At 48.8% G+C, this 57,671-nt stretch carries 44 protein-coding genes, 1 pseudogene and 1 riboswitch (1 of these 46 only partly in view); of the genes and pseudogenes, 3 read left to right on the top strand and 42 right to left on the bottom strand.

Features of this window, described 5'->3' with window-relative positions:
* The 9 genes from ADU23_RS11340 to ADU23_RS11300 form a co-directional block, all read right to left on the bottom strand.
* On the bottom strand, positions 1-1,606 hold the 5' portion of the coding sequence (locus ADU23_RS11340) for a DUF2264 domain-containing protein (RefSeq protein WP_082311067.1). The gene continues 239 nt to the left of window position 1, outside the view; 1,606 of the gene's 1,845 nt are visible here — the first part of the coding sequence; its start codon is at positions 1,604-1,606; its stop codon lies beyond the left edge, outside the window.
* Positions 1,607-1,622: 16 nt separating this feature from the next.
* Positions 1,623-3,236: a response regulator transcription factor gene (locus ADU23_RS11335; RefSeq protein WP_053373846.1), complete on the bottom strand. Its 1,614-nt coding sequence runs from the start codon at positions 3,234-3,236 to the stop codon at positions 1,623-1,625.
* Positions 3,211-5,016, bottom strand: a complete 1,806-nt coding sequence (locus ADU23_RS11330; RefSeq protein WP_053377586.1) for a cache domain-containing sensor histidine kinase — start codon at positions 5,014-5,016, stop codon at positions 3,211-3,213. Before ADU23_RS11330 ends, ADU23_RS11335 begins: the two co-directional genes overlap by 26 nt.
* A 110-nt stretch (positions 5,017-5,126) precedes the next feature.
* Positions 5,127-6,494 carry an ABC transporter substrate-binding protein gene (locus ADU23_RS11325; RefSeq protein ID WP_053373845.1) on the bottom strand — a complete coding sequence of 456 codons (1,368 nt, stop codon included), beginning with the start codon at positions 6,492-6,494 and terminating at the stop codon, positions 5,127-5,129.
* Between the two features lie 122 nt (positions 6,495-6,616).
* On the bottom strand, positions 6,617-7,441 hold the full coding sequence (locus ADU23_RS11320) for a carbohydrate ABC transporter permease (RefSeq protein WP_053373844.1): 825 nt from the start codon (positions 7,439-7,441) through the stop codon (positions 6,617-6,619).
* Positions 7,442-7,462: 21 nt separating this feature from the next.
* Positions 7,463-8,371, bottom strand: coding sequence for a carbohydrate ABC transporter permease (locus tag ADU23_RS11315; protein WP_053373843.1), 909 nt, complete (start codon positions 8,369-8,371; stop codon positions 7,463-7,465).
* Positions 8,372-8,611: 240 nt separating this feature from the next.
* Positions 8,612-11,494: an excinuclease ABC subunit UvrA gene (gene uvrA / locus ADU23_RS11310; RefSeq protein ID WP_053373842.1), complete on the bottom strand. Its 2,883-nt coding sequence runs from the start codon at positions 11,492-11,494 to the stop codon at positions 8,612-8,614.
* Between the two features lie 16 nt (positions 11,495-11,510).
* A complete protein-coding gene (gene uvrB / locus ADU23_RS11305; RefSeq protein WP_053377585.1) occupies positions 11,511-13,511 on the bottom strand; it encodes an excinuclease ABC subunit UvrB in 2,001 nt (666 codons plus the stop codon).
* A 227-nt stretch (positions 13,512-13,738) separates the two neighbouring features.
* The gene (locus ADU23_RS11300; RefSeq protein ID WP_053373841.1) at positions 13,739-14,896 is read right to left on the bottom strand and encodes a response regulator; all 1,158 of its coding nucleotides are present in this window, start codon (positions 14,894-14,896) and stop codon (positions 13,739-13,741) included.
* A gap of 435 nt (positions 14,897-15,331) precedes the next feature.
* Between ADU23_RS11300 and ADU23_RS33935 the strand changes: the two genes are divergently transcribed.
* Positions 15,332-19,741, top strand: a complete 4,410-nt coding sequence (locus ADU23_RS33935; protein WP_053373840.1) for a collagen binding domain-containing protein — start codon at positions 15,332-15,334, stop codon at positions 19,739-19,741.
* Positions 19,742-19,812: 71 nt separating this feature from the next.
* On the opposite strand, the gene ADU23_RS11290 is transcribed toward ADU23_RS33935, so the two are convergent.
* From ADU23_RS11290 to ftsE, 5 genes are all read right to left on the bottom strand, one after another.
* The gene (locus ADU23_RS11290) at positions 19,813-21,108 is read right to left on the bottom strand and encodes a PDZ domain-containing protein (RefSeq protein WP_053373839.1); all 1,296 of its coding nucleotides are present in this window, start codon (positions 21,106-21,108) and stop codon (positions 19,813-19,815) included.
* Between the two features lie 105 nt (positions 21,109-21,213).
* The gene (locus ADU23_RS11285) at positions 21,214-22,635 is read right to left on the bottom strand and encodes a S41 family peptidase (RefSeq protein WP_141680424.1); all 1,422 of its coding nucleotides are present in this window, start codon (positions 22,633-22,635) and stop codon (positions 21,214-21,216) included.
* Between the two features lie 222 nt (positions 22,636-22,857).
* Complete coding sequence (locus ADU23_RS11280) at positions 22,858-24,117, bottom strand: murein hydrolase activator EnvC family protein (protein WP_231637356.1); 1,260 nt, start codon at positions 24,115-24,117, stop codon at positions 22,858-22,860.
* A 12-nt stretch (positions 24,118-24,129) separates the two neighbouring features.
* Entirely contained in the window at positions 24,130-25,047 is a 918-nt protein-coding gene (ftsX, locus tag ADU23_RS11275; protein ID WP_053373837.1) for a permease-like cell division protein FtsX, read from the bottom strand.
* Positions 25,037-25,723 carry a cell division ATP-binding protein FtsE gene (gene ftsE / locus ADU23_RS11270; protein ID WP_053373836.1) on the bottom strand — a complete coding sequence of 229 codons (687 nt, stop codon included), beginning with the start codon at positions 25,721-25,723 and terminating at the stop codon, positions 25,037-25,039. Before ftsE ends, ftsX begins: the two co-directional genes overlap by 11 nt.
* Before the next feature lie 202 nt (positions 25,724-25,925).
* On the opposite strand from ftsE, the gene ADU23_RS11265 reads away from it, so the two are divergent.
* Positions 25,926-27,377, top strand: a complete 1,452-nt coding sequence (locus ADU23_RS11265; protein ID WP_157265727.1) for a VanW family protein — start codon at positions 25,926-25,928, stop codon at positions 27,375-27,377.
* A gap of 125 nt (positions 27,378-27,502) precedes the next feature.
* Here ADU23_RS11265 and argH read toward each other — a convergent pair whose 3' ends face one another.
* The 28 genes and pseudogenes from argH to ADU23_RS11130 all read right to left on the bottom strand — a co-directional run bounded on the left by argH (position 27,503) and on the right by ADU23_RS11130 (position 56,147).
* Complete coding sequence (gene argH, locus ADU23_RS11260) at positions 27,503-28,918, bottom strand: argininosuccinate lyase (protein ID WP_053373835.1); 1,416 nt, start codon at positions 28,916-28,918, stop codon at positions 27,503-27,505.
* Positions 28,919-28,944: 26 nt separating this feature from the next.
* Positions 28,945-30,174, bottom strand: coding sequence for an argininosuccinate synthase (locus ADU23_RS11255; protein ID WP_053373834.1), 1,230 nt, complete (start codon positions 30,172-30,174; stop codon positions 28,945-28,947).
* A gap of 51 nt (positions 30,175-30,225) precedes the next feature.
* Positions 30,226-31,185 carry an ornithine carbamoyltransferase gene (argF, locus tag ADU23_RS11250; protein ID WP_053373833.1) on the bottom strand — a complete coding sequence of 320 codons (960 nt, stop codon included), beginning with the start codon at positions 31,183-31,185 and terminating at the stop codon, positions 30,226-30,228.
* Positions 31,186-31,230: 45 nt separating this feature from the next.
* A complete protein-coding gene (locus tag ADU23_RS11245; RefSeq protein WP_053377582.1) occupies positions 31,231-32,457 on the bottom strand; it encodes an acetylornithine transaminase in 1,227 nt (408 codons plus the stop codon).
* Positions 32,458-32,526: 69 nt separating this feature from the next.
* Positions 32,527-33,213: pseudogene (gene argB / locus ADU23_RS32090) on the bottom strand (acetylglutamate kinase); the annotation flags it as partial.
* Between the two features lie 52 nt (positions 33,214-33,265).
* Complete coding sequence (gene argJ / locus ADU23_RS11240) at positions 33,266-34,507, bottom strand: bifunctional ornithine acetyltransferase/N-acetylglutamate synthase (RefSeq protein WP_053373832.1); 1,242 nt, start codon at positions 34,505-34,507, stop codon at positions 33,266-33,268.
* Positions 34,508-34,573: 66 nt separating this feature from the next.
* Positions 34,574-35,623, bottom strand: a complete 1,050-nt coding sequence (argC, locus tag ADU23_RS11235) for an N-acetyl-gamma-glutamyl-phosphate reductase (RefSeq protein ID WP_053373831.1) — start codon at positions 35,621-35,623, stop codon at positions 34,574-34,576.
* Between the two features lie 350 nt (positions 35,624-35,973).
* Complete coding sequence (locus ADU23_RS11230; protein WP_053373830.1) at positions 35,974-36,861, bottom strand: YitT family protein; 888 nt, start codon at positions 36,859-36,861, stop codon at positions 35,974-35,976.
* An 88-nt stretch (positions 36,862-36,949) separates the two neighbouring features.
* Positions 36,950-38,057, bottom strand: a protein-coding gene (prfB, locus tag ADU23_RS11225) for a peptide chain release factor 2 (protein ID WP_141680416.1) whose coding sequence is annotated in 2 segments (ribosomal slippage) — positions 36,950-37,984 and positions 37,986-38,057 — 1,107 coding nt in all. Because the reading frame shifts where the segments join, the coding sequence is not laid out codon by codon here.
* A gap of 68 nt (positions 38,058-38,125) precedes the next feature.
* Positions 38,126-40,633: a preprotein translocase subunit SecA gene (secA, locus tag ADU23_RS11220; protein ID WP_053373829.1), complete on the bottom strand. Its 2,508-nt coding sequence runs from the start codon at positions 40,631-40,633 to the stop codon at positions 38,126-38,128.
* A gap of 139 nt (positions 40,634-40,772) precedes the next feature.
* Positions 40,773-41,318 carry a ribosome hibernation-promoting factor, HPF/YfiA family gene (gene hpf / locus ADU23_RS11215; protein WP_053373828.1) on the bottom strand — a complete coding sequence of 182 codons (546 nt, stop codon included), beginning with the start codon at positions 41,316-41,318 and terminating at the stop codon, positions 40,773-40,775.
* A gap of 287 nt (positions 41,319-41,605) precedes the next feature.
* Positions 41,606-41,803 (bottom strand): cold-shock protein, encoded by a 198-nt coding sequence (locus tag ADU23_RS11210; protein WP_028608231.1) that lies wholly within the window; start codon positions 41,801-41,803, stop codon positions 41,606-41,608.
* 238 nt (positions 41,804-42,041) lie between these two features.
* The gene (gene fliS / locus ADU23_RS11205; RefSeq protein ID WP_053373827.1) at positions 42,042-42,467 is read right to left on the bottom strand and encodes a flagellar export chaperone FliS; all 426 of its coding nucleotides are present in this window, start codon (positions 42,465-42,467) and stop codon (positions 42,042-42,044) included.
* An 85-nt stretch (positions 42,468-42,552) separates the two neighbouring features.
* Entirely contained in the window at positions 42,553-42,966 is a 414-nt protein-coding gene (locus ADU23_RS11200) for a flagellar protein FlaG (protein ID WP_053373826.1), read from the bottom strand.
* 200 nt (positions 42,967-43,166) lie between these two features.
* Positions 43,167-43,541: a flagellar protein FliT gene (locus ADU23_RS11195; protein ID WP_053373825.1), complete on the bottom strand. Its 375-nt coding sequence runs from the start codon at positions 43,539-43,541 to the stop codon at positions 43,167-43,169.
* 72 nt (positions 43,542-43,613) lie between these two features.
* Positions 43,614-45,128, bottom strand: coding sequence for a flagellar filament capping protein FliD (gene fliD / locus ADU23_RS11190; protein WP_053373824.1), 1,515 nt, complete (start codon positions 45,126-45,128; stop codon positions 43,614-43,616).
* Positions 45,129-45,333: 205 nt separating this feature from the next.
* Positions 45,334-47,097: a flagellin N-terminal helical domain-containing protein gene (locus ADU23_RS11185; protein WP_053373823.1), complete on the bottom strand. Its 1,764-nt coding sequence runs from the start codon at positions 47,095-47,097 to the stop codon at positions 45,334-45,336.
* 141 nt (positions 47,098-47,238) lie between these two features.
* The gene (gene csrA, locus ADU23_RS11180; RefSeq protein ID WP_053373822.1) at positions 47,239-47,463 is read right to left on the bottom strand and encodes a carbon storage regulator CsrA; all 225 of its coding nucleotides are present in this window, start codon (positions 47,461-47,463) and stop codon (positions 47,239-47,241) included.
* 12 nt (positions 47,464-47,475) lie between these two features.
* Complete coding sequence (gene fliW, locus ADU23_RS11175) at positions 47,476-47,868, bottom strand: flagellar assembly protein FliW (protein WP_231637355.1); 393 nt, start codon at positions 47,866-47,868, stop codon at positions 47,476-47,478.
* A 109-nt stretch (positions 47,869-47,977) separates the two neighbouring features.
* Positions 47,978-48,544, bottom strand: a complete 567-nt coding sequence (locus tag ADU23_RS11170; RefSeq protein ID WP_053373820.1) for a DUF6470 family protein — start codon at positions 48,542-48,544, stop codon at positions 47,978-47,980.
* Positions 48,545-48,555: 11 nt separating this feature from the next.
* Complete coding sequence (flgL, locus tag ADU23_RS11165; RefSeq protein WP_176707810.1) at positions 48,556-49,515, bottom strand: flagellar hook-associated protein FlgL; 960 nt, start codon at positions 49,513-49,515, stop codon at positions 48,556-48,558.
* A 27-nt stretch (positions 49,516-49,542) separates the two neighbouring features.
* Positions 49,543-51,102: a flagellar hook-associated protein FlgK gene (flgK, locus tag ADU23_RS11160; RefSeq protein WP_053373819.1), complete on the bottom strand. Its 1,560-nt coding sequence runs from the start codon at positions 51,100-51,102 to the stop codon at positions 49,543-49,545.
* 19 nt (positions 51,103-51,121) lie between these two features.
* Positions 51,122-51,625, bottom strand: a complete 504-nt coding sequence (locus tag ADU23_RS11155; RefSeq protein ID WP_053373818.1) for a flagellar protein FlgN — start codon at positions 51,623-51,625, stop codon at positions 51,122-51,124.
* Between the two features lie 8 nt (positions 51,626-51,633).
* Complete coding sequence (gene flgM, locus ADU23_RS11150; RefSeq protein WP_053373817.1) at positions 51,634-51,900, bottom strand: flagellar biosynthesis anti-sigma factor FlgM; 267 nt, start codon at positions 51,898-51,900, stop codon at positions 51,634-51,636.
* 111 nt (positions 51,901-52,011) lie between these two features.
* Positions 52,012-52,428, bottom strand: coding sequence for a TIGR03826 family flagellar region protein (locus ADU23_RS11145; protein WP_053373816.1), 417 nt, complete (start codon positions 52,426-52,428; stop codon positions 52,012-52,014).
* Positions 52,429-52,542: 114 nt separating this feature from the next.
* Positions 52,543-53,424 carry a ComF family protein gene (locus tag ADU23_RS32085; RefSeq protein ID WP_053373815.1) on the bottom strand — a complete coding sequence of 294 codons (882 nt, stop codon included), beginning with the start codon at positions 53,422-53,424 and terminating at the stop codon, positions 52,543-52,545.
* Entirely contained in the window at positions 53,421-55,538 is a 2,118-nt protein-coding gene (locus ADU23_RS11135; protein ID WP_053373814.1) for a DEAD/DEAH box helicase, read from the bottom strand. The genes ADU23_RS32085 and ADU23_RS11135 overlap by 4 nt, the downstream gene beginning before the upstream one ends.
* A gap of 147 nt (positions 55,539-55,685) precedes the next feature.
* Positions 55,686-56,147, bottom strand: a complete 462-nt coding sequence (locus tag ADU23_RS11130) for a hypothetical protein (protein ID WP_053373813.1) — start codon at positions 56,145-56,147, stop codon at positions 55,686-55,688.
* A 249-nt stretch (positions 56,148-56,396) separates the two neighbouring features.
* Positions 56,397-56,478, top strand: a riboswitch (cyclic di-GMP riboswitch).
* Positions 56,479-56,511: 33 nt separating this feature from the next.
* Between ADU23_RS11130 and ADU23_RS33175 the strand changes: the two genes are divergently transcribed.
* The coding region (locus ADU23_RS33175; protein ID WP_197286059.1) for a prealbumin-like fold domain-containing protein at positions 56,512-57,671 on the top strand (1,160 nt) is incomplete at its 3' end.

The raw sequence follows: 57,671 nt of genomic DNA, 5'->3' as shown, positions 1-57,671 counted from the left end.
CGGCAATGCTGATGATGCCGCTCAGACTATTTGGCAACTGCGCCAGCACGCTATCTTTTGCAGCTTGAACAGCATCATTGACCTTTAGATCTCCGCTCGCTGTCTCAATAGCGAACCCGCCTTCGGCGACGTCCAGCTCACGCTCCGTCTTTATGCGATGTACGCGAACATGCCACAGGCCCGCAGGAATAATCCATGTCCGCACCTCGACATTTGCCCATGGAAGCCAGCGGGAGTAGACGGAATGCTCCTGAATGCGGAATTCCTCGCAAAACCGCCGGACGCGGTAATGCTCATCGCATTCGCTCAGCGCAAGCGTCGAGTCATGGGCTCCCTGCGATAGTCCGTAGTAGCCCTTCGGAACGCTAAAGCCGAATAAAGTCGAATAAACGAATTTCGAATATTTTGCCGCGCTGTGCGACATGTCGAAGTTCGCCATTTGGCCGGAGCCATAAGCCATTGCATGCTTATGCCCTTCCGGACGGCTAATCGTCATGCGCGCATGCGGCTGAGCGACGAGCGGACTTAGCTTGGGCAGAACCTCTTCCTCTGCCTGCCAGAAGGGATGCTCGTCAGGCAAAGCTAATATAAGAAACGCTTTATACGACCAATACGGCGAGCCCGGCGCATTATAGCCTTCTCCCATTAATAGATTGGGGTACGCGTATCCGATGCTGAGCAAGCCATCAGGCGTAAAGATCGGCTGCGAGAACCACCAGCGCAAATGACGCATAATGATGCCCTTCATCACCCCTAATGAATACGGCTGCACATCCGCAAACACCAGCGCACTCCAAAAGGAAACCTGCGCGAAGCGGTAAGTCAGGCTTCGTCCAAACGGGATGCTGCTCCCGTCCTCGGCAAACCAATGAATAAAATGCTGCGCGAATAAGCTCGCTCGCTCACGGTAACGCGCAGCGCGCTCCGCATCCTCATGCTCCATCAATTTGGCATAAATAAGCCCGTAATAGTGCATCGCGAACGGAATGTAATAATCACGCTGATCCGTCTTCCCATCCGAATACCAGCCGTCGCCTAAGTAATAGGTATCAATAATAGCGAGATACTGCTCCATCAATGCCTGATCATGCGGCATGCCTATTTTTTTGAACCCGACATTCACAAGGACAGTGAACATCAGCCAATTGTTCGGATTGGAGCGATCAACTAGGTTGATCTGGTTCAGCCACCGAAACACATTCTCTTTTTCCTTATCCGAAAGCGGCTCCCAAATTTTATGGGGAGCAAGCGCGAGCCCCAAGCCAAGCACGGACTGCTCCACCATCCTTTGATCCTTCGTGCCGAAGTCGCCCCAATACGCCTCATGGTTCGGATCCGTTCCATGAATGATGCCCTGAGCGTACATCGGCCACAAATCCGACTCCCCGCCGCCGCAGGCATGCGGGACAAGTCCCCACAGCGGTCGCGCGAATGCCTCCATCAGGGCGATCGCCTCGCTATGGATTGCCCCTGTAGCGCCAAGCGCCAATCCGGCATGTCCGGGAGTAAAATGATTTTTCAAAGGTTCAAAGGCATCTGTAACCGCTTGCTGCAAATCCGCTTTCGAGTGCAATCCCTTATCCCCTAACCCTCTCGCTGCTGCCATGAAAGCTCTCTCCGTTTCACTCGAAATGACCTTTGCTCCAAACCGAATATTCGCTAGGTCTCATGCCCATCTCTCGCTTAAACAATTTAATGAAGTAACTTTTGTTCGCATAGCCCAAATAATCGGATATTTCTTCGACGCTTTTGCTCGATTGCTGAAGCATCTCCTTCGCTTTTTGCAGCTTGACCATATTGACGTATTCGATAAAATTTTGGTTCGTCTCTTTTTTGAACAGGCGGCTAAAATAGCTGGAATTCAAGTTCAAATGATGGGCCATATCCTCAAGCGTCAATTTCTCCGTAACATGCGTCACGACAAATTGCTGCGCTTTGATGACCTCCGTCCGTTTGGAGCTGATCGCATAGATGCTTAATCGTCTGGATAGCTCATTCAAATGCTGAATCATCCACTCTTCCAAATGGTCCAGCGTTTCAATCGCATTCACCGCATCGTATAATTTCTCGCCGGATAGGAAGGGATGATACTGCAGCGTAACCTTCGTCTTCATTTGCAGGTCCATAAGCAGCTGCAGCACTAACTCCTTCACGTCGCTTGGATGGAATTTTTTCGCTCGAACGCCATTGGCCCACTCCACAATTGTACTCCGCAATGCCTCAGGCTCATTTAAAGCGATGCTTTGATTAATGCTGGCGAATAACTGAGCATACTCGGTATACATGTCCTCCTTGGAAAATGGCGCGATTTCGAAGCTGTGAACGGTCGATTCCCTCAGGTAAAAGCAATGCTCCGGCTCCTTCAGCATCGGCAGCAGAACGTCCTGCATCTCTTTAGGACCCCTTGTTTCCCTTCCCTGAATACAGGAAACCGATATTTTCAAATACTTTTGGATCGCTGCAATCGCTTCCCGCATCGCGTAATAAATGAGCTGCTGATCTTTGGCCGGCTCATCGCTGCCGTACAGGATGACGAGCTGCTTATTGCTGTAACGGAACGTTAACCAGCGGGATGTATCCAATAAATCCTGCAATACATTTTCCACCGAGAACGCAATCGTATAATCGTTCAGTTTCCTATTGCTTGCTACGGTCGACATACGGTCAATAATAAGGACGAGCGGAATATAGCTTTTGGCTTGAAGCCGAACACCGTTGGTCCGGGCATGCTCGATCCAGGTCTCTTTTTTCCAAAACGATTGAAACAAGGTGTCTTTGAGAAACTTTTCTTTGAGCGCCGATTGATTCATCGCTTCTTTCTGCTTGTACAAAAGCATATCCGTCGTTTTCTTCTTTTCTGCCTGCAGATCGGTTACGATATTTTTCAATATCGCTTGCAGCTCCTCGACATCCAAGCTTTCCTTCAAAATATAATCCTTCACGTTCAGCTTCAGCGCTTGCTGCGCGTACTTGAATTCATTGTGGCAGGACAGCACAACCGCTCGGCCCCTCGGATTAATTTCGCAAAACTTCTCGAGCATTTCCAGCCCGCTCATCTTAGGCATGCCAATATCGGTCAAAATAATGTCGGGCGGGTTTTGGCATGCGGCCTCCCAAGCCTCTAAGCCATTTGAATAACAGCCGATCAGCTTAATGTCGAGCTCCTGCCATAAAACCGTTTGTGAGAGATAACGTACGACCGGATAATCGTCATCCACTAGAATTGCCGTCAACACGCTGCGCACCTGCTCTCTCACACTCGAATGGGAAAATCAAAGTTATCGTCGTTCCAACACCGGACTCGCTTTCAATCGTCGTTTTGACAGACTCTCCATAAACGAGCCGCAGCCTTTGAAACACATTTTTTACGCCGATACCGGAAAAGCTTTTTCTTTCGCCGTCCTGCGTTTCGGAATCGTCCTCGCTTTTTGCTTGCAGCTCCTTCAGCTTGCTCTCCGTCATGCCGATGCCGTTATCCCGTACCGTTATTTGGAGCAGCTCGCTTCCGCTGCTTTGCTCCTTGCTGGCGTCGATAAAGATCTCGCCGTCAAATTGCTCGAAGCCGTGAATAATCGCGTTTTCAATCAACGGCTGAATCATGAAGCGCGGAACCAACGCTTGCTCGCAGCCATCCTCGAAGTTATAAGCGACTCTAACCTGATTGGCATGGCGGAAATTCATCAGCCTCACATAATGGAGTACAGTATCCGCCTCTTCTTGCAGAGGAATAAACTCGTTATCCCGATTAATCGTCATTCGCAGCAGCGAGGACAACGACTTGATTAACTCCGCATTTTCCCGATCTCCCTGCACCAATATGTTAAGCCTGATCGAATTGAGCAGATTAAACATAAAATGCGGATTGATTTGCGCTTGAAGCATTTCCAGCTCGGCTTTGCGCTTCTTCGCCTGCTCCACCGTAATTTGCTCGAACATTTCCTGAATACGGTCCAGCATAAAATCAATCGTTTTAGCCAGATGTCCGACCTCGTTATGCCCGCGAATGCCATTTCGCTCGTCAAGCTGCCCGCGTCCGATCTTCGTCACGAACACGCTTAAATCGCGTATCGGCTTCGTCAACGCTGAGATCCTTATCGTCAACAGGCCAAAGAACAAAGAGAAAAACAACGCTTGAACGATAAAGCTAATGAACAATACCTGTTTATTTTTATCGATGGCCGCTGACAAAGGAATAAGGCTGACGACCCGCCAATCATTGCTTTCCAATACTTGCTCCACATAAATATATTTTTTGCCCTCTATTTCAATTGTTCGCTCCATTCCCTCCGGCTTCCACCAAAGGAGCTTCTCCCCTATTCGGGAAGGGTCAGCATGGGAAATGACAACTCCGCTCGCGTCTAACAAAATCATTTCCTGATTTTCGTTAGTGGTGAGATAGGGACGAATCAACCGTTCGTTCACATTAACGATCATGTAGCCGATTGGAATGCTGGCCGTCCGTTTGATCGGCCGTCCCATCGTGACGAAGGTAAACTTCGTCTTCGCCGATTGGACTTGTTCACCCAGCCAATAAGATGAGAACAACGGCAGCTTATTAAGATTGGGAAACCAGCTTTTCTCATACCATAATCTTGGGTTAAGATCGCTATGCGAATAGTTCGTATAGAAGGGCTCTTTCACCCCTAAAATCGTAACTTGAAAATCATCCTTTTGAATAAAGAGATCGTCCAAAATCCGCGACAGCTTGCTGAAATTGACCGCGTACTCTTGCTTCTGCTGCGGCGAGGCTAATTCAGCCTTATTAACCATAAGCATTTGGCGAATTTCGTTGTTCATCAACACAAAATTGGATAAATTCAACGTTTGCTCGAAAATGCTGTTAATTTCCGATTTAGCAACCTTGAGCGAGTCTTCGGCATTCAATACTACTTTTTCTAAAATAATATCTCTCGTAAAATAGTTCGTGACTAAATAAATAACGGCGAGTGGGATGACAAAACAGATCAATGCTGACCACACTAATTTCTTCCGCAGCGAATCTTGTCGAGTTAACACGAGTGCAGGCCTCATATCTGAATAGAATAGGGACAGAAATTGGTGCTCCTCCTGTCCCACAACATTGTAAGCCCTTTATTATGAAAGATCAATTTCGATTCGGCACTTCATTAGTTCCCGTTATTCTTAACAACCTCAGCAATATTTTTATCAATATTAGCAATCGTGGTGTCCACGTCCTGCTTGCCTAGAATGTACAGCTCCGCCTCAGGGATAACCGTATTTTTAGCTTCATCGGCGTATTTAGCAGGTACTGGCGCCGTTCCTGGAATGGTAGTGCTCATCGTATATTTCAGCGACTCCACGTCAATTTTTGAAGGATCCTTAGCTGCAGCTACAATCGTATCGATAAGCTTGCTGGAATCGGACTTCGCCCAGCCGGAGAATACGCGGCCGCTAATGCCAAGACCTTCAGAGGTATACCATCTTACAAACGTATATGCCGCTTCTTTGTTTTTCGATTTTGCAGCTACGCCCATATAAGTCGGTTGTACCGGCGAGTAATGTTTGCTCTCTCCGTCAAGTTTTGGAAGCGGCGCGAATGCCGTTACGAAATTAGCTGGAATCGCATCCGTGCCCCCGGATTCAGCTACCATCCAGTCACCCATTGGCAGCATAGCAGCTAAGCCGTTGAAGTATTGGTTGCGGTAAGCCAGCTTCTGCGAAATAATGTCCTCGTACATATTGGCGCTCTTGTCTTCATACATCATTTTTTTCATCATTTCCAAGTTCGATTTAAACACCGGATCAGTCGCATTGGATGTACCGTCCGCTTTCAGGAACGTATTATCGGTCGCTTTGCTCATCATTTGCAATTGGAAGTAATCCGGCCAGTTATGCAAATAAGCGCCATAACGTTTCGTTGTTCCTTCGCCCTTAGTGAGCTTTTTCGCATATTCCATGAACTCGCTCCACGTCCAGTCCGTCGGAACCGGCAAGCCTGCCTCGTCGAGCATCTCCTTGTTCAAGAGCACGAACCAGCGCTGCATGGAAGAAGGCAAAGCGTAAATTTTATCGTTAACCTTCGTATCTACCAAATACTCGTCTTCGTATTTATAACCGTCCTTTTCAATGTAGCTGTCCAAAGGCTCAAGCAAGCCAATATCGGCACGCTGCGAATAGTTCGTATAAGGCAGCTCGATAATATCAAGCTGGTCATTGGAAGCCGCCATCAGATCTAATTTTTGCATGGAAGCAACCGAGTCGCCTTTTTCATTGAGCAGGTCAAGCTCTACTTTAATATTCGGGTGTTTCTCTTCAAAAACGGAAATAATGTCGGTCCACTTTGCTTTACCGTCCGTTTGCCATGTGCTTAGCTTCAACGTTACTTGCTCTGCCGCCGCTGTCTCTTTAGGAGCGTTAGTAGCGTTTGTAGCATTTGTGGCGGAGCTGTTCGGAGTGCCGCCATTGTTGCCCCCGGAGCAAGCCGTTGCGAATACTGCCAAGCCCAATAACATCATCGATAATCTCTTTTTCATAGTAACCCTCCTAATATTTATGACCCGTCTAGTTTTTGAAAACGTCTACAATCAAATCCTACCACTTACAAATCGTATTCGAAGTTCTCATATTTTACTGAAGAGAAACTATTTTGACTTTGTTACCCTTTTACGCCGCCGAGCGAGATCCCTTCGATAACCTGCTTTTGGCCAAGCGCAAAAATGATAAGCAGCGGAACGATCGCCGATACGGCGCCCGCCATCATAAGCGAGTAGATGTCCCCGTACTGGTCGCCAAACAGCCTAATGCCAAGCTGAATCGTGAATAGGTCCTTCGACTTCAAAAAGATTAGCGGATACTGGTAGTCATTCCATGTCCATATGAAACGCAGAATAGCATATGTTGCCAAGCCTGGACGAATAAGCGGCAGCGCGATTTGAAAGAAAGAACGGAAGTGGCCTGCGCCATCCATCCGGGCCGACTCCATAAACTCATTGTTCACGCCCATAAAAAATTGCCTGAGCATGAAGGCTCCAATAATGCTGAAGCTATTGATAAGTATAAGGCCAATATGCGTATCGATGAGGTTCATCCAGTTAAACAATAAAAATTGCGGTACAAGCGATGCTTGAGGCGGCACCATATACAAGGCAAGTACGAGAAGGAACATCGTATCTCTGCCGCGGAACCGCAGTTTAGAGAAGCCGAACGCTGCCAGTGCGCAGACGAAAACATTGATAAAGGTTGTCGTTAACGTAATGTAGATGGAGTTGAGATAATAGTTCAAAAATCCTCCTGTCCACACTTGCTTATAGTTTTCGATGAGATGCCACTTCGTCGGAATCCATTCAATCGGAAAATTAAAGACGTCCGCTTCCGGCTTGAACGAGGTCGTCAGCATCCATAAAAACGGGAGCAACGAGATCATGCCCGCCGCTGCCATAATGATGGTCCATCCTATTTTGGATACACTCACGTTTTTCATTAGCCATTCCTCCTCTCCGAATTAATAGTTGACCCATTTTTTTTGTGCGAGCATTTGCAAGCCCGTAATTGCTAGACAGATAACGAAGAGAACAAGCGCCATACTCGATGCGTATCCCGTCTTCAATTGATTGAAGGCCGTATCATATAGCTCGTACACGATAACGGTCGTCGAATTGGCTGGTCCGCCCTGCGTGAGCACTTGGATCAAATCAAAAATTTTGAACGTTCCGATAATCCCGGTAACGAGCAGGAAAAAGGTCGTCGGCGATATGCAAGGCACGGTGATTTTGCGAAACTTGGTCCATATATTCGCGCCGTCGATGTCGGCCGCTTCATACAAATCCTTTGGAATCCCCTGCAAGCCAGCGATGAAAATAATGATGTTATAACCAAGCAGGATCCAGATTTGAATCATCATGAGCGACGGCATCGCATAATCGATATCAGCCAGCCACTTCGGCGGGTTGTCGATTCCGATTGAAATCAAGAAATTATTTACCGGTCCATGCGAAGGGTGAAAGAGTACCTGCCATACCATCGCAACGGCGACCACGCTAGAAATGTAAGGCAGGAAATAAACGACTTTGAACATATCCTTTAAATAAACATGCTTATCAATAATGATCGCCAGCACCAACGCGAGTATGATTGTTATAGGTACCGTAATGATAAAGATAAGGTTGTTTAATAAGCTTTTCATAAACACGCCATCATGAAATAATCGGACAAAGTTATCCAATCCTGCAAATTTAATTGCATCCACCCCTGCGACAAAATTCCAATTCGTAAAGCTAAGCAATAATGATCCTAGAACGGGAATCAACGTTAGCACAACGAGCCCGATCATTAAAGGAGCGACAAATAAGTAACCTGCTATTTGCTCCTTAGCGCCCATACTGAGCTGGATCAACGTTTTTTTCTGTTTCATGAAGCTCCTCCTTCAAACTTTCTGTATAGCTTCATTTTAGAAAAAAAAATCGCAGCTCATAAGAATTAGATCTTTGTATTTTGGAACATATTTTACTTTTTTATCATTTCACACACAGGGATGGGCAAAAGCCGTTTTGTTCATCCGCGGTCGCAGCTCCGTCTCTTACAGGTTGTAAATATGCAAAAAAAAGAGAAAGCCATCTGATTAATCTCAGACTGCTTTCTCTTCTATTCTTGCTTATTCTGCTGCTGCAGCTACCTTCTGATTCTCTTTATGCTGTGCGATGGTCCTTGCGCGATCACGCTCAAGAATCGGCTTCAAGTATTTGCCCGTATACGATTGCTCTACCTTAATGACCTGCTCCGGCGTTCCTGTCGCAACGATCATACCGCCGCCGCTGCCGCCTTCCGGCCCTAGATCAATGAGGTAATCCGCTGTTTTGATGACGTCCAGGTTATGCTCGATGACGAGTACCGATTCGCCTGAATCAACCAAACGATGCAATACCGTCAGCAATCTATCGATGTCGTGCACGTGCAAGCCCGTTGTAGGCTCATCTAAAATGTATAGCGTCTTGCCCGTCGAACGGCGGTATAGCTCAGCCGCCAGCTTCACCCGCTGCGCCTCGCCGCCAGACAATGTTGTTGCAGGCTGACCTAGCTTCATATAACCAAGGCCTACATCAAGAAGCGTTTGCACCTTGCGGTGAATGCGCGGAATGTTCTCGAAGAAGGAACAGCCGTCTTCAATCGTCATTTCCAGCACTTCGGCAATGTTCTTTCCTTTGTACTTCACTTCCAGCGTCTCGCGATTATAGCGTTTGCCCTTGCAGATCTCGCAAGGCACGTATACGTCGGGAAGGAAATGCATCTCGATTTTGATAATTCCGTCGCCGCGGCATGCCTCGCAGCGTCCACCCTTCACGTTAAAGCTGAAGCGGCCTTTCTTATAGCCGCGAACCTTCGACTCTGTCGTGCTTGCGTACAAATCACGAATATCATCAAAAACGCCTGTGTAAGTGGCAGGATTCGATCTTGGCGTCCGGCCGATTGGCGATTGATCAATGTCGATGACCTTCTCCAAATGCTCGATGCCTCGAAGCTCCTTGTACTGCCCTGGACGGGTTTTCGCTTTATTCAAATCACGCGCTAGCGTCTTGTAGAGAATTTCATTTACGAAAGTCGACTTGCCCGAACCCGAAACGCCCGTAACCGCCGAGAATACGCCGAGCGGTATTTTTACGTTCACGTTTCTAAGGTTGTTTTCCTTAGCGCCGCGTACCTCCAGCCATTTCTCGTTTGTTTTGCGTCGTTCAGCCGGCACTTCGATAAACTTGCGCCCGCTTAAATATTGTCCGGTCAACGAGTTTTCATTTTCCATCACTTCCGCAGGCGTACCTTCGGCAATGACCATGCCGCCGTGAATGCCTGCCCCAGGTCCAATATCAATGATGTAATCGGCTGCGAGCATCGTATCCTCGTCATGCTCTACGACGATCAGCGTATTGCCGAGATTGCGCATATGCTCTAGCGTCTCAATCAACCGGTCGTTGTCGCGCTGATGCAAGCCGATGCTTGGCTCGTCCAGTATATAGAGGACGCCCATCAAGCTGGAGCCGATTTGGGTTGCCAATCGAATCCGCTGCGCTTCCCCGCCAGACAGCGTCCCCGCTGCGCGGCTGAGCGACAAATATTCAAGCCCGACATTAACAAGGAAGCCAAGGCGGCTGTTTATTTCTTTCAAAATGAGGCTCGCAATCGCAAGCTCCTTCTTCGTCAGCTCAAGCGACTCGAAGTACCGCTGCGCATCGCCGATGGAGAACGATGTTACTTGCGACACATTTTGCGCGTTGATCGTTACTGCCAAGCTTTCCTTGCGCAGCCGCTGTCCCTTGCAGCTTGCGCATGGCTTGGCGCTCATGTAGTTCTCAATATGCTCGCGCATCATATCCGATGCCGTATCGCGATAGCGGCGCTCGAGGTTATGGACGATCCCTTCGAATGGAACATAGGCCTCTTTGCGATGGCCGAAATCATTTTCGTATAAGAAGCGAACGCGCTCTCCGCCTGTGCCAAAAAGCAGCTTCTTCATCTGCTCGGGCGCAAGCTCCGATACCGGCACGTTTTGCGGAATGCCGTAATGCACGCAAACCGCGCTCAGAAACTGCGGATAATAGTTGGACGTGCTGCCTGCCCAAGCTAGGAAAGCCGCATCCTCAACCGATTTGGTCGTATCAGGTACAAGCAAGTCCGGATCAACGATCATTTTGACGCCTAAGCCGTCACACTCCGGGCATGCACCATATGGGCTGTTGAAGGAAAACATCCGCGGCTCCAGCTCTTCGATGCTGAATCCGCATTCCGGACAAGCAAGGTTCGAGCTGAAGAGCAGCTCCTCTTGATCGATAATATCAACGAGCACGCGTCCCTCGGACAGCTTAAGCGCCGTTTCCAAAGAATCCGCAAGCCTAGTCTGAACATCCGACTTCACGACGATACGGTCGACCACGACTTCAATGCTATGCTTTTTGTTTTTCTCCAGCTCAATCTTCTCGCTAAGCTCTCGGAGCTCGCCGTTTACGCGGACCCGTACGAACCCTTGCTTCTGAATATCAGCCAGCAGCTTGGTATGCTCGCCCTTGCGTCCCGAAATAAGCGGCGCCAAAATTTGCAGCTTCGTCTTCTCCGGGTATTCCATAATCCGATCGACCATCTGCTCGACCGTCTGGGAAGTAATTTCTATGCCATGCTCCGGACAATGCGGCTTGCCGATACGGGCAAACAATAGCCGCAAATAATCGTAAATTTCCGTAACCGTGCCGACTGTAGAACGCGGGTTGCGGCTGGTCGTCTTCTGGTCGATCGAGATAGCCGGTGATAATCCGTCGATCGAATCAACGTCCGGCTTTTCCATTTGTCCAAGGAATTGACGCGCATAGGCAGATAAGGATTCCACGTAGCGGCGCTGTCCTTCCGCATAAATCGTATCGAATGCGAGCGAAGATTTACCAGATCCGCTTAGCCCTGTCAGTACGACAAATTTGTCGCGCGGTATGGTGACGTCAATGTTTTTAAGATTGTGGGCGCGAGCGCCCTTAATAACAATTTTATCGCTAGCCAATCGTTTCTCCTCCTACTTAACCCATCTCTGCGCGCAGCTCCAGCAGCGCGTCCCGCAGCTCCGCTGCACGTTCGAACTGCAGATTTTTCGCTGCGTCCTTCATATCCGCTTCCAATCTTTGAACAAGCGCCAGACGATCCTTCTTGTTCATCTTGCCTGCGCCGGCTTCGGTCAAATAATCAGCCTTCTGCTCGGCTACCTTAGTTGCTTCGATAACGTCATGTACTTTTTTGCGAATCGTTTGCGGCGTAACGCCGTGCTTCTCATTGTAGGCAAGCTGAATCGTACGCCGCCGTTCTGTTTCTTTTATCGCGCGATCCATAGAATCGGTTATTTTGTCGCCGTACATGATGACTCGGCCTTCGCTGTTGCGCGCCGCGCGTCCAATCGTTTGAATAAGCGCGCGGTCCGAGCGAAGGAAACCTTCCTTATCCGCATCGAGAATCGTAACTAAGGATACCTCCGGCAAATCCAATCCTTCGCGGAGTAGATTGATGCCGATGAGAACATGGAATACGCCAAGCCTGAGGTCGCGCAAAATCGCTAAACGCTCTAGCGTCTTTATATCGGAATGGAGATAGCGAACCTTGATGCCAATCTCCTTCATATAATCGGTAAGATCCTCTGACATCTTCTTCGTCAGCGTCGTAACAAGAACCCGCTCATCCTTGGCAATGCGATCGCGAATCTCGTTCAACAGGTCATCGATTTGGCCCTTCGTCGGCCGAACGTCAATGATCGGATCGATTAGGCCGGTAGGCCTGATGATCTGCTCGATCATTCTGTCGGTATGCTCGATCTCGTAAGGACCTGGCGTAGCCGATACATAAACGAGCTGCTTCGCCTTCGCTTCAAACTCTTCAAAGCGGAGCGGCCGGTTATCCATCGCGGAAGGAAGCCTGAAGCCATGATTGACCAGCATCTCCTTGCGCGCGCGGTCACCATTGTACATCGCCCTGATTTGCGGCAGCGATACATGTGATTCATCGATGACGATAACCATGTCGTCGGGGAAATAATCGAGCAGCGTATACGGCGTGGCGCCGCGTTCTCTGAACGTTAGCGGTCCCGAGTAGTTCTCAATGCCGGAGCAGAAGCCCATCTCCGCCATCATTTCCAAATCGTAGCGCGTCCGCTGCTCCAGCCTTTGCGCTTCAAGCAGCTTGCCTGCCTCGCGCAGCTCGGCGAGCCGCTCCTCCAGCTCGCGCTCGATGTTCACGAGCGCTACCTTCATCGTCTCCTCCTGCGTAACGAAGTGAGACGCCGGGAAAATAGCGATATGATCGCGTTCGCCGATAATTTCGCCGGTCAGCACGTCAATTTCCGAGATGCGTTCGATCTCGTCGCCGAAGAGTTCCACCCGAATGGCACGCTCATTGTTGGCAACGGGGAAAATCTCAACGATATCGCCGCGAACGCGGAACGTTCCCCGCGTAAAGCTTATATCGTTGCGTTGATATTGGATATCGACAAGCTTATGCAAAATCGTATCGCGCGGCTTCTCCATTCCCACTCGCAGCGAAAGCACGAGCCCTCCGTATTCCGTCGGAGATCCGAGGCCATAGATGCAGGAGACGCTCGCTACGATAATCACGTCGCGCCGTTCGAACAGCGAGCTTGTCGCCGAATGTCGCAGCTTATCGATTTCATCGTTGATGCTCGAGTCCTTCTCGATAAAGGTATCGGTTGAAGGGATGTAAGCTTCCGGCTGATAGTAATCATAATAGCTCACAAAATATTCGACTGCGTTATCCGGGAAAAAAGTTTTGAATTCACTGCACAGCTGTGCGGCCAGCGTCTTGTTATGAGCAATGACGAGCGTTGGCCTGTTCAGCTTCTCCACCATATTCGCAATCGTGTACGTTTTGCCTGTACCGGTCGCGCCGAGCAGCGTCTGATGCCTCTTGCCTGCCTTTATTCCTTCCAGCAGCTGTTCGATCGCTTTCGGCTGATCGCCCTGCGGCGTATAATCCGACTGAATTTTAAACAGCTTCGTTTCCTTTGCAAGTTCGCTCACGCTTACCATCCACCCCCATCATTCCGAATACTCTTATCATTATGGTCAAATATATGAATTTCATTTCATCAGCTTTCACAAAAATAAGAATGTTTGTTCCCGTATATTATACCGTTATCTTTCCTGCCGCGCAATGATCCCCTAACAAAAAAATACCGCAGCAGCGTCCCTACAAGACTTATGCCGAGGTATTCCAATTTGTACGAGCCCGCCTTATGCCTGCGCCCTTACTGCATCCGCTCTCTGCCGTTTCTATTTCCCTGCCACTTCTTATACCATAAATTTACCTGCTGCGGAACAACTATGCCCAGCTCCTTCTCCATCGATTGGAGAAGCCGCTCGTAATGGGCTGTCACCTTGTCATAATAGCCGAGCTCATCATACAGCCGCATGACGATCAGCGCCTCTTCTTCATTATAAGGATCCATCGCTTGTATTCTTTCATAGATTTGCAGCGCATCGGATTTCCTATGGGCATCCTCCAAGTAATATGCGCCAAGCTGCCTCGCGAGGATCAGCCACAGCTGTCTCAAGCGCTCTCTCTCATACTCAGCCCAAATGTACCCGTAATCCTGAAGGTAGTCGCCCTCATAATCCGCCAGCAATTGCAGCACACGATCCACCTGCCCCGAGACAGGCCCGCTCAGCTTGCTCAGCTCCTGCTCCCACAGCTCTGTAATCAGCACGACTTGGCCGATGTCGAGAATATAACCCTCTTGGATGCTCGAATTATGAATCGATATGTTCATATTCATTTTCTGAATGCATTGCCTGATTTGATAAATAGCGGTATAGAGCTGAGTCATCGCCCGCTTCAAATCCATCTCCGGATAAAAAACCTCCAGCAGCGTCGACTTATGAACGATCTGCCCCCGATGGTGCAGCAAATAAGCAAAAAGCTCCTGCGCTTTAGCCGTCCGCCATTTGGGCAGCTCAGGCTGTTGCCCCGAGGACTGGAACTTTAGCATTTTGAAGCAATTGATTTTCTGAGTGTGGTCGATTTCAGCTATTGGCGCTGCCGGCAAGCCTCTCCGCTTGGTCAGCCTATCCATCGTTTTCTGCAACCGAGACATTTGAAGCGGCTTGAGCACATAATCCATCGCATTCAGCTCAAATGCTTGCACCGCATACTCATCATGAGCGGTTACAAATACGATATCCGCAAGCGGACAAACCTCGGAAAGCAGCTCGGCTGCCTGCAATCCGGAAATTTCGGGCATATGAATGTCCAAAAAAATAATATCCGGCTGCAGCACAGCGGCTTGCTCCACGGCATGCAGCGGATTTTGAAACGATTCAATTGACGTTACCTCTGTCGTTTGGCGGAGCATCCTCTCTAGTTGAACAAGAGCCAGTCTTTCATCATCTATTAAAAGCGCCTTCACCTGCTTCACTCCCACATCAGTGTAAAAATAATCCGATTTTATTACTTAAAAAGCGTTGTTGCCGTTTACATACTCCTATCGGCAACTTCTCCGTAATCATTTATGCTCTTGCCAAAAAACGATAAGTCTTAAGAACTATTATGTTCAGAAAATGTATAGATTGGGTTGATATAATGCTAAAGCATGCAATCCTGCTCGCAATTTAGCGAAAAAAGTAAAAAAACAACTAGAATCGAAGCTTCAAACACCCTCGCTAGGCCGGCGCTTTTCTCGTAAAGCTGCCATGCATACATAGATTATCTCATAAATAACAGCAGGCCGATCCCTACATTTTACCCGTTTAATTTAGAAAGGAATGATGCATTGCCGCTTAAACGTTAATCGCTATCTTCGATTAGACCCAATAGACCAAACCAAGATGGAGGATACTAAGAAATGAAAAGAAGAACGATCGCATTAATGGTTGCGTTTCTGCTGATTTTTCAGTACGTGAACTTCGCCGGTGCTTTGAAGACGGCAGAAGCAGCAGGTATTACAGACAATATTATTACAAAAATGAAACTGACTGACAAGGATACCCCTAGTACCGTCATAGCCTCTGTCTATCAATCCGTTTATTATGTAAACCCGGATATCCGTGTCGAATTAGGGCAATATCTGACTTTGAATTATGAGTGGGAGCTTCCTGAAAACCACACTTATAAGAGCGGCGATACGTACACCTTCCAGCTTCCGTCGCAATTTGTCATGTACGGCGGCAATATTTCGGAAAGGCCTTTGGCCGGCACGCCTTCAGTCGGAACTTATAAAGTTACGAACGGAACGGTCCTATTAACCTTTAATGAAGAGATCGAAGGCTCAGCCGTTAACGGAACGCTTAGCTTCTGGAATTACTTCACCGAGCAAAGCATCAACTACAAAACGGAAGTCCCTATTCAGTTCAATATCGGAGACAGCATCACGATTCCGATCGCGCCTAAGCCCGGAACCACCCCCATCGCCAAAAAAGGCATTGCGGACAAGTCCTTTAACGCAGAAAACATTAAATGGACCGTTGACGTAAATAAAAATTTGCAAAAGGTGAACGATGCCGTAGTGACCGACATCATTCCCAGCGGCCTTACTTATAAACCCGGCACGCTCAAAGTATACAAAATGGATACGGATACGAACGGCGTTTTGTCGAATCCCATCCTTGTAACGCCTTTGATCACGGAACCTACGGCTCCTGCTTACGAAATGAAGATCGAGCTCGGAAATATCGCTTCCTCATACCGCGTGGAGTACGAGACGCAAATTACCGATATTACGAAAGCGAATTTCACGAACACCGCCTTGTTGAAAGGCAGCAATATCAGCAATGCCTCAGCCTCTGATACGGTGACGAATACGCGCGGCAAGCTGCTCGAGAAATCGGGTACTTACGACGAGTCTACTCAACTGATTGATTGGGAAATTAAATACAATTTCGGCGAGGATACCATTGCCAATGCAACCTTGACTGACTTGTTTGATAATCGCCATGAGCTTGTCCCAGGCTCCATTAAAGTGTACCCTGCTGCAGATCCGGTTACCGGCACGGCTGGAGCTGAGATTCCGGCAGCTAACTATGCGATAGACACCAACGTTAGCAGCCATCCTAACTATACAGCTAGCAAGAACGGATTTAAACTGACTTTTACGAATCCGAATCCGATTACTGGCGCTTATAAAATCAAATACCAAACTCGCCCGTCATCGAACCTTTATGCCGACGCGACGATTAATAACACCGTTTATTCCGACACGAAACAAAGCTCAGTCAACAAAACGATAAAGCATCACTTCGTGCACAAAACAAATTCCAACGCTAACTACGCAGCTAGAACGATTGACTGGAAAGTAGAAATCAACGCCGACAAATACAATTTGTACGATCTCAAATTCGAGGATACATTCCCTACTCAGCTAGGCGCCTTAAAGCTTGTGCCAGGAAGTCTGGTCGTTAAGCAAAACGGAGTGACCGTCGGCAATTCTGTCTATACGCTTGCTTATAATCCGGTTGGCGATACTGCCACGGCTAAGGGCTTCAGCCTTGTACTCCCGGATGGAAATGCTTCCTATACGATTACGTATACGACGCAGTACGACTATGTAAACACATCTTATTTTTCCAATGCGAACATTGCTTTCACCAACAACGGCAAAGTCATTTGGAAAGAGACGCCTGCTGGCGCCGTTAAGGAGCAAACCGGATCTTCAACGTTTACGCCTAACAAAAACACGCAGGATAACGGCTACAAAAAAGGAAGCTATAACGCGACCGATAAGCAAATCACTTGGACGATCGGCGTCAACTACAATAGCAAAACGATTGCTGACGCTAAAGTCATAGACAAGCTCGAGTCTGTCCAAAAATATGAAGCCGGCTCTATCGAGGTTCGTAAGCTCGTAATCAACAGCAATGGAACGACTGCTCAAGGCGCTGTCGTTCCGGCATCAGAGTACAGCGTAACGAATCCAGATGCAGCAAATTCGAATACGCTGACCGTTGCCTTTAACCATACGATTACCGAGCCTTACCAGATTACGTTCAAAACGAGTCTCATGAACCAGTTCATTGACGACACATTGATTAAGAACGATGCTCTATTCAGCGGAACAGGCTTTAATGAGAAGACTTTGCACGCTGAAGTAACGATCCCTAAAGCAGGTGAATATGTAGCGAAAACCGGCGCGCAAAGCGACGATTCGATCAACTGGACGATCTATATCAACCGCGGCCAATCGACCGTGGCTGGCGCCAAAATCAATGATACGCCTAGCAAAAAGCAAACCTTGATCAAACAATCGTTCAAGCTATTCAACACATCCGTAGCTGCGGACGGTACGGTTAACAAGCTAGGGCCAGTAAATACTAATGAGTACGAGCTAGTGTTTACAGAAAATACCAATCCGGCTATCGATAGCGATGAAACCTTTGAGCTCCGCTTCCTAAATACGATTTCCAAGCCTTACATTCTTGAATATCAATCGATTATTGATGCTAAGGACGGCGAGAAGGTATCGAATACCGCTTCGTTCACAGGAAATGGCGTAGGAACAAAGATCATCGACAACCCTTCCGAGGTCAGAGTAGCACTGTCTGGCGCTGAGGGCAACGGCAGTGTCTATATCGGCTCCTTGAAGATAGAAAAGGTTGATGCGGATGATACAAGCATCAAATTATCGGGCGCAGCCTTTGAATTGACTCGTAATTCCAATGGCAAGAAGTCAAGTGGTACGACCAATGCCGCTGGTGAGCTTGAATTTAACAACCTGCGCTATGGGAAATATACGTTAAAAGAAACGGGCGCGCCTACTGGATATAACATTGACGGTAACGGAATCTATGAGATAACGATAAATTCCTCAACTCCTCTACCGAAGCAAATTGGGAATAAAAAGAAAACAGGCAGCTTGGAAGTGACAAAGGTAGACAAAGACAATAACGCAACCGTCCTTGAAGGCGCTAAGTTCGAGCTATTCAATGTCGCGAACGTAAGCCTTGGACAAAAAACGACAGCGGCTAACGGTAAAGTTTCCTTCACTGATCTCCCGTACGGCAATTATGTGCTGAAGGAAATATCTGCTCCTGCTGGCTACAGCATTGACGGCAGCGGTCAAGTAAATGTAACGATCAATGCAGCAGCTGTTACGCAAAAGGTTGAAAACAAAAAGATCCCTGTCGTTTTGCTTGGCAGCTTGGAAGTAACAAAGGTGGACAGCGCCAATATTGCTGCCGTTCTTGCTGGAGCCAAGTTCGAGCTATTCAATAGCGCGAATGTAAGCCAAGGACAAAAAACGACAGACGCCAGCGGCAAAATCACGTTTACTGATCTTCCTTACGGCAATTACGTGCTGAAAGAAATCTCAGCTCCTGCTGGTTACACAATGATTGGCAATGGCGAGCTGAGTGTAACGATCAATGCTCCAACAAATGCTAAACAAGTAGAGAATACGAAGATCCCGCTTGGCAGCCTGGAAGTGACCAAGGTTGACAGCGATAATGCTGCTATTGTTCTTCAAGGAGCGAAGTTCGAACTGTTCAATAGTGCGAATGTAAGCCTTGGACAAAAAACAACAGCCGTTAACGGTAAAGTATCCTTCACCGATCTTCCGTATGGCAATTATGTGCTCAAAGAAATCTCGGCTCCTGCTGGTTACACAATTAACGGCAGCGGCGAAGTGGCGATTACGATTCAATCAACCGTCGTTAATCCGGTTACCGTCAAAAACGTTAAATTCGTTGCGCCGGTTGTGACGCCTAGCCCAGCGCCTACGGCGACACCCACACCGACGCCAACAAATAAACCTACGGCGACCCCTCCAGTAGTGGTGCCGACTGCAGTACCGTCTCCGACGCCAACTGCTGCTGTTACTCCATCGCCAACAGCGTCACCTGCCGTATCGGCTACGCCGGCACCTACTACTTCTACTGAAAAAGAAGTAACAGAGGTCGACAAGCCCATTGAAGGCGAAGTAGAGATTCCTGAGGATGGCACGCCAATTGGCGGCGTTAAACCAGACCATGGCAAGGTTACGATCACGCCAGACGGCAAATGGGTTTACACGCCGGATCCTGGCTACGTCGGCAAAGACAAGTTCTCGATCATCGTCATCGATAAAGATGGCAACGAAGAAGAAATCTTCTTCGAAATTGATGTGGAAGAGCCGCCGCAAGGCGGAGTTATCGCAACGCCAGACGTACCGGTATTGCCTAAGACAGGCGAAGGCAGCTATCTGCTTATGCAGCTCCTCGGCTTCTCGATGATTACAGTTGGCCTTGCAACACTCGTTGTGAAAAGAAGAAGAACAAGACGTTAATGGTTATTAAAAAAAGGTGGATCAGGATTATCTCCTGACCCACCTTTCTTTTCGTCCACAGGTTCTGCCAATCAGCTCTCCGCTCTCTCCAGCGGAACATCGCGACGGTTCGACGTGCGCGAGCTCCGAAGCAGCTCAAGCAGCGATGCCGGCCCTGAAGCTGCATAATAATTAGCCTGCTCATCAGGAGCGAGTATTACGCCCAGCTGGTGATGCTCCCCCGCAAAGCGCGCCCGCTGCGCAAATTTTAATTCCCCGTCTAAATTCAACACTTCCAGCTTGCAAAAAGCGGAGTTTTGAACGAGCGCCTCATAAAGATCCTCTTTCGTTCTAACCCGCACGCCATTCACCTTATGCAGCACCTCGCCTGTAACGAGTCCCATCGTCGCTGCCGGCGTTCCAGGCACGATGCCCAGTATGCGCAAGCCGCGCGAGTCATGAACGTACAGTGGCGATTGAGCGGCTTCTACAGAGCGGCTGCGCCAAATGATAGCTTCATGGAAGAGCAGCGACACCAGCGCTGCCAGCGGCAGCAGCATAGGCTGCCACCAGGCTAATATTGCTGCACCCGCGAGGCAGATGCTGTATAGGAGCAGCCCTTTGGCTGCATGCTTTGCTTTATCTTTGGGCAGCAATGACCGCGTCATTTCGGTAAAGCCGATAATCATAGGCAGCGCCACAAACGTCCAGCCCTGCGACCAATCCGCTCCAAACAGCGGTGTCCATGGCAACGCCGACGTTGATGCTCCCGCTCCGGCAGTTGGCACAAGCATCAGTAGCGGTACGGGCCAAAAACCTTGAAGCATATAGCCGCCAACGAGCTTGCCTCTTTTTCCTTCAAGAAATAAAGGCGTAGACAACCGATCTCCTTGCCAGCGTACAAGGACAGCCTCTGCCAGATGGAGAAGGGCGACCAGCACAAGCAGCCCTGCTGCATCGATGCTTGCCAGCGACGCTGCCGCTGATCCGAGAAAGTCCGTTCTCTCTGCGAGCGGCGTCCATCCAATGACCCATTGCAAAAGCGTGATTACTCCTGCGCTATATGCGAAGCATAAGTACCTGATCCTTGCGAGCATAAGAATGGCGGCAACCGCCCATAGCCAAATTACCGACTCGCCCGTTAACGACACGCCTACGAACGCTCCTGCGACCGACACGGCTATCCCAATCAACAGCCCTGCCAGCAGCGCTTTAAAAACCAGGCCTACCCAGTTATGGAGCTTAACCGCGAACATTTGCCTCTCCATCCGGATTTGCCTCGTGTACTGTAAAACAATAAACAAAACCGCAATATAATAAAATGGCTGTGCAACCAATTGGACAGCCGCTTTTCCGAGCATTTCCAGCAACTCCATCGCCGTTTCCAAAGCCAACACTCCTTTGCTCGTTCCACATGTCCTTATAAGCGCAAAAAAATAAAAGGCCGACTCCGTTAAACAGAGTCAACCTCTTATTCATTCGACGCATGCGCATTATTTCCTGCCTACCGCTTTAATTGCTTCATGGAGCTGAGTGTCATTTTTCTCATCTTGAATCCATTTAATGACCGCTTTCTCCAGCGCTTCCCCGGTCTGCTTGTCGACCTGTCCCGTAGCCGGCAAGCTATGCTCCGTTTGGAACTTTTTAACGGCCGCCGTTGTATCGGCCCCGAAATAACCATCCTCGCGCTTCGGCTCGTAGCCAAGCCCGTGCAGCATAATTTGTACGCTTCGCACCTGCTCGCCCAGCGTATCCTGCTTAAGCGTCTCAGGCAGCGTTAATCTGGCTACCGTATAAAGATCCGGAGGCTTCACCTCAATATCCGGCTTAATCCCCTTCTCGTGAATCCAATTGCCGTTAGGCGTGAGCCATTTGGCAATCGTCATTTTCACCAGGCTGCCGTCCCCTAATGCCTTGTTGTAGCTCACTTGTACCGTACCTTTGCCGAAGGAGGTTTCGCCGACCAGCTTCGCGCCCGCGCTCTCCTGCAAAGCGCCCGCCAATATTTCCGATGCGCTGGCGCTGCCGTTATTCATGAGAACCGCGATCGGGTAGCTTTTGCTTTGCCCCTTGGACAGCGTTTTCTCCCGATTTCCGTCCCGATCCTCCACCTGTACGACCGTTGTGCCTTTCTCCATAAAGGATTGCGCGATTTCTACAACAACTGGCAGCACGCCGCCCGGGTTGTTGCGCACATCCAGCACAAGTCCTTTCATGCCTTGCTCCTCAAGCTTAGCAAGCTCCTGCTTAAAGCGCTCAGCCGTATGAAGAGAGAACTGTCTGATCTCAATAACGCCTGTCCCATCGGGGCGCAAGCTGCCGTATACCGTTTCCACATCAATATCATCGCGGATGAGCACGAGCTGAATCGGCTCAGAGAAGCCGGCCCGCTGCACCTGGATTTTCGCTTTCGTCCCCTTGGGGCCGCGAATCTTCGCTACCGCATCCTGCAAATTCAGCCCGTCCAGCTTCACTCCATTCACGGAAAGCAGCACGTCTTTAGCTAATAAGCCAGAGCGCTCCGCCGGTGAGCCCTTTATCGGAGATACGACGACAATACGTCCATTCTCAAGCGTCACCTCTGCGCCAATGCCTGTGAACGAGCCTTCAATCGATTCTGAAAAATGCGTCGCCACGTCCTTCTCCATATACACGGAGTACGGATCATCCAGCGAAGACATCATTCCGCTTACTGCGCCATCGAGCAGCTCAAGGCGATCGACCTTTTGATAATATTTTGTTTCGATTAATTCCAGTACCGCATTGATCTTCGTCAGCTCGTCCTGCTTGAGCTTGAAACGCCCGCCGTCATCGGCTGCCGAGGCCGTGAGCGCAGGCCTTGACGCCTCGTCTGGTTTAATAATTTGGTCCGCGATCGTCAGCGTAACGAGTACGGATGCAATCATCGTCAGCATAACGAACGCAAATACTGTGCGTCCTTTGAAATGCACCGGTCTACACCACCTTCTCATCTTACACGGTCTTATTTAAGACCATCCTAGTATATGACAATTCGCTTACAATTATTTGTATTTTAGGGTGAAGATGATCCACGCAAAATTTGGGGGATGTTATAGTTCAAACGAGGCAGCCACAATGGGCTGCCTCTAGTTGTTCCAATATGAATGAATGAGCGCTTATTTTAAATAGCTGCTTGGGTTAACCGGCGTTTCGTTTTTGCGAACCTCAAAATGCAAATGCGGTCCAGTCGAGTTGCCCGTGCTGCCAACCTCGGCGATTTTCTGGCCTTTCGACACCTTATCGCCTTTGTCGACCTTGATGCCGCCGTTGCGAATATGGCCGTATAACGTCCACAAGCCATTGCCGTGATCAATGATGACACAGTTGCCGTAGGTGCTCCATGCCTGCGCGACAAGAACTACGCCGTCCTCCGCCGCGTAAATATCCGTACCCTGCGGTGCGGCAAAATCGATTCCCGTATGCGTGTGCTTCTTGCCGGTAATCGGGTGAACCCGCGTGCCAAAGTTTGAGCTTATCCGGTAGCTGTCCCTGATCGGCATGCCCAGCTTGCCGCCCGAATAAGGGTTCGTTATTCTGTTTTTCTCCGCATTCAGCTTGGATACTTTAGCGGCAAGTGCCATCAATAGATCCTCTTGCTCCTTGCTAATTCCTTCAAGCTCCTCCAGCGTGCTGTCGATTTGCTGAAGCTTGCTGTCCAGCTGTTTAATATTGCTCTTATAGCTCGCTATCATCAGTTCCTTCTCTTGTTCCTTCTTCACAAGATGGGCTTCATACAGCTTGAGCTTCTCATAAATGGCCGTCACTTCGGCAAATTGCTTCTCAACCTCAACTTTTTTGAGGGCAACAAGCTCCTTCTCTTCCCGCTGCTCCGCCAAAATATCGCGATCCTGCGACAGAATCGATTGGAGCGCGTCAAAGCGGTCGATAAAATCAGTAAAGCTAGTCGCGCTGAGCAGCACGTCCATGTACGAAACAAATCCGTTTGTGTACATGAGGCGCATACGGGATTGCAATAGCTCATCGCGCGTTTTCACGCGCTCCTCGGCCTGCTCCAGCTCAAGTCCTGTCTGCAGCAGTTCCTCTTCCTTCGCTTCGCTTTGCGCCTGCGTTTTCGTTTTGTTAATGACGACATTATCGATCTCCGCCATTAAGTTAGCAATAGAAGCCTCCGCTTCCGATTTCTTGCCTTCAATATCAATCTTCTCGCTCTTGGCGCTGGTAGCCTGTTGATGAGCGCTTGCCGCTTGCTGCTCCGCTTTGGCAGCGCGTCTCTCCGCCGCTTTCATTTCCGCCTTTGCGGCTGCAATTTGTTTCTTGATATCGTTAAGGGAAGCAGCTTCTCCGCCTGTTGGCTGCAATACAAACACCGTGAGCATCATCGTAACTGTGAATAGTACCCATTTCTTCTTCTTCACGTTCGCGTCCACCTACACTTTCAAATACTTGCGTATCGAAATCGTACTGCCCCAAACACCGATCAAAGTACCGAGCCCTATAAGCAGCGTTCCGGTCATCAGGCCGGAATCCTCTATCGTGACAAGCTTTATCATCATGAGTGACAGTTCCATTTGCGTAAACTTTACAAGCTGCGAATAACCCGCCAATACCGCTATCGTTGTAATGACCGAGCTAATGATGCCAATTAATGCGCCTTCAATAAAAAACGGCCAGCGAATAAAGGAATTTGTTGCTCCGACCAGCTTCATGATGCCGATTTCCCGGCGCCGTGCAATAATCGTCATTTTGATCGTGTTAGAGATGAGGAACATAGCGGTTACTGACAAACCGATAACGACGACGATTCCTATGTAACGAACAGCGTTTGTAATTTTGAATAATGTTTCTACCGTGCCTTGCCCATATTTGATTTTGGCAATCGGGATAAGCTCGTCTGCTTTATTGATCGCGTCGATCTGCTTGGCTGCCGCTTCGATCGATTGCGGATCGTAAACCTCTACCGTAAAGGAATCCGGCAGCGGATTTTTTTCTTTTTCATAACCGTCAAGCAAATCCTTGTTCTCGTCGCCCAGGTTTTTGCGAAGCAGCTCCAGTCCCTCTGCTTTGGACACAAACGTTACTTTGCTTACCTCGGTAAGGTTGCCGATTTTATTTTGCAGCTCCGTTATTTTCGCTTTATCGACATTAAGTTGCAGGAATACGCGAATTTGCACCTGGCTTTCAATTTGTGACGCCATATGGTTCACGTTCAAAGCCAGCAATAAAAAGATGCCAAGAATGAACAAAGAAATAAAAATGGAGCTCATGGAAGCAAACGACATCCAACCGTTTCGAATGATGTTTTTGGCGCCTTCCCGGAGATGACGGAGTATGGTTCTAAGCTTCATAACCGTACTCCCCTCTTGCTTCATCACGAACGATATTGCCGTTTTCGATAGCAATGACGCGCTTGCGCATGGAGTTGACGATATCTTTGTTGTGTGTGGCCATTATGATCGTTGCGCCGCGAAAATTGATTTCTTCAAGAAGATTCATAATGCCTAGCGATGTTTCCGGGTCCAAGTTGCCTGTAGGCTCGTCCGCTACGATAACCGATGGGTTATTGACGATCGCCCGCGCGATCGATACCCGCTGCTGCTCGCCGCCCGACAGCTGCGATGGCAGGCTTGTATGCTTATGCTTCAGTCCGACGAGGTCGAGCACTTCCATCGTCCGTTTCTTGATTACACGAGTCGGCGCTTCGATAACTTCCATGGCGAAAGCGACATTTTCATATACGGTTAGTTTGGGTAATAGTCTAAAGTCCTGAAAAATAACGCCAATATTACGTCTTACAAAAGGAATTTTGCGCGGCTTCAGCTTGCCTATGTTAAATCCGTTAACTGATAGCTGTCCTTTGGTCGGTACTTCCTCGCGATAGATGAGTTTCATGAATGTCGATTTACCTGCACCTGATGGTCCTACTAGATAAACAAATTCATTACGATCTATACGAACAGAGACGCCTCTTAACGCATGCGTTCCGTCGATGTACGTTTTCCATATGTCTTGCATCTCAATCACATTATCACATCCTGTTAATAGTCAGTAGTACTATTTCGACAGTTTGTGCTGAATTCCTTCATAAGAAGCTGGCAATCCTCATTTTTCACAAATCTCATAAATATCCAAATGTCGAAACGAACTCAACTTTCTGAATAGACAAAATTACAGGGCAACGCGCATATACATGTAAGACTGTCCTTGTTTAAACACGCAGAAAGGAGTGATTCGTATCGTAAAACGTATACACATCGGTATCATCGTTATCGCTTCATTGCTTCTCGTTGCCGCAGTCGGCTGGGGCTTTGTCTGGAATTACGCGCTTCAAAAAACCGTTCCTGCTGAGGTAGATGCCGGAGGCATCCCTATCGGAGGCATGCCGGTGAGCGATGCTCTGAAGCTGCTGGATCAATATGAAAACTCGCTGCTGCAGCGGACGATTACGATTCATGCCACGGCTGCTAACGGCGACAACAAGCAGTGGACCGTTGCTGAGCTTGGCTACAAGGCTGAATTTAAGGGCGTTCGCGATGCTTTATTAAAGCTGGGCGAGGGTGATATATGGGAGCGTGCCGTTTATCGGCATCAATTCGCCAAAACATACGGGCTGACGCAGGGCTGGAACCGCGATGTGTTTGATGCCGCCGTCCGCAAGCAGTGGAGCTGGATTGAAAAAAGCGAAACCAAAAACGCTGCCCGCACGATCACCGATACGGATAAAGTCATTTATGAGCCGCATGTTGACGCTTACCGCTTGGACATCGGGAAGCTGCTCGATGAGGTCGATAACTTTGTCGTGCTGAAAAAGGAACAGATTGGCGCATCAGTAAAGCCTGCCTTTGAAGCTGAGCTGCCGATCGCGGTCATCCATCCCGAGCTTACGCTGGAGAAGCTGAAGGACGAGGGGGTCGAGCGTAAAATTGTCGAGTTTTCGACTGACTTCAAAACGAGCGCCGAGGGCCGCGCCCATAATGTCACGGTTACCGCCGAAGCTTTGAACGATTGGGAGCTAGCGCCAAATGAAGTGTTCGACTACAGCAAGCTGATCGCGAGAGCGGAGGAGCTTTACGACTACCGCGAAGCACCGGTTATTTTGAACGGCAAGCTCGTGCCCGGCATCGGTGGCGGGATCTGCCAAGTATCCAGCACCCTCTATAACGCAGCGCTGCGCGCAGGCCTTGAGATCGTGGAGCGGCGCAATCATTCGCTGCCCGTTGCTTATTTGCCGATAGGCCAGGATGCCACTTACGCAGGCGGAGCCATTAACTTCCGCTTTAAAAATACGACAGGCAAACATCTCGTCATTCGCACCCTCGTAGAGGACCGCAGGCTTACCGTTAAAATATTCGGTACGATGAAGGCAAATGAACGCTACGAGATCAATTCCGTAACGCTCAAGACCATTGCGCCGTCCGTGCAGGAGAAAAGCAATTCCCGTCTATCTCCCGGCCAAAAGGTGACTGTGGAGAAAGGCAAGGAAGGTTATGTGGTCGAAACGTTCCGCACGCTGCTGCGTGACGGAAAGGTCGTATCCCGTGATCGGCTATCACGGGATACGTACAAAGCTCAGCCTAAGGTGATCGAGGTCGGGCCGCTCAAGGGCGGGAATGGCCCGGCTGCAACGCCGTCTCCGGGACCGGATACGACAGAAGGGCTGCTGGAGGACGGGATTTAGGGAATTTAATCTCAGCTAGAAGCATCTTGATTCCAACGCCGCCATATAAAAAAAGCAGCTCAGCTGATTGCCTCAAGAGGCATCGCTGAGCTGCTTTTATAAAGCCTATAAAAGGCTGTTCATCCTTATCTGCTGCGCTCCAGATACTCGGTTACCCAAGCAGCCGTTTGCTCCAGCGCCAGGCCGGCGCGGCCGATAGCATCCTGTACCTGCGTTTTTGCCGTACCGCCGTAAACGTTACGCGCATTAACGACCTGCTCCGGTTGAAGCACCGCATAGATGCGGTCGTCGAACAGCGACGAGAACTGCTTGAATTCCTCTAGCGTCAAATCCAGCAAGTATTTGTTTTGCTCGATGCAATACAATACCGTTTTGCCGATAACCTCATGCGCTTGGCGGAAAGGCAAGCCTTTGCCGACTAGGAAGTCCGCGATATCCGTTGCGTTCGAGAAATCCTGATTCACCGCTTGGCGCATCCGGTCTTTGTTTACTTTCATCGTCGCGATCATCGGAGCGAACAGTTGAAGCGCGCCTTGCAGCGTCTTCACCGTGTCGAACATGCCTTCCTTGTCTTCCTGCATGTCTTTGTTATAAGCGAGCGGCAGCGACTTAAGAACAGTCAGCAAGCCGACAAGATCGCCGTATACCCGTCCGGTTTTGCCGCGTACAAGCTCCGGCACGTCCGGATTTTTCTTTTGCGGCATAATGCTGCTGCCTGTGCAGAAAGCATCGTCCAGCTCAACGAAATGGAACTCCGTGCTCGACCATAGAATAAGCTCCTCGCTCAGGCGCGAGAGATGCATCATAATGATCGAAGCGTCAGCCAGAAACTCAACGATGAAGTCACGGTCGCTTACAGCATCCAGACTGTTCTCGTAGACGCGGTCAAATTTCAATTGGCTCGCCACAAAATGACGGTCGATCGGGAACGTCGTTCCAGCCAAAGCGCCCGCTCCAAGCGGAAGCACATTGATACGCTTATAGCTGTCCTGGAGACGCTCGATATCCCGTCCGAACATCGACACGTACGCCATCAAATGATGCGCGAACAGAATCGGCTGCGCGCGCTGCAAATGCGTATAACCCGGTACAATCGTATCGATATTCGCTTTCGCCTGCTCAATAAGCGCCGATTGCAGCTTGTGCAGCATATCCACGAACTCGACAACACGTTTGCGCAGCCACAGATGCATATCCGTCGCCACTTGGTCGTTCCGGCTGCGGCCGGTATGCAGCTTGCCGCCTACCGATCCCACATCGTCGATCAGCGTCTTCTCGATATTCATATGAATATCCTCGTCGCCGATCGAGAATTCGATGTCGTCGCGCTTGATGCGTTGAAGGACGCGGTGCAGGCCGTCCTTAATTTTTTCCACGTCGTCTGCCGGAAGAATGCCTTGCTTGCCGAGCATCGTGACATGCGCAAGGCTGCCTTGGATATCCTCTTCAGCAAGCTCCTTGTCGAACATGATCGAAGCCGTATATTCCTCTACCAATTGGTCCGTTTTTTTCGTAAAACGACCGCCCCATAATTTGCTCACTGGTTCGTTACACTCCCTTGTAAACCTTATTTATTGCTAACTGCAGAGGACACTTTAAGACGCAAAGCGTTCAGGCGGATAAAGCCTGTTGCATCGCCTTGATCATACGCTTGGGAAGGATCAGCTTCCATCGTTGCAATGTCTGGATTGTACAAGCTGACAGGGCTTTGTACGCCTGCTCCAATTACGTTTCCTTTGTAGAGCTTCAAGCGAACGACGCCGCTCACGTTCTTTTGCGATTCCGTAACAAGTGCCTGCAGCGCAAGGCGCTCCGGCGCGAACCAGAAGCCGTTGTATACGAGCTGGCTATATTTTGCGATCAATGAGTCACGAAGGTGCATAACCTCGCGGTCCATTGTCAAAGATTCCATTTTGCGGTGAGCGGTGAACAAAATCGTTCCGCCCGGTGTTTCATATACGCCGCGGCTCTTCATGCCGACGAAGCGGTTCTCTACCATATCTACGCGTCCGATGCCGTGCTTGCCGCCAAGCTCGTTGAGCGTATCCATAACTTCAAGAGCGCTAAGCTCTTTGCCGTTAATTGCCGTACAGTTTCCTTCTGCAAACGTCAGCTCCACATACTCCGCTTTATCCGGCGCATTTTCAGGAGATACGCTCAGCACATACATGCTCTCGTTCTCTTCGGAGCTTGGATCGAACCAAGGATCTTCCAGCATGCCGCTCTCAAAGCTGATATGCAGCAGGTTGCGGTCAGTCGAATAAGGCTTAGCCGCAGAAGCGGTTACCGGAATGTTGTGCTTCTCCGCGTAAGCGATCATTTCTGCGCGGCCCGGGAATTCCTCGCGGAAAGCTTCAAGGCGCCAAGGGGCGATAACGCCGATCTCAGGAGCCAAAGCAGCAGCAGTCAGCTCGAAACGAACTTGGTCATTGCCTTTGCCTGTTGCGCCATGCGCAATATAAGCCGCACCCTCGGCACGGGCGATATCAACCATGCGTTTTGCGATTAGCGGACGTGCAATGGATGTGCCAAGCAAGTATTGGCCTTCATAAAGCGTTCCCGCTTGGAACATCGGGTAGATAAAATCTTTGGCGAACTCATCGCGAAGATCGTCGATGTACACTTTGGAAGCGCCTGTTGCCAGTGCTTTTTCTTCCAAGCCGTCAAGTTCGTCCTTTTGACCGATATCCGCTGTAAAAGCGATAATTTCTGCGTCATATGTTTCTTTCAACCATTTGAGGATAACCGAAGTATCCAAGCCGCCGGAGTAGGCGAGTACGATTTTTTCTTTTGCCATGTTCGTATCTTACTTCCCTTCGAATAAATTCATATTGTTGGAGCGACAAACCTAGGACATAATAGCGGCCATAATCGCTTTTTGCGCATGAAGACGGTTTTCTGCCTGATCAAAAATGATCGATTGGTCGCCGTCGATAACTCCCTCGCTCACTTCTTCGCCGCGGTGCGCCGGCAAGCAGTGCATGAAGAGATGATCCTTCTTCGCGTATTTCATCAAAGCCTCGTTTACCTGATAAGCGGCAAAAGCAATCTCGCGTTCCTTCTGCTCCGCCTCTTGGCCCATACTCGCCCACACATCCGTGTAAACGATATCGGCATCGGCAATCGCTTCCTTCGGATCGCGGCAAATATGAATTTGCGAGCCTGTCTCGGCAGCATGATCCTTCGTTTGCTTAATAATATCGGAATCCGGCTCGTAGCCCTCCGGCGTCGCTACGGACATATGCAGACCAAGCTTCGCCGCGCCCATAAGCAGGGAATGCGTCATATTGTTGCCGTCGCCGATGTAGGCGATTTTCAACCCTTCCAAGCGGCCTTTTTGCTCAAGAATCGTTTGGTAGTCCGCCAGCGCTTGGCAAGGATGCGACAAATCCGTCAATCCGTTGATGACCGGAATCGTTGCTCCGCGAGCGAGTTCAACCACTTTGCGGTGCGCGAATGTACGAATCATAATACCGTCCAAATAGCGGGACAACGTCTGAGCTGTATCCCAGATCGTCTCGCCGCGGCCGATTTGCAGGTCGTTCCCGCTAAGGAAAAGCCCTTGTCCGCCAAGCTGATACATTCCTACTTCAAACGAAACGCGCGTGCGAGTCGATGATTTTTCGAAAATCATGCCAAGCGTCTTCCCTTTTAGCACATGATGCGTTTCGCCTGCTTTTTGTTTTTGCTTAAGATCAATCGCGAGGTCGATCAAGTAACGGATTTCCTCCGGCTTGAAATCGACCAGCATTAGAAAGTCGCGCCCTTTCAAGCTTTGAGCCAATTCCTCATTTACTGTTCCTTGCATGGTGAAGCCCTCCTTCAGGTTAAAACCATTTGCATTGTTATGTTGTTAAACGACAGGACGCTTCGCTTCCAGCAGTTCTGCTAGGATCGCTACGGCTGTATCGATTTCTTCATCAGTGACGAGCAAGTTAGGCAATAGGCGGATAACGTCCGGACCTGCCGAGATGGCAATCAATCCGCGCTCCTGCGCCTGATTCAAAATATCAGCAATCGGCTCTGCGCATGCAATGCCGACGAGCAAGCCAAGACCGCGAACCTCTTTGACAAAAGCATTGGCAGCCAGCTTCTCCCGAAGCTGCGACATCAAATACTCGCCTTTTTGCGCGGCGCGCTCTGACAGGCGATCGCCTACGATCGTCTCAAGCGTCGCTTTTACGACTGCTGTCGCAATCGGCGTTCCGCCGAACGTTGAGCCGTGGCTGCCTGCCGTGAAGCCTTCGCGCAGCTTTTCCTTCGCTGCCATCGCGCCGACCGGGAACCCGCTGCCGAGACCTTTTGCCATCGTAAAAATATCCGGCTCAATCCCGTAATGCTCGTAAGCGAACAGCTTGCCTGTACGGCCCATGCCCGTTTGGATCTCATCCACAATAAGCAGGATGCCTTGCTTCTCGCACAATGCGGCAAGCTCTTTCATGTAGGCAGGGTCAACCGGATAAATGCCGCCCTCCGCCTGCACCATCTCCAGCATAATCGCTGCAGTCTGGTCCGAAACCGCCGCTTCAAGCGCAGCCAGATCGTTTAGCGGAATGGTTTTGAACCCTTGCGGCAGCGGCGCAAAACCTTCCTTCACCTTCGCTTGGCCTGTCGCCGTAAGCGTCGCAAGGGTGCGTCCGTGGAAGGATTGCTCAAACGTAATGATTTCAAAACGGCCATTGTTCAGCACCTTTTGATTATAACGGCGTGCCAGCTTAATGGCCGCTTCATTCGCCTCGGCGCCTGAGTTGCAGAAGAACACCGCATCCGCGCAGCTGTTATCCGTAATTAGCTTGCCCGCTTCCGCTTGGTTTGGAATGTGGAACAGGTTCGATACATGCCACAGCTCATCAAGCTGCTTGATAAGCGCCTCTTTGATCTGTTTAGGGGCATGCCCGAGATTCGTAACGGCAATGCCGCTCATAAAATCAAGGTATTTATTTCCTTTATCATCCCACAGCCAGCTTCCTTCGCCCTTTACCAAAGCCATCGGATATCTTGCATAGGTTGGAAATAAAGATTGGTCCACAGCATCAACCGTTTTTGTCTCACTCACCCGCCCTTCATTCGTCTGAACAATACGCGTGCCTACGCCGCCCTCGCGGACAGCTCTCGTCAGCACGCCTGGCTCCTCGCCGCTTACGATCACGACCTCGCGCACGCGTCCTTGTATACACTGAATGGCTGCACGCACTTTTGGAATCATGCCGCCGTAAATGTCACCGCTCGTTATCATCTCTTCAATCTCGTCCACGGTTACAACCGGAAGCACCTGCTTCTGGCCATCTACCGTTTTCAAAATGCCCGGCACGTCCGTTACGACAATCATCTGCTCGACACCAAGATGGGACGCAACCGCGCCTGCCGCCGTATCTGCATTAATGTTGTAGCGCTGTCCTGCGCCATCAATGCCGATTGGAGCAATGACCGGAATGTATCCCATTCCCATCACGCCTTCGATAATATCGGCATTCACGTCGGTGACATCGCCTACGAAGCCGATCTCCGCTGCATTCGCAACAGGCTGAGCCTGAATGAGCATGCCGTCAACACCAGATAGGCCAAGCGCCTTCGCGCCGTTGATCTGAATTTTACGAACGATTTCTTTATTGATCCGGCCCGCAAGCACCATCTCGACAACATCAAGCACCGCTTCACTCGTTACGCGCAGCCCATTTACGAACCCCGTCTCGATGCCGAGCTTGCCGAGCGTGTCCGATATGGCAGGACCGCCGCCATGCACGATAACCGGCAGAACACCCGCTAGCTGCAGCTCGCGCAGCTCATCAAAAAAGCTGCTCGGAAGCGCCGCCAGCGTGCTGCCTCCGCATTTCATTACAAATCGTTGCTCCGTCACTGTTCCATGCCCTCCAAGCGTGTACTTTGCTTTAAGTCCGATATGCCGCATTAATGCGGACATAATCATAGGTCAGATCACAGCCCCATGCTGTCGCTGTTCCTTCGCCATTATGTAGATCCACGCGAATAACAACCGTATCGCCCTTCAAATATTCCAAGGCAACCTCTTCGTCGAACACGACAGGACGAGATTGCTCCAATGTCAAAATATCGCCTAGCCGGATATCAACCGTCTCAGGGTTAACCGGCTGGCCTGCGCGGCCCACAGCCGCAATAATGCGGCCCCAGTTCGCATCCGCTCCGAATACGGCCGATTTCACGAGCGACGATCCGATAACCGTCTTCGCAATCGCTTGTGCGGAATCGTCGCTAACCGCTCCGTTCACCCGTACCTCAACAAGCTTCGTCGCGCCTTCGCCATCGCGGGCGATCGCCTTCGCAAGCACCTCGCAAACATGGCGGATCGCTGCCGCAAATGCCGCCCAGCCCGCATGCGCTTCTGTCAGCTCGTTATTGCCAGCAAGACCGCTCGCCATAGCCACGAGCATATCGTTTGTGCTCGTATCGCCGTCAACCGTAATCATATTGAACGTCAAGTCCGTCGATTGGCGCAGCAATTGTTGAAGCGCCTCGCTGCCGATTGCCGCATCCGTCGTTACGAAGCCAAGCATCGTTGCCATATTCGGATGAATCATGCCAGAGCCCTTCGCAGCGCCGGCCACATGCACGGTTTTGCCATCCAGCTCCAGCTCAACGCATACCATCTTCTGTACCAAATCCGTCGTCAGGATCGCTTGGCAGAAGTCGTCCGCGCCTGCGCGACCGCCATCCAGCCTAGCCGGAAGACCGTCGATGCCCACGCGTACTTTATCCATTTTGAGCAGCTCGCCGATAACGCCCGTTGACGCTACCGCTACATGATTCGCCGATACACCAATCGACTCCGCGAATCTAGCACGCATTTCGTATGCGTCCGCGTCGCCTTGCTTGCCTGTGCAGGCATTCGCGTTGCCGCTGTTCACGAGCACAGCGCGCAGCAAGCCGCCCGCTCCGATGCTCTCGCGGGTAACCTGCAGCGGAGCAGCCTGAAACACGTTAGTCGTATAAACACCGGCTGCCGTTGCCGGCACTTCGCATACGATCGCGCCAAGGTCGTGACGCGTCGTTTTTTTGAGGCCGCAATGCAATCCCCCTGCTTTAAAGCCTTTGGGCGTTGTTATCGAGCCGTCTGCGACGACTGAGAACAAGGCTGCTGTTTGATCCTGTCCCATCGTAAAATCGTATCTCCTTCACCTGTATGAGTATGGATGATGATTTCAAAAGATATGTTTCGTTATTTACGGATAAACGGGAACGAATTGCAGACCAAACGTCTCGTCCCAGCCCATCATCAGGTTCAAGTTTTGAATCGCTTGACCTGCTGCGCCCTTAACCAAGTTGTCGATAACCGACACAATCGTTACGCGGCCCGTACGCTCATCGACCGCAAAGCCGATATCGCAGTAGTTGGAGCCCCATACTTCCTTCGTGGCCGGCCATTGTCCTTCCGGACGAATACGCACGAACTTGTGCCCTTCATAATAAGTGCGATATAGCTCGATAAAATCGCTAGTGCTGCGCCCGCCCTGAACGGTTGCGTACATCGTGGACATAATGCCGCGTGTCATCGGTACAAGATGCGTCGTAAACGTCGTTACGACCGGCTTGCCCGCCGCATCAGACAGCACCATTTCGATTTCTGGAATATGCTGATGCTGATTAAGCTTATAAGCTTTCAGGTTTTCATTAAGCTCTGAATAATGAGTGCCCAGCGAAGCGCCGCGACCCGCACCGGAAATGCCCGATTTGGCATCGATAATAATGGTAGCCGGATCGATCCAGCCTTCTTTTACCGCCGGAATAAGTCCTAGCAGCGTCGCTGTCGGGTAGCAGCCCGGATTCGATATGAACGAAGCATCCAGCACCTGATCCCCATAGATTTCTGCCAGACCAAACACCGCTTGCTTCAAATACGCCTCATCCGCAGAAGGCTTCTTATACCACTGCTCGTATAATGCAGGCGATTTCAAGCGGAAATCTCCGGACAAATCAATAACCTTCAAGCCTGCCTCAAGCAAGGACGGAACCAGCTTAGCCGCAACTCCCGCGGGCGTAGCAAGAAATACGACATCCGCTTTCGCTTTGATCGCGGCAGGATCGACATCATCAAGAAGCTCCTCGCGAATGTTCGTCAAATGCGGATAACCTTCTGTAATCGGCGTACCTGCGCTGGAAGACGAGATGATTGAAGTCACCTCTGCCAGCGGATGGGATGCAAGCAATCGAATGAGCTCTACACCGCCGTAGCCGGTTGAACCGATAATCGCAATTTTCACCTTATTGCTCATGTTTATCTCTCCCCAAAACAAGATGCTGCGCGTGGTTTCGACCTTCATTGGCAAGCTCGCTGCAGCTTTATCTATTGCTCTTTCCGCATGCGGAAAGCTTGACTTCTTTCACAACTAATAATTGTACAACATTCGGCAGTTGATGGAAATACGCACATTGTTTCGTATTATTATACATTCGAATTCATAATAATACAACGAACAAATGAAGCGATTATATGAACAAAAATGCCCAATTTCATGCGCCGGAACATGGCTCCGCTCGCCGCGTTTGTGTAACATAAAAAAGAGCCTATGAGCTTGCTCCCGCAGCTGTTCATAGACTCTTTTTTTGAGGGAGGCAGCGGTGTTTATCCGTTCTCCAGCTTAAACCCTTGCCCGAGCACCTCTGCCGTATTGCTTATGATAACAAAAGCGCCAGGGTCGATCGCTCGCACAAGCTGCTTCAGCTTCGGCACCTCATTTTGCCCAACGACTACCATCAGCACCGTGCGCCCAGCTCCCGTATAACCGCCGTGGCCGTCGAGCCTCGTCAATCCCCGGTCCAAATCATGCAGAATCGATTCGGCAACAGCCTCGGATTGGTCGCTGATAATAAAGGCCACCTTAGAAAGCTGAAGGCCGCTTTGCACAAAATCAATCGTCTTGCTCGTTACGAACAATCCAATCAGCGCGTACAGCGCCACCTCAGGCGAAATAATGATACCCGCTGCAATGATGACGCATCCGTCAAAGCATACAATGGCAAGGCTAAGCGGAAGCCCGGTATATCGGTGCAGGATTTGAGCCGCCAAATCGAGTCCGCCAGTAGACGCGCCTCCCCGGAAAACAAGGCCTAGTCCGAGCCCGACTCCAATACCGCCGTAAATGGCTGCCAGAAGCGGATTATCGGTTGGCGAGGACACATGGCTTGTCAGCAGCACGAACAGCGGCAAAATGACCGAGCCCAGCGCTGTTTTGACCGCAAACCGTTTACCAAGCAGCCATAGGCCTGCGATAAACAGCGGAATATTGATAGCCCATTGCGTTATTGCAGGCATAACGCCTGCCACTCTCTGCACGAGAATGGACACGCCGGATACGCCGCCCGAAGCGATTCCATTCGGCACCATGAACATATTGAAGCTTATCGCTACAATAATCGACCCTATCAGCAGCTGGACAATGCTCCAAACCGACTGAGCCCGCGGGCTTAAGCTTCGTCCGCCTTTTCTCCGTTTCACTGCGCCTTCATTCATGCCCCTTCAATCTCCTTGCAAGCCGATTTTCGCAAAAAGAAGAGCTCCACACATTGGCTGTGTCGGAACTCTTCCCTCTTTCTATTCATTAATCATGACGAATTTGGTGGCGCAAATAACCGTCGATAAAAGCGTCGATATCGCCATCCATAACCGCGCCGACATTTCCGGTCTCGACCGATGTACGGTGATCCTTCACCATGCTGTACGGATGGAACACGTAGGAGCGAATCTGGCTGCCCCAAGCAATCTCGGATTGCTCGCCGCGAATTTCCGCCAAATGCTTGATCTGCTCCTCGATCTTTCTCTCATACAGCTTGGAACGAAGCATCTTCATGGCCCGCTCGCGGTTCTGAATTTGCGAACGCTCCTGCTGGCAAGCGACTACGATTCCCGATGGAATATGCGTAATCCGGATGGCTGACTCCGTCTTGTTGACGTGCTGGCCGCCCGCTCCGCTCGCCCGGTACGTATCCACCTTCAAATCCTCGGAGCGAATCTCAATCTCGATGCTGTCGTCGATTTCCGGAACAACGTCACAGGAAGCAAACGACGTATGCCGGCGGCCCGCCGAATCGAACGGTGAAATACGAACAAGCCGGTGGACGCCCTTCTCCGCTTTCAAATAGCCGTAAGCATTATAGCCTTTGACCAAAATAGTCACGCTTTTGATGCCCGCCTCATCGCCTGGCAAGTAGTCAAGCAGCTCAACCTTGAAGCCGCTCTTCTCCGCCCAGCGCGTATACATCCGGTACAGCATGAGGCCCCAGTCTTGCGACTCCGTGCCGCCAGCGCCAGGATGCAGCTCGAGAATCGCGTTCAGCTTATCGTAAGGCTGATTAAGGAGCAGTTGAAGCTCAAAATCGCTAACCTTACGCAGCAGCTTGGCAACGCCGCTCACGACATCCGCCGCAAGCGACTCGTCGCTCTCCTCTTCCGCCAGCTCCAGCATCATCTGCAGTTCTTCTTGCTCGCTGTTAAGTCCATCGTAATGGTCAACGACCGACTTTACCGCATTGAGCTCCGAAATGACGCTTTGCGCTTTCTCGTTATCATCCCAGAAATCAGGCATCGTCATCTTCTCTTCGAAATTCGCAATAATCTCCTGCTTAAGATCTAAGTCAAAGAGACCCCCTGAGCTCTTGGAGCCGCTTGGCCATTTCACGCAGGTCTTGTTTAACCGTTATGTCTATCATAGCTTCAGCTTCACCTCAAAATATTACTTCAATGCCTTACCGTATGCTGCGGCGTTTAACGCTGTTCCTTACTTGCCGTGGCATTGCTTATACTTTTTGCCGCTTCCGCAAGGACATGCATCGTTGCGCCCTACGCGCTCTTCGCGCTTAGCCGGACGCTTCTCAACCGCTTCTCCGCCGCCGCTTGTCGTAGTCGTTTGGCCCTGAGCTACCTCTTGGCGCTCCAGGTTGCTCTCTACGCGAGCCTTCATGATGTATCTCGCAACTTCCTCTTGAATGCTCTCGATCATTTCCTTGAACATCTCGAAGCCTTCAAATTGATATTCGCGAAGCGGATCTGTACCGCCGTATGCGCGCAAGTGGATACCTTGACGAAGCTGATCCATGGCATCGATGTGATCCATCCACTTGCTGTCTACCGCACGGAGCACAACAACCTTCTCGAACTCACGCATCGTGTCCGCGCCAAGCTCTTCTTCACGCTCATCATAAGAAGCAACGACCTCATCATAAATATAGTCGATGATCTCTTCTTTCTCTTTGCCCCAAATTTCTTCTTTGGTCAAGGAGCCTTCTTGCAGGAAGGTAGCATGCGCAAAATCAACGATCGCTTGAAGATCCCACTCTTCCGGAATATCCTCCGAGCAGTGTGCTTCAACGATGCGATCAATGACCGGCTTGATCATATCCATAACTTCCTGGCGAATATTTTCGGAACCAAGAATATCGCGGCGCTGTTTATAAATAACCTCGCGCTGCTGGTTCATTACGTCATCATATTGCAAAACGACTTTCCGAATGTCGAAGTTGTTGCCCTCAACACGCTTCTGTGCCGATTCGATCGCTCTTGAAATCATCCGGCTCTCGATCGGTTGATCCTCATCTAGTCCTAGCTTGTCCATCATGCCCATAATATTTTCAGAGCCGAAGCGGCGCATCAGCTCATCCTCAAGCGATAGATAAAACTGTGAGGAGCCTGGGTCGCCTTGACGTCCGGCACGACCGCGCAGCTGATTATCGATCCGACGGCTTTCATGGCGCTCCGTACCAATAATATGCAAACCGCCAAGATCAGCAACCTCGTCGCCCAGCAAAATATCGGTACCGCGTCCAGCCATGTTCGTTGCAATCGTCACCGCGCCTGCTTGTCCCGCTCGGGAGATAATTTCTGCTTCCTCCGCATGGAACTTCGCGTTCAGGACCTTATGCGTCACGCCTCTGCGTTTGAGCATGTCCGATAGCTTCTCGGAATTTTCGATGGAAATCGTACCGACAAGGACCGGCTGGTTTTTGCTGTGGCGCTCAACGATTTCTTCAACGACCGCTTTAAATTTACCCATTTCGGATTTGTAAACCACGTCTGCGATATCCTTACGGATCATCGAGCGGTTTGTAGGCACTTGAATAACATCAAGACCATAAATACGCTTGAACTCTTCTTCCTCCGTCTTCGCCGTACCGGTCATGCCAGCCAGCTTGCGATACATGCGGAAGTAGTTCTGGAACGTAATCGTCGCAAGAGTCATGCTCTCGTTTTGAACTTCCAGCTGCTCCTTCGCTTCAATCGCTTGGTGCAACCCGTCGCTGTAACGGCGTCCCGACATGAGACGACCCGTGAACTCATCGACAATAACAACCTCATCTTCCTCAACCACGTAATCCACGTCGCGCTTCATAATAAAGTTCGCTTTCAGCGCTTGCTGAATATGGTGGTTAAGCGTGACATTCGCATGGTCGAATAGATTCTCGATCGAAAATGCCTTCTCCGTCTTCTCAACGCCTGATTCCGTCAGCATAACGCTGCGCAGCTTGATATCAATCGTGAAGTCCTCTTCGGGCTTCAAACGGCTAATAAAGCGGTCTGCGGCAAAATAGAGCTCAGTCGACTTAGCAGCTTGTCCGGAAATAATAAGCGGCGTCCGCGCTTCATCGACTAGAATGGAATCCACCTCATCGATGATTGCAAAATAAAGCGGACGCTGTACCATTTGTTCCTTGTAAAGCACCATGTTGTCACGCAAATAATCGAAGCCGAATTCATTATTCGTACCGTACGTAATATCGCAAGCATAAGCCTCTTGCTTCTCGTCATGCGACAAGCCATGCAAGTTACAGCCGACAGTCATGCCTAGGAAGCCGTAAAGCTGTCCCATCAGCTCGCTATCACGCTGTGCCAAGTAGTTATTGACCGTAATAACATGAACGCCTTTGCCAAGCAATGCGTTCAAATAAACCGGAAGCGTCGCAACGAGCGTCTTACCTTCACCCGTTCTCATCTCCGCAATCTTGCCTTCATGCAGAACCATACCGCCAAGAAGCTGTACGTCAAAATGACGCATGCCAAGCGTACGCTTGGATGCTTCCCTTACGGTTGCAAAAGCTTCAGGAAGAATTTGATCGAGCGTTTCTCCCTTTTCAATTCTTGCTCTGAATTCTTCCGTTTTCGCGCGCAGCGCTTCATCCGACAAAGCCGTAAACTTCGACTCTATCGCATTTACCTCATCTACCGTCCGTTGGAGCCGTTTTACCTCGCGCTCGTTATGGTCACCAAATATCTTTTTCACTAGTCCGAGCATGGAATTCCCCTTTCGTAATGACGCCTCTTTGCATTAAATTGTATCAGTTTGTCGACACCGCCGCAACGAAGATGATTGGAAAAGAAAAAGCCTCTCTCCAAAAAGGAGAAAAGGCTCTTCGTTTTAAGTATAATTGCTGCTAGCCCTGCTCGATTAAGCCGTATTTTCCATCATTGCGTCTGTATACAACACTCACTTCTTTGTTGTCTACATTCGAGAATACGAAGAAGTTATGTCCAACCATATTCATTTGCAAAATCGCTTCTTCCACGTCCATCGGCTTCAGATCAAAGCGTTTGGTACGTACAAGCTCCAGATCATCCTCTTCCTCCAGAACGCCCACTGCTGAGCCTTCTTCCCTGAATAAGGCGCGTACGCCGCTGCCTTGGCGGAACTTGCGATTTACTTTAGTTTTATGCTTACGTATTTGTCGTTCGAGTTTGTCCGCAACAACATCAATCGATGCGTACATGTCCTCGCTTTTCTCCTCGGCTCTTAGCATGACACCGGTGAGCGGAATGGTCACCTCTACTGCATGTTTCCCTTTGGTGACGGATAGTGTTACGTTAATATCGGAGGTGATTGGTGCTTCGAAATATTTATCCAATCGGCTGAGTTTCTTTTCGACGTAGTCTCTCAATGCGTCTGTCACTTGAAAGTGTTGACCTCGAATGTTGTAGTTCATGGGGAACTCCTCCTTTACATGGCCTTATTATAACATATGTAAGCGTTCGAATCAAAAGAGTTTTTGTTTTATTTCGAATTTTCAGATAAATAATGCTATAGAACTAATAGAATTGTCACAATTAAGATACATACTCCGTTGGGCTCGTCAAAACGCCGGGATTCCGTTAATTAGCTGCGACCCGTTTGTTAGCGCGGACAACAAAAAAAAGCCCCGGTTACCCGGAGCTTTGTGTAAGTTGCTTGTTTAGTGATCCAAATTATAAGGTGGCTGGATCAGCCGAATGATTACAGTTTAACTACGTTAGCAGCTTGTGGACCACGAGCGCCTTCAACAATATCGAATTCGACGGATTGGCCTTCTTCAAGAGTTTTGAAACCTTCAGTTTGGATAGCGGAGAAATGAACAAATACGTCGCCGCCTTGCTCAGTCTCGATAAATCCATAACCTTTTTCTGCGTTAAACCATTTAACTTTACCTTGCATGTGCAAACATTCCCTTCATCTTCAAATACTGTGAGGCATCGCTTTGTATAACCCACAATTTGACTATAACACCCACTTAACGGAATTGTCAAACAATTTATTGTAAGCGAATACATTTGAGTGTTGGCGGGGTTTATGCTTGGCGATTCTTGTCGATAATCCAAATAAAAAAGCCACCCAAGGGGTGACTTAGCAATTAACTTCGTTATATCCAAAGTCACAAACCATGTCATTCAAACTAGACGACCGTTGATTGAGTTTGTTTATAGTTGCTTCCATTCGATTGTCCAACTGCTTGATTGAACTCCTTGGCAGCTTGCATCCAAGTTTCTTTCAATTCAATCAAATGCGCTAACACCTCTTCAGCCGGCTCAGTATTTTTCTTCACATTAGCTTCAATAAGTCGCATATTGAAATAATCATATAGTTTCAGTAAATTTTCTGATATCGGATTGGAGCGATCAATTGTAATCGTAAACTCACTTATAATATCTTGTACCTTTATTAAACTCGTATTTGCATCTGAATAGCGTTGTTCTTTAATCGCTTCAATTCCTTGACGGCAAAACCGGATAGCACCATCGTAGAGCATAATAAGTAATTGTCCTGGAGTAGCTGTTTGAATGGTATTCTGAATGTACTTATTACGTTGTTGAAGTTGCATTTTTTATCCTCCTATGAACTAAATTGCTGTTTAAGCCAATACTCGCGAGTTCATCTTATTAAGATCTATCTTATGAAACGTTGAATTATCCTTTTTCGTCTATAAGTATCCCTGCCATCTCCCACAACTTAGCTACAAAGTCCAAGTTTTTTTCTGGAGGGATTTCACGTATGACTTCTCCCGATGCACTATCTAGAACTTTAACTGAAATGATATTTGTTTGCTTATGCACGGAGAACTCTAAGTTAGTGCTTTTGCCTTCCATGGCTTTAATCGCTCTATCGATTGCTTTAACTAGCTGTTCTTCGCTAATCGTAATATGTTCACCGCGAAGCTCTGCCTTTTTCAACTCGTCTTGTCTAGTAATTTTAGAAAGGTGTTGAGAATCACTCATTCCAACAGAGCTTGATGACTCTACTCCGGAATTAACCGAATCGATACCCATAGCACTACGGTTCAGTGAGCTAATCACCCCTGTTGCTGGCACATTCGTGTTCATAACCTATCATTCCTTCCGCGTCGATAGTTCTAAAGTATATATCGGCTAGCCATCTTTTTTTTATTAGATGAGGACCTATATTTTGGAATGTTTCTTTTTACTTTTTAGCTTTGGTCAACACCAATAAATCAGTTTGTATTCTTAACACTATTTATATAACAAAAAGGAGCTTCTTTAAAAAGAAGCCCTTAAGCAGTTGGTTATTTCTTTGTATCAAAAAAAGCACCATACGGAGAATAAGAATTTCCATAATCCCCGTATTGTTGATTTGCCGCTTTGCTTTTTTTAAGGTTAATAATTTCGGATTCCAGCTTCTTTTTCTTCTGGTCCATAATGGGAAAAATTCTTAGATCAATCTCATACGCCGGTTGTAGGCAGCTTTTTTTCTGAGAATCCGTAAATGCTATACCCTGCGATAGTAGAATGGTTAGTGCATTAATATGCTCTTGTCGTTTGTCCAACAGCTCTATCCATTCTTCCGGTTCACTGTTTTCATCTACTACTCTCTCCTCTAACGAGCGTGTAATATGCAAGAAGTCGTTAAGAAGAGATTCTAGAGAGGTATCTGTATTCATTATCGCCTCTCCTTCTACTTTACTAATGTGTACACTAGCAGTAGCATTTTTAGCCAACAATTTGATTATTCATTATTTGAATTGTTGTGACAGCCAACCGCTCTGTGAGTTTGCTTTACTCATCGCGGTCTCCATAGCAGTAAATCTCTTCCAATACCGATCTTCGATATCCACCAGCCTAGTGCTCCACTTGTTAATATCCGTATTAAGCCTGCTCAATCCTTTGCCTATCGTACTGTTGTCTACGAGTGAAGCAATGCTTCCTGCTTTTTCCGTTAGCTTACCCATTGTACTGTTAATTTGATCGTAAAGCCGCTGAGCTAGACCGCTCTCTTTGTATTTTGTTGCAGGGTCCGTGGAGGTGCTCGTTTTAGTGAATAAATCCATTATCGCGTTACCATCTTTGGAGATTGCTTCACGCAGCTTCGTTTCATTGATATACAGCTTTCCTTTTTCCGAATAACTGCCGGAAGTAATACCAATATCAGATAGATTGTCATATTTCGAGTCTATGCCGGAGCCCTGTAAGTTCGACGATAGAGAAAGCCGCATTTCAGATAAAACATTAGAGAGCAGTGAATCTTGACGCAGCAATCCGCTCTTCGCCTTGTCCTCCCATTGCTCGATTTGCTTTTCCGAAAGCGATTCTTTCTCCTCAGCTAATAAGGGCTTAAAATCTCTATAGGTTGCTTCCGTTATCTTAGTATTGATCTTATTTGTAATTTCATTATATTTATCAACATATTCTTTAATCGATTTAAAAATAGCATCCTCATCTGGCTTTAAGCTGACTTGGGTCGTACCGACAGCTTTAATGTTGAATTCAACGCCATCAAATGTGAAGGTTGAGCTATTGACTTGATAAGCAATTCCGTTAATTTGGACATTGCCAGGCTTAGCGTCTTTGGACGATTGGAAACCCTTATTCGTAGCAAAATCCGTTATTGTCGCAGAATTGTTAACCGTACCCGTAGATAGTCCAAGCTTGTTGCTCGTGCCAAACCCGCCTGTGTTAGTAATGGAGATAGCCGCGCTTGCTCCGCTTGTCGTTGTTGTAAATGTGATGGATTTATCATCTTGCAGGTAGCTTGCGGTAACTCCTGTTACAGATGAATTGGAATTCACCTTAGCTATTATACTATTGATGTTATCAGTTGCTGCAACACTAATCGTGGTTGCGCCTATTTTGAAATCAAATGCCTCGCCAATTTCGGCAGATCCATCTGCCAGTCCACTGGCAGTAAATTTCACAGATGCTGCTTTGGCCGCTTCAGCAAGGTCTGTAACCTTAACTTCATAATTGGAGGTGCTTGGGACCCCTTTTTGCTTAGCAGCTACAAGATTTTCGTTACCTGATGCTAATACCTTCTTCTGGTAGGTCCCTTGCAATTTCATATCAAAGGTTTTGTTTTTAAGATCTAATAATAGAGAGTTCATCTCTCTAAACTGATCACGTTTCCATTCCTCGGTCTGCTTCTTTTGGAGCAGCTTATTGAGCGGCGCTTTTTCAGCTTTCATTAGGTTTTTAACAAGCGTATCTGTATCAAGGCCCGAAGCTAATCCACTCATGCGGATTGAATTTATCATAATCTTCCTCCTACCTTTTCTCATCTATTGGTATTTTTATATAGAGCATTATCTTGCTGGCTAGTTCACATTATCGTTTGTATCTACTACTAGTAGTATCGGAAATAAATAGAAGATAGTTTAGGGATAATCATAAAAAGCGATAACTTTAGCCATAAAAAAAGAGACTCTAGATAATCTAGAGTCTCCTTGCAATCCATTAGAATTAACGAAGCAATTGAAGAACGCCTTGCGGTTGTTGGTTAGCTTGTGCAAGCATAGCTTGTGCAGCTTGTGCAAGGATGTTGTTTTTCGTTTGTTCCATCATTTCTTTCGCCATATCAACATCACGGATACGGGATTCAGCAGCTGTTAGGTTCTCAGAAGCAGTTCCCAAGTTGTTGATTGTGTGCTCAAGACGGTTTTGTACCGCACCAAGTTTAGAACGCTCGCTGGAAACAGAAGCAGTTGCTTTATCAAGAACTGCGATTGCTTTAGCAGCATCATCTTTAGTGGAGATGTTCAAAGCAGCTTCGCCTTTAACATCGTTAGTACCATCAGTTACGGAGTTAGATTTAGTGAAACCAGCATCGCCAGCTTTACCAGTGATACCAAGTGCTTTAGAGCGCATATCGTTCACTTCAAGGCTCATCGATTGACCGCTGTTAGCACCGATTTGGAAAGAAGTTTTGAAAGCTTCTTGTACTCCGCCATCGATTACTTTTACGCTGCTATCAGCACCTTTGGCAGCAGATGTCACAACTAGGTTGTTAGTAACCGCTTCTTTGCTCAAAGTAACGCCATCGATTTTACCTTGTTTTACAATTGCATCTACTAGAGTAGCTTCATTTGTTACGTCGCTGATGTCAATACCAATCGAGCTACCGTTACCATTAAACGTTCCATTGTCAGCATTGTAAAACTGGATTTGTTTTCCGTTAATTGTAAGTCCTTTATCAACCAAAGTTGATAGTTTTGTGAAATCGATGGATGCAAGGTCAATAGATGTTTTTGCAGACGTACCATCAGTATTCGTACCCATAACTTGTGCGCCAGCATTCACAAATGCAGCCATAGCTCCAGCAGCACCAGTATTTGCTTGTCTAGTTACATTTGCATCTGTTGTTGTTGTAATTTTCATGTTGCCTTTGGAACCAGCGTATTCACCAGTTTTAATAGCTTCAATTGTAACTACTCCAGCATTTTCAGATACTTTAAAGTTACCTTTTAGTGAATCGTCACCATCAATCAACTTTTGCAACGTTTCTACCGCTGATTTTGTAGCTTTAGCATCAGATCCAGCTACAGCACCAAGTGTGGCACCGCCAAGGTCAATTGTAGCGCCAGATGTTGTTAGGTTAGTAACATCACCGGCTACTGCACTACCACCGCCATTTGCAAATGTAAGTGTCAATGCCTTGCCGTTAATGTTAACTGCTAATGTCTCACCAGCAGCTAGTCCAGCGTTCAAGTCAAAAGTCATTTTAACTTCTTGCGAAGTTGCATCAGTTCCAGCAGTGCTTGTGGAAAGAGCAGAGATATCTAGTCCAGTACCAGTAAGGTTGGATTTTCCATCGCCTTGAAGCAATTTTTGAGTATTGAACTCAGTAGTGTTACCTACACGGTTGATTTCGGAAGTCAATTGGTTCATTTCGTCCTGAAGAGCGCCACGGTCAGCATCAGTATTCGTTCCGTTTGCTGATTGGTTAGCAAGCTCGCGCATACGTTGCAAGATGCTGTGAGTTTCGTTCAGTGCGCCCTCAGCTGTTTGAATCAAAGAGATACCATCTTGGGAGTTCTTAGCAGCCATGTCCAAACCACGGATTTGACCGCGCATTTTTTCGGAAATGGCAAGACCTGCTGCATCATCGCCAGCGCGGTTGATGCGAAGACCTGAAGATAGTTTTTCGATGTTTTTGGAAGTTGCTGCGCTGTTAGCACCTAGTTGGCGGTGTGTGTTCAAAGCAGCGATGTTGTGATTAATACGCATTGTTATTTCCTCCTTGAAATTTTCGAGTATCCGCATCCTTGCGGAAGCTTACGGTTATAGGTCGGCCGCCCTTTTCACCGTGCTAATATATATATCGACAGATCATTTTTTTTGTTTATAGTAATTATCCAAAAAAACGAATTATTTTTTGAACAGCTTCGTCACTTCATCTAATGGTAACGGATGCTTGGCTGCTGCAAGGTTTTGGGCTTGAATGGTTAAGTAAATTTCTTTGCGGTAAATGTCTACTTCCTTCGGAGCCCGTATACCTAATTTAACATTGTCGCCCTCCACGCCTAATACTACAATCTCGATATTGCCACCTATAATAATGGATTCATCGCTTTTGCGAGATAAAACGAGCATGGCTGTTCCTCCTTATGTTCGATTAAGCGGGGCCCGCGAGCTGTAAGTACTGTCATGAAGAATGAGCTGCTTCCCAGTCATTTGGTTCGGATTCAAGACGAGCGGAGCCAGCAAATTAATGGTAGCCCCTGACGGTTCGGTAGCCATCGTCAAAATCGACCAGATTTCAATATCCTGTTCCGTTTGGATTTGCAATTCCTGTTTAGCCGAATCGGACAGCTCCCATTCGTACTCCGGATAAAAGAAGAATGGGTTAACGATTAGTAAAGAGATTTCTTGATCATCTACGGATTGCATAAGCTTGATTGGCAGCTCTTGCTCCAGGTCTGAGAACACAAAGTGATGAAGATGTTCAAAACCCGGAATACCTTGCTCGAAATGATACACTGATGTAGTTGCACTCACAGTATTGCCCTCCTCCATATGGTTACCAATATTATAAATAAAACTATAGACCCGCAACTGCGTTCAGTTACGCTGCTGGTCTATAGTTCTGATTTCGAAAGCGCATATTTTATATAAGCTGGTCAATTTGGGGAGGAATGATTTCGACCTTCGGATATTGACTCATATAAATCTCTAGCTTACCTCGCTCATACTGATGAACAGGCCGATTCACTTGTACGTCCAAATTGACTCTCCCCGGCGTTGTTTCAATTGAAACTTCTGCAGGTGTGTAGGAAATATCAACGTTATCATAAGAAGCTTCTCCGCTGAAATCAAATTCAGGAAAAGTCCGTTGCCAGTCTTTAGCTCTCTCTGCAATTGGATTTCCGCCTAAATGAATGTCTGCCATACGGTTTCCCTGTTCTACAATGCGAGCCAGACCTCGGAGAGCCATATCCGATGCCATGGAATAGATTTTGCTCATCGTTTCTAAATTCCCGCCTAGTGCTAAAGCATCCCAGGCTCGATCCTGATTAACTTCAAGCCGGCTTCTTGAGGTTGTAAAATGCTGCTCCGGGCGAATCTGTTCCATTTCCACGGTCGCTTGTGGTTGCTCCAAAGACTGTTTCCCCATATCTGCATCAATGGAAAGCATGGCCGGAAATTGGCGAATCTGGATTTGAGGAATTTGCATAAGGCACTCCCTTATCTCAAGAAGTCAACTAGGCTTGGTCTAATAAGCTGCGCCCCGACGGATAAAGAAGCCTGATAAACGTTTTCTTCCGCCTTTAAGTTCGTAATAACTTCGGCGATATCCGCATCCTCAACCTTAGACTTCACTGTCTGGAGATTGATCTCAGAATCCTTTAGTCTGTTCTCGATTAGCTCCACACGGTTAATCCTTGCTCCGATTTCCGCGCGCTTGGTAAGCATCGTATTCATTCTCGTATCTACTTGCCCAATTAAGTTAGAAAGTCCCTTCTGGTCCCCAGAAGAAAGCATATCATGTGCACGGCGCAATAACTGGAATACGTTATCGCTGTTTGTGTCTGTGTCAGATGCAACGGGATTTCCGAATACCTCGTTCCCCGTTATGTTTGTCGCAAGCGTCATTCCCGGCGCCAACTCAAACTTAATTGCGCCTGGGTCTGAGGCATTATTATAGGCCTTTGTCTGCGGAGGAACAGCAAGCGGGTCAATGGCTTGCTCAAGTGTCATTGCGGAATAAGGCTTGGTTCCCGTCAACTCCCCGTTAAATACTTGTTTGCCATTGAATTGGCTGTTGCCGATCTCAATCATTTGATTAAACAATTGCGACACTTCGGTTTTAATGGCATCCAAGCTGGTCTGCTCATTCGTTCCGTTAGAGCCGTTTACCATGAGTTCCCGAAAGCGTTGCATAATCTCACCGGCTTGGCCAATCGTTGTATCCGTATATTGTAGCATGGATAACGCAGAATCTACGTTTTCTGTATATTGAGCATTAGAATCAATTTCGCTTCTATATCGCAAAGCAAACGTAATGCCTACTGGATCATCAGAGGGCTTATTAATTTTCATACCGGTCGAAAGCTGATTTTGCAGGTTGTTCATACGACCCATATTACTGGATACATTACGCAATAGCTGTGAGTTCATCATTGATTGTGTAACGCGCAGCGACATAATATATCACCTCCATGTTTTTAATCATTACAGACCTACCCGGCCCATGCCATTAATGACTTTATCTAAAATTTCATCAATCATCGTCATATTCCGTGCTGCAGCATTATATGCATGCTGGTATTTGATCATATTCGACATTTCTTCATCGAGCGAAACACCGCTTACCGATTGTCTGCGCGACTCCACTTGTTCTACTATAATTTGTTGATTTGTCTGCATCCTTGTGGCCTCAGCCGCTTGAACGCCGATCTGCCCAACCACGGAACGGAAATAGGCATCCATCGTGTTTTTGTTTTCTCCAGCGCTTGGGTCAAAATCAAATCGAGTATCTCTCATTTGCGAGAAAAGCACCGCCAACGAATTATTGCCGCTAACAACTGTCTCTGAACCGTCAGCATTCGTAGTTACACGCATAGAAGAGGCTAGCAAATTGGAATTAGCAACAATCGCAGGATTAAGGGTGATGTTGCCCGCTGTAAGTCCTGAAACCCCACCCGTACTATCCGTGAACAATGGCAGTCCTGCCTCCGTGCCTGCCAGTGAATAGCCAAGCTGGTGCAAGCCGTTTAAACCTTTAACCGTAACAGTCGTATCCTCAGCTAGCGTTCGATTTGTACCCGTGTAGGTTACATTATTAAGTACTGTTCCTTCTGGCAATACAGAGCCTTTGGGAAGCGTTATCTCAAACTCACCGGTTGCCATCGTTTGTACGAGCTTATTCAGTTCGCCAATGTAACCTTCTACAAAATGATCTCTGGAATACATTGTGCCGTAAATCGTACCACTATTCAGGTCGCCTGATGCAATAGCTTGCTCAACACCCGGCATATCAAGCTCAGATGTTGCTGTTCCTTGAACAAGCTCAGTACCGCCCATTGTAATCCTGTAGCCATTTGCTTGGTCTTCAACACGAATGTTGATCAAACCGGAAAGTTGGTCCGTTAACAGGTCACGCTGATCACGCAGGTCATTGGCGTTATCGCCTAAGCCTTCGATCCGACGGATCTCACCGTTTAGCTGCGCGATGTTTGTTGTTAAGGAATTCACCGTGTTTAGATTGGTTTGGACATTTTCGGTTAGATCGGTTTTCAGATCGCCTAGTTGTCTTGCCGTGTAATTAAATGCATCAACCATCGCCATCGTTTGTTCCAATACAACCTTGCGTCCGTCAGCGTTTTCCGGGTTTTTGCTTAAATCCGACCACGAATTCCAAAAATTCGAGATCACCGTTCTTAAGCCCGTATCACTTGGTTCATTTATGATTCCTTCCAACTTTTGAAGCGTATCCAGTTGAACCGTAAAGTTGCCGTACGATTTATTTTCATTGCGGTACTGATTATCCAGAAACTTCTCTCTAATGCGTGTGATTGAGCTTGCCTCCACACCTGTACCAAGTTGGCCTGCCGCTGTTGATTTGGAGAAGCCTACTGCATCAATCGGTCTTGAAGCGGTCATGTTTACGACTTGGCGCGAATAGCCTGCCGTGTTAGCATTCGCTATATTATGTCCTGTTGTATTTAGAGCGGACTGCGTCGTGAACAAGCTGCGCCTTGCTGTTTCTAAGCCATGAAATGTCGATGCCATCGTATTTTGTCCTCTCTTGTTACGTCTTTATATTAAAGCGGCCAGTACGATTGTAGGCCATGCCTTGAACAGCGCGATGATAGGTTGCTTCGTCCTCCGTTGGTCCGAGCAGCAGATCCTGCGTGAAATGCAAATGCTCCAGCGTCATTTTTACAAGCTGCTGATTAAATTCATTGATGTCTTGAAGCTTGGCAAGAGCTGCCGACAATTCCTGCCATAGGGCCTGAAGCTGCTGCTTCTCATTGGCATGATAGACAGCCTGTATGAGCTTGTCCATCTTGAAGGAACGATGGCTAGTCAGCTTTTGATCCAGCATATATTTCCCGATCAGAAAGATTCGCCGCTGCTCAAGCTCCAGTATGCGCTGGAGACACTTCTTTTCTTTGCTGGAAATGTATGAAAGAGTCTCCACATTGTTCACGGTAATGGCCGTTGTTTTTGCATTGCCGTATTCAATTAGCTGCCGGTGCTCATCTAATAGCTCTTGCAAAACCTCTAATATTTGCTGGATGTATTCATTCATTTAGAGAACTACTCCTTCAAGTAGGGAAGCAGCTTCTCGGCGATTTTGCCGGCTTCCACATGATACGTGCCCGATGCAATCGAACGCTTAAGCTGCTCGATCTGTGCTGTTCTGTCCGCTCCGCTCGCTTTGCTTGTCGTCAGCATCTCCTTGGCAGCCGCAGAAATCTGGACCTCGTCCTTCTTCTTTGTCTTGCCTTCTGCGCTCAATCTTGCTTCATTTTGCTTATGGTATGGATTTAGCGCGCCAATACGATTCGTCTCGTTTATTTTCATTTTATCCACCTCATTATTTACGGAAACTAAAAAAGCCGATTACCTTTACAAGTATTATCGGCTTCGGTCAAGTGAAATTTTATAGTCATGAAAATATTAACAGTAATTCATCTATTTATCCTTGTATCTTTCTAAGCCTTTATATACACCGGTTGGCTTATATGCGCTTTTTACTTCGGCCTGCTTAGCGAGGTTATCGAACATTTCCTTTTTGTCCTTGTCGATCCGATGACGGCAGTTGTCGCAAAGATGATGCTCGCGTATAAGCGTCCCACAAGATTCGCATGGATACGACATATTAGGAGCGTTCACGATCGAAATACGTCCCTCGCGGATAAATTTCGTAATTTGTTTAATGGACACGCCGGTAGCGTCTGCTACTTCAGTAATAATCGAACCCCTGAACTCACGCAAAAAGTTTGCGCAAAGCTCGTACTCTTTATCAATATCTCGCATGCATGACGGGCATACATCCCTAAAATTTTTGGCAAAAAGCTTACCGCAGCGAGGACAATTATCCAAATTCATCGCTCTGAGCCCTCCTTTTTCTGTCAAAAGAATCATATGATTAGCTTTATTCTAATCGAAAGCGTTAACTTTTTCACTATGAATCTATTTACGATCCTATGAATATTATATCGCTTAGGAGCGCGCCCAGGTCAAAATGTATATTTCCAGCGGACGCTTCGCCAGCCGATGCAATTCTTGTGAGCAGGCTTCTGCCGTGCTTCCCGTCGTATAAATGTCATCAATGAGGAGGAGCCGAATTGTTTTCCGAGAGTGCTGTGCTTTAGAGGCCGGGTCAAGCAAAATGCGAAGCAAGCCAACGTTCACGCTAAAAAGAGACCTTGTATCTCGCATTCTTTCGGAGCGAGTTTTGAAGCTTTGCTTTTCCGAATGTCGCGCACGGACAAGCAGGTCCAGAAGCTGCAAGCGATAGCGCTTCGCAACATGGCTTGCAAGCTGCTCTGCTTGATTGAAGCCCCTCTCGCTTGCTCGTTCTTCACTGATAGGGACATAGGTGACGGCATCCCAATAATCTGCTAATTTCCATTTTGATCTTTTAGCATTTCCGCTTGCCGCATTTTGTCGCTCCGCAATCTCAGCGGTCATCGCCTCTATAACAGGCAGCAGCATATCGCCTAGCAATGGGGCCAATCGTTCGTTCCCACGATATTTATATAGAGCAAGCATCGCCCTCATCGCTGGGTCATAGTAAACCGCGCTGCGGTTGCATACGAATGCGCGATGCGGACTGCGTATGCAGTCCTCGCATGCGATGCCGCGGCCGCATCTGGAACAGGCGATGCGGGTGAGCCATGGGATTGCGGAGAGGCATGCTCCGCAAAGCGACTTTCGAAGCTGGGGAGTCAGCTTCGATGGGTTGGAGCTGCCCGAGCTGCGAGCCTCGGTTCGCGGTTTGCCGCATAAGAGACATGCGGCAGACGTTGGAGCGAGCAGCTCCGCGGTAGTGGCGAAGGCGGATTGGAGACGCCGGAGCCATGCTTGCGGCGAGTCGGTCACTTTGACGAGCCTCCTTTGCTGGCGGGGAGCAAGTAGCCTTCCTTGCGAGCCATGCGGTTCATCGATTGAATGTGGCGAACGGCTGATACTTGCGAACGATTGCGTTCGCGGCTGCAAAAATAAACGCGGCCGAACGGGTCATCGGCGGATCGCCCTGCCCTGCCTGCCATTTGGACCAAGGATGCTTCGTCAAAAAGCCGTCCATCCGCATCTAGAATGTAGACATCGCTTCTCGGAATGGTGACTCCTCGCTCTAATATGGTGGTCGTGACCAGCACCCGAATTTCCCTCGCGCGAAAACGTTGAACCTTCTGCGATCGATCATCATCCTGTGATGAGGTTGCTGCTACGGATGGATGGTTTAACACAGCTCGCAGCAATGCAGCCATTGGCTCGGTCTGCGCGATTTGCTGAACGAATACAAACAGCTGGGCATTTCTCTCAATGGAGGCCTTCATAGCCGCCAGCAGCTTGGATGGCAGCTTTCGCTGCTGCAGCATTTGTTTCACTGCCGGCGTTTGGTAAAGGCGCGGAACGGGCAGCGGATGACGATGATAGCGCACGGGTACCCTAGCATGCGGAAGCTTACCGCGCTTCGCTGCTCGCTGCAGCTCCGCTGGCGGCGTAGCGGATAATAGCAGCCGGGCAGCGCCAGGCGCGCAGCTTTTGTCCGCCGCATAATGCAGGATAGGGTCGCCGGCGTAGGGAAAGGCGTCAAGCTCGTCTACAACGACTAAGTCAAAGCCCTGATAGAAACGCAGAAGCTGATGCGTCGTAGCTAATATGATATCCCCGGCCTCCCAGCGCTGTTCGCTGCCGCCATACAAGGTTACTACTGAAGCCGCCGGGAATGCTTTGCGAATACGTGGATCCAGCTCGATCACGACATCGCGGCGCGGCGTTGCGATAAGCGCCTTGCCGCCCCGCAGCAGTACCGATTCCACCAGCGGAAAAATCATTTCGGTTTTGCCTGCTCCCGTAACCGCCCATAATAAAAAATCTCTCGTCTCCACGGATTTGCTTGTTGACCGCAATGTTTCATTCTCTTCCTCTTCGACGAAACGAAGCGCCTTCGCAGCTGCAGCGCTCTGCGCTGGGCTCAGGCTCCATTTCGCAAGCCGCCGCTCCAAAGGCAACGGCTTGAGCGGCCGGCCACGTCCCGCCTGCACCCCATGAAGCGCAGGATGCTGCCCTATAACGAGCAGCTCGCATTCACGGCTTCGCCCCATTCCAATGCACGCCGTACAATAGGCGCACAACCGCCCGCACGCGGCACATGCCGTGCGGTGCATGAACGCCTCACCGCTCCCGCAGCGCAAACAGCTGCGCTCGCGCCTGCGGCGCCCCATAGCGTCCAATCGCCCGCCATCCCCGGCGGCGATCGATCCGCTCAGGCGCACCCGCCCGAGCAGCGCGGCAAGCTGGAGCACTCCGCTCCAGCTCACCGCGGCGCCGGGCCCGCCCGCGCCAGCGAGCAGGGCGAGCGCCTCGCTTCGCAAAAGCGCACGTCCCTGCATCAAACCCGCGGCAAGCTGCGCTCCCGCCGCGATCTCTCCCAGCTCCGCCTCACTAATCGCCCGCTCCCGCTCTCCCCCTTGCTTGCGCACAGCGCCAACATGCGCAGCAGCATCCAACTTTCGCCATTCGCTCGCCGAATCCCTTTCAACTTTCCACTGCTCCACCAAGCCAAACAAGCTCCCCTCTCTCGCCTTTTCCCGCTTTCCTCCGCCACCTAGCGGCCACCATCGCCCGCTCCCAGCTGCTTTCCCTTCATTTTCCCCGCTTCGCTTAGCCATCTCAATACAAGACAGCAGCAGCTCTATCCACTCCTCATACTCCGCTCTATCCCTTCTTCCGCTTGCTTTCATGTCCAATGCAGCCTTTCTCTCTTTACTTCTCTTATGCCTGTCTTCCCAAAGCGCAGCTGCAAGGCAAGCATCGCCTAGCGGCAGTGGCTCCTTTAACAGCCAGCCAGAATCAGCTGTCTTCTCATTCAGACGCCCTGCTTTCCCAAATCTACCGTCCATCCAAAACTGCTTATCTATCTCCGGATTAATCGTTACCGCGGCCTGCCAACACCCTCGGACCTCCACAACATACACATGAGCCTTCATTCCCCTTCTCTCCCCTCGCACTCTTCCTTTAATCAATAGCAAAACGCTTCCTCTAATCGCCCGAACGACAAAAAAGCACACCCAACAACGCATCCCGCGTCATTGAGTGTGCTTCACTCCGGTTTTTCAATTACAGAAAATTATATACTAAAATGGCATTTTCGACAAATCCGACGGATTTTGCAAATCAATCAGCACCGCATGATCAGACTGCGATACAATTCCTTCTGCCTGCAGCAGCCATAGCAGCTGTGTGCCGTCAACTCCATCCTTTTGTGAGCGCTTACCACCCTCGGTTTCCGTTTGCGGCACATTTTCTCCGGAGTGTATCGTAACCTTATTGCCGCTTCTAGCCAACCGTTCGACAATAGCACGCGTCTCATCCGTCACTCCACGATCGACAATGGTCAGGCGGACATCCTTGCCCATCCTTCTCGAGAAAGAAAACAATGAACGCATATGCCATTCCATATTTTTTTGCCGAACGTCCGCTACAAACACATAATGCTTGCTGGATTGCTGTCTTCTGCGCCGAATTCGAAACGCCAGATGCACCGACAATGCAGCCAAAGCATAACATCCAATCACTAAAAGTAGAAGCTCAAACATAGCGGCCACCTCCTCTTTGTGACACTATATGCCACGAAGCGCCCACTGGTTCCGCAAGCGGAGGACAAGATGACAAAATGTGCGCCATGTCCAAGAAATACCCGGTTTTATGCTGAAAATAATAGTCAAATTACGACAAAGAAACACCCTTGAGCAATTTATTATATATGTTATCATCGAACTACATCCTTGCATAAGTACGTTTTTCAAGCATAGATTACAGGGAGAAGGTGGACTTCGTTCAATCGTAAAAGCTAGGGAAGCGATGAAGTATAATCTGCATATGGACACTTGGATTATATGGAGCCAATAGTGTAACCGGCCCTCTTAGAACCCACTATCTACTCTAAGAGGAGAGTGAACGATGCGTTATTGGAAAAAGCAGTTTACTATGAGCTTGGTCATTATATTAATCCTTTCGCTTGCGCTTGGTTCCTTCGTTATGGCTGAAGGACAGAACGGCGGTGGCCAGAGCAGCGGAGGCGGGGCTACTACACCCGTACCTAACACCGAAAATAGCTGCCAGAACTATTCGAACGACCGCAATAACGTTATTGCCAGCCATTCCAATATCGTTGTTAATGGTGACGGCACGGCAACGGCTACCTTTAAGACAAAGATCGATTGTGTAAGAGTCAGCTTTTCCTCCTATGTGGCTCCTGCTGACTGGGCTCCAGGGCCAGGCGATTTGACGATCCCTTACAATAAGCAAACCTATTTTGACGGGCAGTCCATTGCCTTTGATAAAGCTGGCACGTACACCATTACGATTACGATTCCGAAATGCCTTCCTTATCAATTGGACATTTACAGCGGCGATTTGCTCAAAGTGCTAGGCACTGGCGCCCATGGCGACAAAATTTTAGCCTGGAATCTAAAGCTGCAAAACAGCTGTACGGGCAATATCGTCATCAATAAGCTGTTAAACAACGTAGAAGGCGCTCCTCATGCGGGCATCACTTTCGAGCTATGGAAAAATAACCAGCTTTTCAAAAGCGGAGTTACGGGCAGTGACGGCACCCTTTCGTTTAATAACCTGCCGATCGGCAATTACGTGTTGAAGGAATTGACACTCGACGGCTTCACAACCGATTTGGCGGTGAACGAGCAAATTGCGGTTACGACCGACTCTACCCAGTTAAAAGTTGTCATCAATTCACCAAAGTTAAAAATTGAATCGGCATGCTCCGTTAACCCGAATGAAACTAGAAGCTGGAAAGTAACGAACGAAAGCAATATTGATGTCCCGTATTCATGGAAGATAGAAGGCTCTAACCAGACGGGAGCAGGAAGTATTCCATCAAAAGCTACCGTTTCGTTTTCAACAAATACAGTAGCAGATAGCAATCCTATCGCTAATACCTTAACGGTGTATTGGAGCACGAGTAAACAACTGTTACTCGCAAGCACAGGCGAATTATGCGTTACGCCTACGCCTTCAACGACACCCACACCGACACCAACGCCTACTGCAACACCTACAGCATCACCGACGCCTGATGTGACGCCTACTTTACCGCCAAC

The sequence above is a fragment of the Paenibacillus sp. FJAT-27812 genome (assembly GCF_001273905.1).
GTDB lineage: Bacteria > Bacillota > Bacilli > Paenibacillales > Paenibacillaceae > Pristimantibacillus.
This window is presented reverse-complemented; position numbering and strand designations above follow the sequence as displayed.

Coding starts and splice junctions, on each gene's coding strand:
- ADU23_RS11325 (WP_053373845.1), bottom strand. CDS start 6,494: ATGAAAAAGAGATTATCGATGATGTTATTGGGCTTGGCAGTATTCGCA.
- ADU23_RS11320 (WP_053373844.1), bottom strand. CDS start 7,441: ATGAAAAACGTGAGTGTATCCAAAATAGGATGGACCATCATTATGGCA.
- ADU23_RS11315 (WP_053373843.1), bottom strand. CDS start 8,371: ATGAAACAGAAAAAAACGTTGATCCAGCTCAGTATGGGCGCTAAGGAG.
- ADU23_RS33935 (WP_053373840.1), top strand. CDS start 15,332: ATGAAAAGAAGAACGATCGCATTAATGGTTGCGTTTCTGCTGATTTTT.
- ADU23_RS11285 (WP_141680424.1), bottom strand. CDS start 22,635: ATGCTGACGATGATTGCATCCGTACTCGTTACGCTGACGATCGCGGAC.
- ftsX (WP_053373837.1), bottom strand. CDS start 25,047: ATGAAGCTTAGAACCATACTCCGTCATCTCCGGGAAGGCGCCAAAAAC.
- ADU23_RS11255 (WP_053373834.1), bottom strand. CDS start 30,174: ATGGCAAAAGAAAAAATCGTACTCGCCTACTCCGGCGGCTTGGATACT.
- argF (WP_053373833.1), bottom strand. CDS start 31,185: ATGCAAGGAACAGTAAATGAGGAATTGGCTCAAAGCTTGAAAGGGCGC.
- argJ (WP_053373832.1), bottom strand. CDS start 34,507: ATGGGACAGGATCAAACAGCAGCCTTGTTCTCAGTCGTCGCAGACGGC.
- argC (WP_053373831.1), bottom strand. CDS start 35,623: ATGAGCAATAAGGTGAAAATTGCGATTATCGGTTCAACCGGCTACGGC.
- ADU23_RS11230 (WP_053373830.1), bottom strand. CDS start 36,861: ATGAATGAAGGCGCAGTGAAACGGAGAAAAGGCGGACGAAGCTTAAGC.
- secA (WP_053373829.1), bottom strand. CDS start 40,633: ATGCTCGGACTAGTGAAAAAGATATTTGGTGACCATAACGAGCGCGAG.
- hpf (WP_053373828.1), bottom strand. CDS start 41,318: ATGAACTACAACATTCGAGGTCAACACTTTCAAGTGACAGACGCATTG.
- ADU23_RS11210 (WP_028608231.1), bottom strand. CDS start 41,803: ATGCAAGGTAAAGTTAAATGGTTTAACGCAGAAAAAGGTTATGGATTT.
- fliS (WP_053373827.1), bottom strand. CDS start 42,467: ATGCAACTTCAACAACGTAATAAGTACATTCAGAATACCATTCAAACA.
- ADU23_RS11200 (WP_053373826.1), bottom strand. CDS start 42,966: ATGAACACGAATGTGCCAGCAACAGGGGTGATTAGCTCACTGAACCGT.
- ADU23_RS11195 (WP_053373825.1), bottom strand. CDS start 43,541: ATGAATACAGATACCTCTCTAGAATCTCTTCTTAACGACTTCTTGCAT.
- fliD (WP_053373824.1), bottom strand. CDS start 45,128: ATGATAAATTCAATCCGCATGAGTGGATTAGCTTCGGGCCTTGATACA.
- ADU23_RS11185 (WP_053373823.1), bottom strand. CDS start 47,097: ATGCGTATTAATCACAACATCGCTGCTTTGAACACACACCGCCAACTA.
- csrA (WP_053373822.1), bottom strand. CDS start 47,463: ATGCTCGTTTTATCTCGCAAAAGCGATGAATCCATTATTATAGGTGGC.
- ADU23_RS11170 (WP_053373820.1), bottom strand. CDS start 48,544: ATGCAAATTCCTCAAATCCAGATTCGCCAATTTCCGGCCATGCTTTCC.
- flgL (WP_176707810.1), bottom strand. CDS start 49,515: ATGTCGCTGCGCGTTACACAATCAATGATGAACTCACAGCTATTGCGT.
- flgK (WP_053373819.1), bottom strand. CDS start 51,102: ATGGCATCGACATTTCATGGCTTAGAAACAGCAAGGCGCAGCTTGTTC.
- ADU23_RS11155 (WP_053373818.1), bottom strand. CDS start 51,625: ATGAATGAATACATCCAGCAAATATTAGAGGTTTTGCAAGAGCTATTA.
- flgM (WP_053373817.1), bottom strand. CDS start 51,900: ATGAAAATAAACGAGACGAATCGTATTGGCGCGCTAAATCCATACCAT.
- ADU23_RS11145 (WP_053373816.1), bottom strand. CDS start 52,428: ATGAATTTGGATAATTGTCCTCGCTGCGGTAAGCTTTTTGCCAAAAAT.
- ADU23_RS11135 (WP_053373814.1), bottom strand. CDS start 55,538: ATGAAGGCTCATGTGTATGTTGTGGAGGTCCGAGGGTGTTGGCAGGCC.
- ADU23_RS11130 (WP_053373813.1), bottom strand. CDS start 56,147: ATGTTTGAGCTTCTACTTTTAGTGATTGGATGTTATGCTTTGGCTGCA.